General features: G+C 50.9%; 56 protein-coding genes, 4 tRNA genes and 1 pseudogene (1 of these 61 running past the window's edge). 16 read left to right on the top strand and 45 right to left on the bottom strand.

All coding sequences use genetic code 11. From position 1 onward, the window contains the following. Window positions 1–167 carry the 5' end (the start) of an aconitate hydratase gene (locus tag H8730_RS05030; protein WP_177713592.1) on the bottom strand. It extends 1,762 nt beyond the left edge of the window, so only the first 167 of its 1,929 coding nucleotides appear in the window; the start codon lies at window positions 165–167; its stop codon lies off the left edge, out of view. Window positions 168–198: 31 nt separating this feature from the next. Further along, window positions 199–1,602, bottom strand: coding sequence for a 2-isopropylmalate synthase (locus H8730_RS05025; protein WP_177713593.1), 1,404 nt, complete (start codon window positions 1,600–1,602; stop codon window positions 199–201). A 352-nt stretch (window positions 1,603–1,954) separates the two neighbouring features. On the opposite strand from H8730_RS05025, the gene H8730_RS05020 reads away from it, so the two are divergent. Further along, window positions 1,955–2,164: a hypothetical protein gene (locus H8730_RS05020; RefSeq protein ID WP_177713582.1), complete on the top strand. Its 210-nt coding sequence runs from the start codon at window positions 1,955–1,957 to the stop codon at window positions 2,162–2,164. Window positions 2,165–2,330: 166 nt separating this feature from the next. Here H8730_RS05020 and H8730_RS05015 read toward each other — a convergent pair whose 3' ends face one another. From H8730_RS05015 to H8730_RS04990, 6 genes are all read right to left on the bottom strand, one after another. Next, the gene (locus H8730_RS05015; RefSeq protein ID WP_177718208.1) at window positions 2,331–3,173 is read right to left on the bottom strand and encodes a pyridoxamine kinase; all 843 of its coding nucleotides are present in this window, start codon (window positions 3,171–3,173) and stop codon (window positions 2,331–2,333) included. Continuing rightward, window positions 3,170–4,471, bottom strand: coding sequence for an ATP-binding protein (locus tag H8730_RS05010; protein WP_177718210.1), 1,302 nt, complete (start codon window positions 4,469–4,471; stop codon window positions 3,170–3,172). Before H8730_RS05010 ends, H8730_RS05015 begins: the two co-directional genes overlap by 4 nt. 94 nt (window positions 4,472–4,565) lie before the next feature. Then, the gene (locus H8730_RS05005; RefSeq protein ID WP_177718212.1) at window positions 4,566–5,600 is read right to left on the bottom strand and encodes a hypothetical protein; all 1,035 of its coding nucleotides are present in this window, start codon (window positions 5,598–5,600) and stop codon (window positions 4,566–4,568) included. A gap of 228 nt (window positions 5,601–5,828) precedes the next feature. After that, the gene (locus tag H8730_RS05000; protein WP_177718214.1) at window positions 5,829–6,182 is read right to left on the bottom strand and encodes a DUF1667 domain-containing protein; all 354 of its coding nucleotides are present in this window, start codon (window positions 6,180–6,182) and stop codon (window positions 5,829–5,831) included. A 20-nt stretch (window positions 6,183–6,202) separates the two neighbouring features. Continuing rightward, the gene (locus tag H8730_RS04995) at window positions 6,203–7,462 is read right to left on the bottom strand and encodes an FAD-dependent oxidoreductase (protein WP_177718234.1); all 1,260 of its coding nucleotides are present in this window, start codon (window positions 7,460–7,462) and stop codon (window positions 6,203–6,205) included. After that, a complete protein-coding gene (locus tag H8730_RS04990) occupies window positions 7,449–8,945 on the bottom strand; it encodes an NAD(P)/FAD-dependent oxidoreductase (RefSeq protein WP_177718216.1) in 1,497 nt (498 codons plus the stop codon). The genes H8730_RS04995 and H8730_RS04990 overlap by 14 nt, the downstream gene beginning before the upstream one ends. Before the next feature lie 230 nt (window positions 8,946–9,175). On the opposite strand from H8730_RS04990, the gene H8730_RS04985 reads away from it, so the two are divergent. Further along, the gene (locus tag H8730_RS04985; RefSeq protein ID WP_177718218.1) at window positions 9,176–9,463 is read left to right on the top strand and encodes a LysO family transporter; all 288 of its coding nucleotides are present in this window, start codon (window positions 9,176–9,178) and stop codon (window positions 9,461–9,463) included. Beyond that, window positions 9,441–10,037, top strand: a complete 597-nt coding sequence (locus tag H8730_RS04980; RefSeq protein ID WP_177718220.1) for a LysO family transporter — start codon at window positions 9,441–9,443, stop codon at window positions 10,035–10,037. The genes H8730_RS04985 and H8730_RS04980 overlap by 23 nt, the downstream gene beginning before the upstream one ends. Window positions 10,038–10,122: 85 nt before the next feature. On the opposite strand, the gene H8730_RS04975 is transcribed toward H8730_RS04980, so the two are convergent. The 4 genes from H8730_RS04975 to H8730_RS04960 all read right to left on the bottom strand — a co-directional run bounded on the left by H8730_RS04975 (window position 10,123) and on the right by H8730_RS04960 (window position 13,918). Beyond that, window positions 10,123–10,671, bottom strand: a complete 549-nt coding sequence (locus H8730_RS04975; RefSeq protein WP_177718222.1) for a manganese efflux pump MntP — start codon at window positions 10,669–10,671, stop codon at window positions 10,123–10,125. 241 nt (window positions 10,672–10,912) lie between these two features. Further along, window positions 10,913–12,010 carry an LCP family protein gene (locus H8730_RS04970; protein WP_177718224.1) on the bottom strand — a complete coding sequence of 366 codons (1,098 nt, stop codon included), beginning with the start codon at window positions 12,008–12,010 and terminating at the stop codon, window positions 10,913–10,915. Between the two features lie 106 nt (window positions 12,011–12,116). Beyond that, complete coding sequence (locus H8730_RS04965) at window positions 12,117–12,632, bottom strand: GNAT family N-acetyltransferase (protein WP_177718226.1); 516 nt, start codon at window positions 12,630–12,632, stop codon at window positions 12,117–12,119. Window positions 12,633–12,646: 14 nt separating this feature from the next. Next, window positions 12,647–13,918, bottom strand: coding sequence for a DUF1015 domain-containing protein (locus tag H8730_RS04960; protein WP_177718228.1), 1,272 nt, complete (start codon window positions 13,916–13,918; stop codon window positions 12,647–12,649). Between the two features lie 231 nt (window positions 13,919–14,149). Here H8730_RS04960 and H8730_RS04955 point away from each other — a divergent pair. The 6 genes from H8730_RS04955 (at window position 14,150) to H8730_RS04930 (ending at window position 16,767) form a co-directional block, all read left to right on the top strand. After that, window positions 14,150–14,235, top strand: a tRNA-Ser gene (locus H8730_RS04955). A gap of 6 nt (window positions 14,236–14,241) precedes the next feature. Further along, a tRNA-Glu gene (locus tag H8730_RS04950) sits at window positions 14,242–14,313 on the top strand. A gap of 20 nt (window positions 14,314–14,333) precedes the next feature. Next, window positions 14,334–14,407 (top strand) — tRNA-Asp (locus H8730_RS04945). A gap of 127 nt (window positions 14,408–14,534) precedes the next feature. Beyond that, a tRNA-Gly gene (locus H8730_RS04940) sits at window positions 14,535–14,606 on the top strand. A gap of 594 nt (window positions 14,607–15,200) precedes the next feature. Beyond that, window positions 15,201–15,749 (top strand): Uma2 family endonuclease, encoded by a 549-nt coding sequence (locus tag H8730_RS04935; RefSeq protein WP_177718895.1) that lies wholly within the window; start codon window positions 15,201–15,203, stop codon window positions 15,747–15,749. Between the two features lie 466 nt (window positions 15,750–16,215). Continuing rightward, complete coding sequence (locus tag H8730_RS04930; protein WP_177718893.1) at window positions 16,216–16,767, top strand: Uma2 family endonuclease; 552 nt, start codon at window positions 16,216–16,218, stop codon at window positions 16,765–16,767. A 92-nt stretch (window positions 16,768–16,859) separates the two neighbouring features. Here the strand turns inward: H8730_RS04930 and rbr are convergent, their stop codons facing one another. From rbr to H8730_RS04910, 4 genes are all read right to left on the bottom strand, one after another. Continuing rightward, window positions 16,860–17,399: a rubrerythrin gene (gene rbr, locus H8730_RS04925; protein WP_177718891.1), complete on the bottom strand. Its 540-nt coding sequence runs from the start codon at window positions 17,397–17,399 to the stop codon at window positions 16,860–16,862. Window positions 17,400–17,503: 104 nt separating this feature from the next. Beyond that, window positions 17,504–18,577 carry a lysylphosphatidylglycerol synthase transmembrane domain-containing protein gene (locus H8730_RS04920; protein ID WP_177718889.1) on the bottom strand — a complete coding sequence of 358 codons (1,074 nt, stop codon included), beginning with the start codon at window positions 18,575–18,577 and terminating at the stop codon, window positions 17,504–17,506. Then, window positions 18,574–19,287, bottom strand: a complete 714-nt coding sequence (locus tag H8730_RS04915) for a polysaccharide deacetylase family protein (RefSeq protein ID WP_177718887.1) — start codon at window positions 19,285–19,287, stop codon at window positions 18,574–18,576. The genes H8730_RS04920 and H8730_RS04915 overlap by 4 nt, the downstream gene beginning before the upstream one ends. After that, complete coding sequence (locus tag H8730_RS04910; RefSeq protein WP_177718885.1) at window positions 19,284–20,423, bottom strand: MGDG synthase family glycosyltransferase; 1,140 nt, start codon at window positions 20,421–20,423, stop codon at window positions 19,284–19,286. Before H8730_RS04910 ends, H8730_RS04915 begins: the two co-directional genes overlap by 4 nt. A gap of 221 nt (window positions 20,424–20,644) precedes the next feature. Between H8730_RS04910 and H8730_RS04905 the strand changes: the two genes are divergently transcribed. Both H8730_RS04905 and H8730_RS04900 read left to right on the top strand, forming a co-directional pair. Continuing rightward, the gene (locus H8730_RS04905) at window positions 20,645–21,526 is read left to right on the top strand and encodes a LysR substrate-binding domain-containing protein (RefSeq protein WP_177718883.1); all 882 of its coding nucleotides are present in this window, start codon (window positions 20,645–20,647) and stop codon (window positions 21,524–21,526) included. A 113-nt stretch (window positions 21,527–21,639) separates the two neighbouring features. Beyond that, the gene (locus tag H8730_RS04900) at window positions 21,640–22,917 is read left to right on the top strand and encodes an adenylosuccinate synthase (protein WP_177718881.1); all 1,278 of its coding nucleotides are present in this window, start codon (window positions 21,640–21,642) and stop codon (window positions 22,915–22,917) included. A gap of 100 nt (window positions 22,918–23,017) precedes the next feature. On the opposite strand, the gene H8730_RS04895 is transcribed toward H8730_RS04900, so the two are convergent. The 4 genes from H8730_RS04895 to H8730_RS04880 form a co-directional block, all read right to left on the bottom strand. Then, window positions 23,018–23,602: a hypothetical protein gene (locus H8730_RS04895; protein WP_177720298.1), complete on the bottom strand. Its 585-nt coding sequence runs from the start codon at window positions 23,600–23,602 to the stop codon at window positions 23,018–23,020. Continuing rightward, on the bottom strand, window positions 23,595–24,335 hold the full coding sequence (locus H8730_RS04890; RefSeq protein WP_177720296.1) for a TVP38/TMEM64 family protein: 741 nt from the start codon (window positions 24,333–24,335) through the stop codon (window positions 23,595–23,597). Before H8730_RS04890 ends, H8730_RS04895 begins: the two co-directional genes overlap by 8 nt. Before the next feature lie 127 nt (window positions 24,336–24,462). After that, complete coding sequence (locus tag H8730_RS04885; RefSeq protein WP_177720294.1) at window positions 24,463–24,939, bottom strand: peptidylprolyl isomerase; 477 nt, start codon at window positions 24,937–24,939, stop codon at window positions 24,463–24,465. Then, window positions 24,936–25,556, bottom strand: a complete 621-nt coding sequence (locus H8730_RS04880; RefSeq protein WP_177720292.1) for a GNAT family N-acetyltransferase — start codon at window positions 25,554–25,556, stop codon at window positions 24,936–24,938. The genes H8730_RS04885 and H8730_RS04880 overlap by 4 nt, the downstream gene beginning before the upstream one ends. Window positions 25,557–25,828: 272 nt before the next feature. Here H8730_RS04880 and H8730_RS04875 point away from each other — a divergent pair, with 272 nt between their 5' ends. Then, complete coding sequence (locus H8730_RS04875; RefSeq protein ID WP_177720290.1) at window positions 25,829–27,556, top strand: DEAD/DEAH box helicase; 1,728 nt, start codon at window positions 25,829–25,831, stop codon at window positions 27,554–27,556. 68 nt (window positions 27,557–27,624) lie between these two features. On the opposite strand, the gene H8730_RS04870 is transcribed toward H8730_RS04875, so the two are convergent. Genes H8730_RS04870 through H8730_RS04860 form a run of 3 tightly spaced genes read right to left on the bottom strand, consistent with a single transcriptional unit; the run spans window position 27,625 to window position 30,215 of the window. Continuing rightward, the gene (locus H8730_RS04870) at window positions 27,625–28,326 is read right to left on the bottom strand and encodes an AlkZ-related protein (RefSeq protein WP_177720288.1); all 702 of its coding nucleotides are present in this window, start codon (window positions 28,324–28,326) and stop codon (window positions 27,625–27,627) included. Window positions 28,327–28,357: 31 nt separating this feature from the next. Then, window positions 28,358–29,467, bottom strand: a complete 1,110-nt coding sequence (locus H8730_RS04865) for a Gfo/Idh/MocA family protein (RefSeq protein WP_177720287.1) — start codon at window positions 29,465–29,467, stop codon at window positions 28,358–28,360. A 25-nt stretch (window positions 29,468–29,492) separates the two neighbouring features. Continuing rightward, the gene (locus tag H8730_RS04860) at window positions 29,493–30,215 is read right to left on the bottom strand and encodes a ThuA domain-containing protein (RefSeq protein ID WP_177720286.1); all 723 of its coding nucleotides are present in this window, start codon (window positions 30,213–30,215) and stop codon (window positions 29,493–29,495) included. Window positions 30,216–30,466: 251 nt separating this feature from the next. On the opposite strand from H8730_RS04860, the gene H8730_RS04855 reads away from it, so the two are divergent. Beyond that, window positions 30,467–31,396, top strand: coding sequence for a DUF1002 domain-containing protein (locus tag H8730_RS04855; protein WP_177720285.1), 930 nt, complete (start codon window positions 30,467–30,469; stop codon window positions 31,394–31,396). A 198-nt stretch (window positions 31,397–31,594) separates the two neighbouring features. Here the strand turns inward: H8730_RS04855 and H8730_RS04850 are convergent, their stop codons facing one another. The 21 genes and pseudogenes from H8730_RS04850 to H8730_RS04745 all read right to left on the bottom strand — a co-directional run bounded on the left by H8730_RS04850 (window position 31,595) and on the right by H8730_RS04745 (window position 52,560). Beyond that, window positions 31,595–31,912, bottom strand: a complete 318-nt coding sequence (locus H8730_RS04850; protein ID WP_249289511.1) for a hypothetical protein — start codon at window positions 31,910–31,912, stop codon at window positions 31,595–31,597. A gap of 93 nt (window positions 31,913–32,005) precedes the next feature. Continuing rightward, a complete protein-coding gene (locus H8730_RS04845) occupies window positions 32,006–32,233 on the bottom strand; it encodes a hypothetical protein (protein WP_249289509.1) in 228 nt (75 codons plus the stop codon). Window positions 32,234–32,450: 217 nt separating this feature from the next. After that, a complete protein-coding gene (locus H8730_RS04840; protein ID WP_249289507.1) occupies window positions 32,451–32,819 on the bottom strand; it encodes a hypothetical protein in 369 nt (122 codons plus the stop codon). A gap of 1,281 nt (window positions 32,820–34,100) precedes the next feature. After that, window positions 34,101–34,361, bottom strand: coding sequence for a hypothetical protein (locus tag H8730_RS18020; protein ID WP_430385370.1), 261 nt, complete (start codon window positions 34,359–34,361; stop codon window positions 34,101–34,103). 79 nt (window positions 34,362–34,440) lie between these two features. Next, a pseudogene (locus H8730_RS04825) lies at window positions 34,441–34,757 on the bottom strand (DUF4368 domain-containing protein); the annotation flags it as partial. Between the two features lie 142 nt (window positions 34,758–34,899). Continuing rightward, window positions 34,900–36,222: an MFS transporter gene (locus H8730_RS04820; RefSeq protein WP_249289505.1), complete on the bottom strand. Its 1,323-nt coding sequence runs from the start codon at window positions 36,220–36,222 to the stop codon at window positions 34,900–34,902. Between the two features lie 75 nt (window positions 36,223–36,297). Then, window positions 36,298–37,221: an AEC family transporter gene (locus tag H8730_RS04815; protein ID WP_346726554.1), complete on the bottom strand. Its 924-nt coding sequence runs from the start codon at window positions 37,219–37,221 to the stop codon at window positions 36,298–36,300. Window positions 37,222–37,286: 65 nt separating this feature from the next. After that, the gene (locus H8730_RS04810; protein ID WP_177718962.1) at window positions 37,287–38,246 is read right to left on the bottom strand and encodes an LCP family glycopolymer transferase; all 960 of its coding nucleotides are present in this window, start codon (window positions 38,244–38,246) and stop codon (window positions 37,287–37,289) included. A gap of 136 nt (window positions 38,247–38,382) precedes the next feature. Then, a complete protein-coding gene (locus tag H8730_RS04805; RefSeq protein WP_177718963.1) occupies window positions 38,383–39,312 on the bottom strand; it encodes an ROK family protein in 930 nt (309 codons plus the stop codon). Window positions 39,313–39,344: 32 nt separating this feature from the next. Beyond that, on the bottom strand, window positions 39,345–40,298 hold the full coding sequence (locus tag H8730_RS04800) for a type I phosphomannose isomerase catalytic subunit (protein WP_177718964.1): 954 nt from the start codon (window positions 40,296–40,298) through the stop codon (window positions 39,345–39,347). Window positions 40,299–40,315: 17 nt separating this feature from the next. Beyond that, window positions 40,316–40,828 carry an adenine phosphoribosyltransferase gene (locus tag H8730_RS04795; RefSeq protein WP_177718966.1) on the bottom strand — a complete coding sequence of 171 codons (513 nt, stop codon included), beginning with the start codon at window positions 40,826–40,828 and terminating at the stop codon, window positions 40,316–40,318. A 186-nt stretch (window positions 40,829–41,014) separates the two neighbouring features. After that, window positions 41,015–42,745 carry a single-stranded-DNA-specific exonuclease RecJ gene (gene recJ / locus H8730_RS04790; protein WP_177718968.1) on the bottom strand — a complete coding sequence of 577 codons (1,731 nt, stop codon included), beginning with the start codon at window positions 42,743–42,745 and terminating at the stop codon, window positions 41,015–41,017. 145 nt (window positions 42,746–42,890) lie between these two features. Continuing rightward, window positions 42,891–43,817: a protein translocase subunit SecF gene (secF, locus tag H8730_RS04785; protein WP_177718028.1), complete on the bottom strand. Its 927-nt coding sequence runs from the start codon at window positions 43,815–43,817 to the stop codon at window positions 42,891–42,893. A gap of 13 nt (window positions 43,818–43,830) precedes the next feature. Continuing rightward, window positions 43,831–45,312, bottom strand: a complete 1,482-nt coding sequence (gene secD, locus H8730_RS04780; protein WP_177718026.1) for a protein translocase subunit SecD — start codon at window positions 45,310–45,312, stop codon at window positions 43,831–43,833. 130 nt (window positions 45,313–45,442) lie between these two features. Beyond that, window positions 45,443–46,813 carry a thioether cross-link-forming SCIFF peptide maturase gene (scfB, locus tag H8730_RS04775; RefSeq protein WP_177718024.1) on the bottom strand — a complete coding sequence of 457 codons (1,371 nt, stop codon included), beginning with the start codon at window positions 46,811–46,813 and terminating at the stop codon, window positions 45,443–45,445. 103 nt (window positions 46,814–46,916) lie between these two features. Beyond that, window positions 46,917–47,084 (bottom strand): six-cysteine ranthipeptide SCIFF, encoded by a 168-nt coding sequence (gene scfA / locus H8730_RS04770; protein WP_177718022.1) that lies wholly within the window; start codon window positions 47,082–47,084, stop codon window positions 46,917–46,919. 123 nt (window positions 47,085–47,207) lie between these two features. Continuing rightward, a complete protein-coding gene (locus tag H8730_RS04765) occupies window positions 47,208–47,648 on the bottom strand; it encodes a EutP/PduV family microcompartment system protein (protein WP_177718020.1) in 441 nt (146 codons plus the stop codon). A 1-nt stretch (window position 47,649) separates the two neighbouring features. Further along, window positions 47,650–48,027, bottom strand: coding sequence for a BMC domain-containing protein (locus H8730_RS04760; protein WP_177718018.1), 378 nt, complete (start codon window positions 48,025–48,027; stop codon window positions 47,650–47,652). Between the two features lie 16 nt (window positions 48,028–48,043). Beyond that, on the bottom strand, window positions 48,044–48,838 hold the full coding sequence (locus H8730_RS04755; RefSeq protein WP_177718016.1) for a glycyl-radical enzyme activating protein: 795 nt from the start codon (window positions 48,836–48,838) through the stop codon (window positions 48,044–48,046). 11 nt (window positions 48,839–48,849) lie between these two features. Next, a complete protein-coding gene (locus tag H8730_RS04750; RefSeq protein ID WP_177718014.1) occupies window positions 48,850–51,375 on the bottom strand; it encodes a glycyl radical protein in 2,526 nt (841 codons plus the stop codon). 336 nt (window positions 51,376–51,711) lie between these two features. Beyond that, window positions 51,712–52,560 (bottom strand): PHP domain-containing protein, encoded by an 849-nt coding sequence (locus H8730_RS04745; RefSeq protein ID WP_177718012.1) that lies wholly within the window; start codon window positions 52,558–52,560, stop codon window positions 51,712–51,714. Between the two features lie 157 nt (window positions 52,561–52,717). Here H8730_RS04745 and H8730_RS04740 point away from each other — a divergent pair, with 157 nt between their 5' ends. From H8730_RS04740 to H8730_RS04730, 3 genes are all read left to right on the top strand, one after another. After that, complete coding sequence (locus H8730_RS04740) at window positions 52,718–53,155, top strand: TIGR04086 family membrane protein (RefSeq protein ID WP_177718010.1); 438 nt, start codon at window positions 52,718–52,720, stop codon at window positions 53,153–53,155. 402 nt (window positions 53,156–53,557) lie between these two features. Continuing rightward, window positions 53,558–55,309: an ABC transporter ATP-binding protein gene (locus H8730_RS04735; RefSeq protein ID WP_177718008.1), complete on the top strand. Its 1,752-nt coding sequence runs from the start codon at window positions 53,558–53,560 to the stop codon at window positions 55,307–55,309. A gap of 14 nt (window positions 55,310–55,323) precedes the next feature. Further along, the gene (locus H8730_RS04730) at window positions 55,324–57,105 is read left to right on the top strand and encodes an ABC transporter ATP-binding protein (RefSeq protein WP_177718006.1); all 1,782 of its coding nucleotides are present in this window, start codon (window positions 55,324–55,326) and stop codon (window positions 57,103–57,105) included. Between the two features lie 385 nt (window positions 57,106–57,490). On the opposite strand, the gene H8730_RS04725 is transcribed toward H8730_RS04730, so the two are convergent. Further along, a partial coding sequence (locus H8730_RS04725; RefSeq protein ID WP_249289503.1) for a hypothetical protein occupies window positions 57,491–57,671 on the bottom strand: 181 nt, incomplete at its 5' end.

The raw sequence follows: 57,671 nt of genomic DNA, 5'->3' as shown, positions 1-57,671 counted from the left end.
GTTTTCACTTGATCGACGCCCATGGCTTCTAACTGCAGATAGGCCATAGTCCCCGTTGAATCCTGGGTCAGCGTCTGATCAATGCGAAGCCCAATCTGCTCCCCCGGAACCATCCTGCCTTCCACCAGGTGCGCTGAAATTACTTTCTGTGCAACATTCATTCCCATACCGATTCCTCCTTATTTCGTTGCGGGCAGCTCATCCTATGGTACGGCCCTGTTTCTCCGCCAGCGCCAGGGACAACTCCTCCAGCTCACCGTCAGAAATCGCCGTCACTCTGCCCTCTTCATATTCTTTGTCAACCCAACCCTTTAATTCTATCACAATGGGATCCTGCTTGTCAAAAGCATTTTCCCCCTTGAGGCGGAAATGGCTGTTGAGCCAGTGGGCGATGCCGGATGCGCCGGATGTATTGCTGACCATTACCTTCGGCGGCCGGTTCAGCAAGAGGTCTGTGTCAAAAATATTGTAGATCTCTTCATTTTTGAGAAGTCCGTCAGCGTGGACGCCAGCCCGGGTCACATTGAAGTCCTCTCCCACAAAGGGGGTTCGGGGGGGGATCCGGTACCCCAGTTCCTTTTCATAATACTCTGCGATCTCTGTGATCACCGTGGTATCCATGCCGTCCAGGGTGCCTCGCAGCTGTGCATACTCAATGACCATGGCTTCAATGGGGCAGTTGCCAGTGCGCTCTCCGATCCCCAGAAGGGAACAGTTCACGCCAGATGCGCCGTACAGCCATGCTGTCGTGGAATTGCTCACCGCTCGGTAGAAGTCGTTGTGTCCATGCCATTCAATCAGCTCCGATGGAATTCTGGCATGATGCCGCAGACCATAGATGATTCCCGGAACGCTCCGCGGCAGGGCAACACCTGGAATTCCAACACCGTATCCCATGGTATCACAGGCCCGAATTTTGATTGGCACGCCGGATTCTTTCATGAGTTTGGAGAGCTGTAACACAAAGGGAACGACAAATCCATAGAAATCGGCCCTCGTAATATCCTCGAAATGACAGCGAGGCCGGATTCCCATCTCAATACACTCGGTGATCACTCTCATATAGTGCTCAATCGCCTGTCTGCGCGTCATTTTCAGCTTATAGAAAATATGATAATCAGAGCAGCTGACCAGGATTCCGGTCTCCTTCATCCCCAGCTCCTTTACCATCTCAAAGTCTTTTTTGGAAGCCCGTATCCAGCTTGTAATCTCAGGGAACTCGTACCCTCTCTCCATGCACTTATACACCGCATCCCTGTCTTTCTGGCTATATAAGAAGAACTCGCTCTGGCGAATGATCCCATTGGGTCCGCCCAGACGATGCAGCATGTCAAAGAGATCCACAATCTGCTGCGTCGTGTACGGTTCCCTGGATTGCTGTCCGTCCCGGAAGGTCGTGTCCGTAATCCAAATCTGTTCTGGCATCCCCATGGGAACTAACCTTCGGTTGAAAATCAATTTCGGAACCTCCGAATAATTGAACAGCATCCGGTATAGATTCGGCTCCTCTACATCCTGAAGGCTATATTCAAACTGTGACCGCTCCAGCAAATTTGTACTGGGGTTGATCTCTAATTCATTTATGAAATCCCTGTCCTCCATTGTAACCTCCATTCCGGCACGCTAGCGACAGGGCGAAGGGAAATTCACGAGGGCGGTTTCTCTTCCGCCATCCGAGCGATTTGTAGTGCTCCGCACAAACCGCTGACCACCCTACCGGCCCGTCAAAAGCGCTTCCTTTCTTTGATTTCTCGTATTGACTTAGATTGTATACAATTATACCATTTTTGTCAAGTAAAAATCGCAGAAAAATTTATAAAAACTCTTCACCCCTCCCCCCTTTTCAGAATACCTTATAGTATCAAAGGCGATAGACCTCGGCGAAAAGCCCTGGCAATGAGCCTCGGCAGAGAGCTTCCCGCTTTTGAAATTATCATTCAAGGAGGCGGCAATTATGTGTTGCCAAAATAACATTTTCTTTCTGATCATTCTTTTCTCTCTGTTCTCTAACGACGGCTGTGGGTGTGGCAATGGATGTGGAGACAACTGGTGCTGGATTTTGATTCTGCTTCTGTTCTGCGGCAATTGCAATGGCAATGGACTCTTTGGCCTTAACAACGGATGCGGTTGCAACAACTGCTCCACAAGCTGCGGATGCAAGTAATCCCACTGTAATGCAGTTGGAAGAACCTTCGGTTCTTCGGATTGAGTCCGCCTCACGGCGGACTTTCCTATAGGAGAAAAGTTCGCATTCCGCGGATAAAAAGGACGGCCTCTTCCGAGAAGAGGTCGCCTTTTTTATAAAATCGTTCAAAACTTAACTGCGAGACTTATCGAGGCAACTTGAGAAGTGTTTCCTCCTGAAACAAGGGCTCCAACAGGACCCCCTCCAAGATAGGAGTTCCCATCTCATACGTCATGGAAACCGCCTTTGTAATCAGTTCACCGATCCGGTTCAAGCTCCAAGAAAGGGGTTTTCCATGCAGGACGTAGCCTACTAGTAAACTGCAAAAAAAATCACCGGTTCCGCTGTAATGGACGGGTAACATAGAGAACGGCGATTTTACGTATTCCCCTGTCGCTCGATCATATCCCCAGTTGGCATTTCCATCATCCTGCGCCACTCCTGTTATACAGACTGTCGCAGGACCCATATCGGCCAACTGTCGCAGGTAATCTCGCATCTTCTCATCGGATACGGTATCCTCATATTCCCGTCCAAGCAGGAAACAGGCTTCCGTGAAATTCGGTGTGATGATATCGGCTTGCGCAATCAGCCGCCGCATTCCGCGAATCATTTCCTCCGTATAACATTGATACAGCGCCCCCTGATCCCCCATGACTGGGTCCACAACCAGAAGAGCTCCCGCCCTGCGGCATTCCTCCAAATATGGCTCCAGAATCGTGGTCTGCCTCTCAGAGCCCAAAAAACCGGTATACACACAGTCAAATCGGATATTCTGCTCCCGCCAACCGTCGATATACCCTTGTAGATTGTCGGTAAAATCAACCATAAAGAATCGTTCAAATCCTGTATGGTTGCTGAGAATCGCCGTCGGCGCCGGGCAACAACAGACTCCCATATTCGTCAATGTTGGGATCGCCACTGTGAGGGAGCACCGCCCATATCCGGTTAAATCATTAAAAACTGCTGCTTTGGGCGTTCTCTTCATGGTCGCCCCTCACTTTGTTTCTGGGCCGCGTACGCGCTGATAAACTGCCGGGCGCTCCTTCCGGAGAATCCTTTTTGGTCGAGAGCCCATTGCAGAGCCTTTTGCCGCAACTCCTGCGCATCCCCATTGACCCCCAGTTCCGCCGCCATATGGGATACGATCTCCAGGTACTCATCCTGTTTCGGCACCGGGTAGGTCAGGGTGATGCCGAATCTCTGGGACAAAGACAATTTCTCGTTCATAGCCTCAATGCCGTGGACTTCCTCGTCCATATGGTTCAAATCCCGATCTTTCCACTTCTGCTGAATGATATGCCGCCTGTTGGATGTGGCATAGAAAATCACATTGTCTGGCTTCTTTTCCGCGCTTCCCTCCAAAAGTGACTTAATATATTTATAATCCGTCTCCTGATCTTCAAAGGAAAGGTCGTCAATAAAGAGAATGAAGCGTTTGCCTCGCCCAGTCAAAAATTTCATGACATCCGGGAGCAGGGGCATCTGCTCCTTACCCATCTCCAAAAGCCGGAGCCCGTCTTCAAAATATTCGTTGACCAGCGCCTTGACGGAGGAGGATTTGCCAGTTCCCCCCGCCCCCGCCAACAATACGTTGTTTGCGGGACGCCCTTTGACGAAGCTGCTTGTATTCTCAATCAATGTCCGCTTTTGGTATTCATAGCCAACCAGATCCGACAGTCGGATGTCATCATAGTATTCGATGCCGACCAAGCCCCTCGTCTGGCTCCACCGAAACATGGGATACATGGCCATAACTCCGCAGCCGTTGGTCTCATAATACTCTTTAGCCGCGTCTGCTATGCTGGATGCTTGACAAGCCGGATCTGCAAAAGACAAGGTCTGTAAAAAGCCGGCCAGGATATCCCTTCGCCTGCGCGCGGGCAACCGCCCATCCTTCCCCTTTGTGTCCCGCACATATTGTCTTGTGATCTTTTGCAAGCCAGCCGACTCTAGTTCTTCCTGAACCTTGGCCACCACACTCTTCAGAATTCCCATATCCCATAGGACAGCCTGGTATAAACTTCCACTGTCTCCGGCGGAGCGCCGCTCGCAGTCCAAACTGAACGGATTGACATCATTTAATATGAGATGCCAAATCCAAGCCTCCATGATATTGCCCTCCAACAGATACTGTTCCGCCTTTTCAATCAGACGGCCTGCCAATTCACATGCCTTGTCCATCCTCTGCCGGGCGTTTTCGCAATCTAACATCTCCTGCACTGCCGCCATGACAGGATCCTGCATGATCCCTCGATACACGATCAATTGACGCAATCTAGCCATTCCTATCCTTCTTCCACTCGTAATCTACGGAACATATTGTACCACATCTGGCGAATAATGCAAGCCCAGATCTGCACCAGAATAAAGCCTACAACTACTGCCTTCTGCAGGATTCACACTGTACGCGCAATTCCGAGATAACCTGATTCAGATAGATTGCTTCTCTCTCATTGACATCCGTAATCTTTTGAGCGGCCCGCATCAGTACATTCAAACTCCCCGTGATGTTATATTTCATAGCCAATGACATAGCTGACTGCGCTTGGCTGTAGCATTCCGACGCTGCCCGAACCATAGCGTCATCCGAAATGAATCCTTTTTCATAGAGTTTCTCGACTCGAATCTTCATAAGCTGCTTGTGTTCCATAAAACTGCGCGTATACCTCATATCAACCTGTCTGTGCTCATCCCCAGCCTCTCTTAAATAGAGCACTAGCTCCTTCCAGGCATTTTGACCAAATTTCAGGCGGCCGGACGATATGTACTGCGATAGTTCCCGCCGCGACAAGAACTCGGGGATATACGAATTGTAATACTCCGAAAGCCTGTCGGCAACATTGTTTGCGTTAATGCCCGGAAAAATATACTCTCTGTTCACACGAAAGAACAGCAGCTCTATGTCGCTTTTTTGCACATTGAGAAGGGCTGCCTCATATTCGCCATAGGGAATCGTATACGGAACATATCTCCCGTTTTTATACCCTGCTGACATATAGACGCCGGCGCCGTCATCGAAACCGTACAGCAGGCACTCATGATCAAAATCATAGTATCTCCCCTGACTGATCGCGGATATATATCCCTCATTTGGCGAAGCGTATACATATTGCCCCTTTGACAGTCTGCTGCGAGCTTCTTTGATCGCTTCCTGTACGCACGCCTTTGTTTTATCCTGGCACACATATGGCTCTTGTCTGACGAGGCCACATTTTTCAAACCACCCGTCCTCGGGATATAGATAAAAATTGTTTCGATCCTCCTGGCTATACAGGCAATTGACATATATATCACACATTCGCTCTGAAACAAATTTTTTTCCGAAATGTCCTTCTACGATTCCAAAGGGATACGCATGATTAAGGTACGTTCTTATGATCGGTGACAATTCAAATGGCAATATAACTTTCATACATCCTCCTGTGCTTTTTTATAGACCTCAGATACGTTGCCTACTGTGCCATTATTATTGCACGATCACCGATTCTAACGAAATGTGCTGTTGCACTGTTTATACAAATTCTTTGTTCAGTTACTATGTAGACATACAATATACTCCCTTCCAGGTGGCAAGTGTCTGTTATTTCTCTTGCCGACCTAGAAGGGAGCTCTCTCGTTAGCGCAATAATCCCTTATTTTCTTACACTATGGGCACATTCCGCGTGGCCACAATGTCAGCGCCGGTTCCCGCCACATCCCCTAGGATCACATCCCCTACGCGGATAGGGGCTGCCACCTGAAGATCCGCCAATGCTTCAAGCACCATGGGGATCGACTCTTTTGCGACCGGCCGGTTCGTTTTGACCGACAGCATTTTTCCCTTTCCATTGGCCACATACACCGACGATGTGACAGTCCTCACCGGATGGGTCAATTCTTCCTGCCCATATCGTTCTCCCCTAGGGCAAGAATTGCCACTTACAACAACCTGTCCGTCCCGCAGTTCCGCCTGTAAATGGCATCCTCGCGGACACAATATGCAAATCAGCTCCATCACAACCTCCCTCCCCCGCTCTAGCGGCTAACTTCCGCCGACAGCACGACGTCCTTCGCACTCATCAATTTCTCTGCAACCTCAAGGGAAATGGGCAGCTCTTCCATCTCGCCAGGCACTGCCCGGATGAATCGTTTGGCTGCCAGCTCTTCCCCATCGGCCCGCAAAATAATTCTGCCAGCCCCCAGAGGGGAGCCAACGCGGAAGTATAAACTACAGGCTTCTGCCTGAACCAACTTTTGAGGGACGATATACCGCACGTTTTCCCCTGGATTCAAGGAAACCCCTCCCGATACTGCCTCCGTCCCTCTATTCTGGCAATACGCCGCTGCGCCCTTGCCCGCAATGACGCTTTCCTTGCTAACAAAATCCACAATATCATGCACATGTAGAACATTGCCACAGGCAAATATCCCCGGTACGGATGTCTGCCGGTTTTCGTCGACCTTGGGTCCCCCTGTCACAGGGTCCATCTGAATGTTGATTCCACGGCTCAACTCATTTTCTGGCAATAATCCCACGGACAAGAGCAGCGTATCACAGGGGACGTATTCCTGAGTCTCCGGGATAGGTTTCCGATTTTCATCGACCTTGGCGATGGTCACACCCTCAACCCGCTGTTTTCCATGAATGGCTACAACCGTGGTATTCAGCTTCAGCGGTATGCCGTTGTCCCGCAGGCACTGCTGTATATTCCGCGCTAATCCCGATGAATACGGCATGATCTCACATACCATCTTGACATCGGCGCCTTCCCATTTCATACGGCGCGCCATGATCAGTCCGATATCTCCGGAGCCGAGGATCACGACCTCCTTGCCCGGCATGGCGCCCTCCAGGTTTACAAGCCTTTGGGCAAGTCCTGCCGAGTATACGCCGGCTGGCCTCATCCCCGGAATTTTCAAATTTCCTCGGACACGCTCGCGGCATCCCATGGCCAGGACAATGCTTTTGCACTGGAAAATACAGACTCCCTCATCCGGATTCACACAGTATACCTTCTTGTCCGGAGTAATCTCCAGCACCATGGTGTTGACCATATATGGGATGGACCGTTTTTCCACCTCATCGATGAACCGCTGGGCGTATTCCGGCCCCGTTAGTTCTTCCTTAAACCACTGTAGACCAAAGCCATTGTGGATACATTGTTGCAAAATACCGCCCAGATTCTCATCTCTCTCCAAAATGTAGACATCCCGGACGCCGGCATCGTAACACGCACAGGCCGCCGCCAGTCCCGCAGGGCCGCCGCCGATGATCACCGTATCAATGTTTCGAATCATGGCTCGCACCTCCATTCGTATCCTTCAGCTTCCCCACGATCAACTCGGATCCCTTTCCGTTCTTAGTAATCTCGCAGAAGGGAATCCCCGTCTCCTCTTCAATGATTTCCATCACCCTGGGTGTGCAAAAACTTCCCTGGCACCGGCCCATCCCTGCACGGACACGGCGTTTCACGCCGTCCACTGTCCATACCGGTATCGGTGAGTGAAGCGCCCTGCGGATCTGCCCTTCTGTAACAGTCTCACAGCGGCATACCATCCGCGCGTAGGCTGGATCCTGGCGGATCAAGGCCTCCCTCTCCTCCCAGCTCATGGCAGAAAAGACCGGGATCCCCTCCCTTGTCTCCTGAAATTCGGCTTTCTCCTCCAGTGCCAGCAAGTCTCCTGTCAGCGCCGCGATCATTTTGGCGATGGCCGGCGCCGCCGTTAGCCCCGGCGAACAGATTCCCGCCGTCTGAATTAGCCCCGGAGCTAACTCAGAATGGCGTATATAAAAATCATCTCCGTATACAGAGCGAACGCCTGTAAAAGTGGTGATAGCGCCGCCTGCCGGTAATGTGGGACAGCTCTTTCTGGCCGTGTTCCACACAAGGTCAAGACCCTGCTGCGTAGTCGCGGTGTCCTCCGGATCGTAAACCGTTTCGCTGCTCGGCCCGACGAGCAGGTTTCCCTCTGCCGTCCTGGTGACGAGTATCCCTTTTCCCATCTTACTCGGCGGCTGAAAGATGACATGGTTGACGAAATCTCCGTATGCCTTGTCATACAGGATATATTCTCCCTTTCTGGCCTGGGCCGCAAGAGACTCGCCTCCCGCCATACGGCTAATTTCATCGGATGCAAAGCCAGCGCAGTTGATCAGGACTTTGCAGGTCAGTTCCAGATCACCGGCGGTTACTTGAAAACCTGTTTGTGTCTTTTTAATGGACGTCACCGGATGGCCCAGATAGAACTCTGCCCCATTGTCTGCCGCATTTTCTGCAAAGGCAATGGCCGCCTCGTACGGAGATATAACACCGGCAGTCGGAGCATACAACGCCTCCACCACCTCTTGGGATATGTGGGGTTCCCTTTTGCGAACCTCATCCCCGCCTAATATGGTAAGCCCTTCGACCCCGTTTTGTAGGCCCCTAGAAAATAGCGTTTGCAGTTCCTTCCGATCTTCCTGTGTAAAGGCTAGTACCAGAGAACCATTCTGGACAAATGGGATGTCCAAATCCCTGCAGAGTTTTGGATACATCTGATTTCCCTGGACATTGAGCTTGGCCATCAGGGAACCTGCCGGTGCGTCATATCCGGCATGGATGATTCCAGAATTTGCTCCCGTTGTCTTTCTCGCTAAATCGCTGCCCGCCTCTACCAACCCAATGGTCAGTGTATATCGGGATAATTCTCTGGCCACAGCGGTTCCTACGATTCCGCCGCCTATGACCAGCACATCCAGCGACTTCTGCCGGTTCTCTTCCTTATATGTTTGCTCCATCGAATCCCTCCTGCATATCCCTCTTCAAGAATCACGCTCATTATACGAAATTTACGAATTCTTGTCAATAGGGAACACAGTTCCACACAGAACTTTTTATTACGGAATTCAATTCTTTCTTGAGATACGAAGGATTCTATGATATACTAGTCGCGAAAGCCCTCGCGCAGTGGGCGAAGCGATCGGGCCGCTGCGCGGTGGTATATATTTTAGTGGGAGTGACACAACACATGCTGACTCTTTTGATCATGGCAGCCGGTGTCCTCATCGGTATGCGATGGTTTCCACCATCTTTACAGAAGTACAATTCTATACTACAGACGCTCTGCACATCGCTGTTGATCTTTTCTATGGGCGTCTCCCTCGGCAGCCGCCCAGAATTTTTCGGTGAATTGCGGGCCATCGGTTTGTATAGCCTGCTGTTTGCAGGCGTTTCCATCCTTCTATCGACAATCGTGGTTTTTCTCTTGACAAAATGGTTTATGGAGGGGCGTCATGGTCATCGCAGCAATCGTTAGCCTTATTTTAGGCGTTGTCTGTGGTCAATGGCTTTTCTCCCCAGATCTCGTCTCCCTTTTTGGTCCCATCTCGGAATACACTCTGTACATATTGATGTTTGCTGTTGGCATCAGCGTGGGAGCCAATAAGCAGGTATTTCGCCGTTTACGGCAATATCATGTCAAAATTCTCATCATCCCCGCTGGAATTGTTGTGGGTACAGTCCTGGCCGGTTTTCTATGCTATCTGATTGTGGACATGCCGCTGCGGGATTGTCTGGCTGTTGTATGTGGACTTGGCTGGTATAGCCTCTCCGGGGTTTTGCTGACAAATCTGGCTGGCGCTACGCTGGGAACAATGGCATTTTTCAGCAATCTATTGCGGGAGATTCTCTCGTTCTTGACTATTCCATTCATCGCCAAGCATTTGAATCATTATACGGCCATCGCCCCCGCCGCCGCCACCAGCGAAGACACAACCCTACCGCTTCTGATGCGCTGCACCAGCGAAGATGTGGCGGTAATGGCCGTTGTCAATGGGGTTGTCTGTTCCGCGCTGGTTCCTGTCATTCTCAACTTACTATATCGAGTATAAAAGTTCGCGGACTTTTTATTTTCCACTTCTCGCTATCTGTCCCGTTATAGCTGAAAAAGAAATACATACCAAAAAAGGCAAACCCTCAGCCGAACATCCCCTTAATCCCGATGATGATCAGAATCATCCCGCCCAATATCTGCGCTTTATTTCCCAACATATTGCCAAACTTTTTGCCGATGGCAATGGAGAGAAAGCTACAGACTAAGGTTGTGACGCCGATGATGGAAACGGCCTGCACGATATTTACCTGCATAGCACTGAAACCAACTCCCACAGCAAAGGCGTCGATGCTGGTGGCAACTGCTTGAAGCAGCAGCATACGGTAGGTCAACGAACAGTCGGTCTCTTCCTCCAGCTGTGGATGTAGGCCGTCATAGACCATCTTGCACCCGATGACACCCAGAATAATCAGAACGATGATCCCGGAATAACGGCTGAGAAAATCTGCGAACACACCGCTGGCATAGTAGCCGAGAAGCGGCATCAGCGCCTGGAATCCACCAAAAAACAGCGGCATTGATAGAATTTTTGTTCTACATGTCTTTGGATACACCATTCCATTGGTCATGGATACCGCTGCTGCATCCATACTCAAACCGATACCGATCATGATGACTTCCCAAACACTCATTTTAATCTCCCCTATTCATTGTATTGACAAAAAAAACAGACTCATATATGACATCCGCGCCATATATGAGTCTTGTTATTGAAGACAAGCCAGATTGCTATCCATGTACTGCATGGACTCGCAATCAGCATGTTGACTTGCCACACGACATCGTGCTAACTACTCCCTCATAATACTTGCTATCTAGTATACTGAGAATTCCTGGGATTGTCAAGTATTATTTTAGAGACTGCGGATCACCTCATTTGGAAGCGCCGTCCGAACCGGTTGAATCCAATGATTCTGGGGTCTCCAGCGGGTTAAATATCTTCGCCATCATTTCCTGACACCCTTTTTTATCCAAAAAGAAATAGCTTTTTCCGTCTTCGTCTCGGGCTTCTCCCGGAAGGGTGGCGGTCATTAGAGAATCCAAATCGATATCAGCGGCGATGGAGGCATACCGAAGAATATCCACAAGTTCCGCATCCGTCTGCACATAGGAATAGCAGGTTCGAATCAATTTGGGAAGCTTCCAGAGATTCTTCCCCTGAAGAAGCTGGTCTGCCGCTGCCCTCAGGAAGCTTTGCTGCATTTCCACGCGTTCAAGATCCCCCATCTGGTACGTCTGGCGGTGCCGAACCACCGCCTCCGCCTGTTCTCCGTTTAGCACCTGCCGGCCCGCCTCCACCGTCACGTTCCTCTGGTAGTCATCGTTCCACGTTGTGATCGTCTTTGGCACGTCAAACTCGATCCCCCCAATGGCGTCGATGACCTCGCGAAACCCCTCAAATGTAACCGCCGCGTAGAAATCAATGTGGATATCCAGCAGCTTTTCTACCATATACACACTCCAGGCGTTGGCATTTCCTCCGTCGGAGGCATAGTTGTGAACCTCTGTCAGCTTCAGCGTTTTCTTGGTATAACGGTTGATGTCTTTCAATGCCTGATATTCCTGGTCTGTCAACGTGACCTGCGTATCTCGCGGAATGGATACAAGGCTCGTGGTCTTCGTGGCCGTATTAAAATTGCACAGCATCATAACATCCGTGTGCAGACCATCCAAATCCAAGCCAAAAAGCAGGACTGTCACGTTGTCCTGATCCGGTTTATTTTGAATCCAATTTAAGTATTCTCGCTCCTCCGGACTGATGGACGATTCATCTGAGGACTCCCCTGACAAATTTTGCGGAGAACGGGTCCCGCTGCTCTCCTCCTCAAAACTAATTTCTCCAGTATGGGAGGCTGTTTGATTCTTTCCCCACAGAATACGGAAACCATTCCAGCCAAGGGGCATCAGCAAAGCTAGCACCATGATGCCGGCGCCGATGGCTAGTGCCCGGTTCCTCTTCCTCTTTTTCATTTGTTCCCAATCCCTTCTTTATCAAACCTGTACCGGCAATTGTCTTTAGTATAGCATCGACTTGTATCGAATTTGTATCGAAATTAGCGGGATGAGAAAATATAAATCAAATTGCTTTTTCGAAGCAGTAAAAGGGCAACTCCCGAACTCGTGGATCTTTGTTTCGGTAGTAGATTTCGCCTCTTTTTACAAATCCTAACTTTTCATAGGTCAAAACCGCGCGGTGATTGCCTGAAAAGCTATCAATGCGCACCGCGGATGCCGCCATCTTCTGCGCCTGCTTTTCCGCAAATGTAATCAGCTTCTTGGCCAGTCCTCTGCGCTGGTACGAGGGATGTACCGCTAAACGGTGGATATATAGCGCTGCTCCGCTCTGAATCCCCCAGGAGACAGTGGCGTACTCCGGTGCGGGGGTGTTGTCAAGCGTTACGACCCCCATAAGCACCTTGCCATCAAAGGCGCCGTACAGAGCACCCGCTCGCTGGTCGCGTTCCGCTTCCTTCTGTGTGGGATACTCCGGTGTCCAGTTAAAGAGCCCCTTTTGATTCATGGCGTGGCTACAGGCTGTATAAATCTTCCCCGCCGCCGTGATCTCCGTCTCTGTTACGGTTCTTATTTCCAAACTCATAGCCTTCTCTATTGAATCCTCCTACACTCCAGATAGAATCGTTTATCCCTCGCATCTCCCATGGAGAATGTTTTTCTAGGCAAAACGCCCCCCTGGAGAATCCCAGGAAATAATTGCTCCTTTTCCATGCCGGCAAACGTAAATGCTATGTTTCCCTCCTGGCGGCCTAACTGCTTAGCCTCCTCCAGTCCGTGGATGTAATCGATCTTGCCACCGTACTCCTGTAGAAAGGGATCGAGAAACGATTGAAGTAGGCTCACCGGCAGCAATCCCTCTGAAGCTGAAATTGACAGCGTCCCTTCACAATCCTTCGCCCAGTACTCCAGCGCAATCTCACCGGCAGCCGTTCTTCCAATGTGGCTCTGTGGATATGCCCTCCTCAGCGCTTCCATAACTTGCCGATGGTCGACACCAAACAAAACCCTGTAAATTGGCTCAAATTTCAGAGATGCATCGTGCAGGTTTACAATCTCCGCCAGCGCATAGCGCGATGGATGCCGCAGCGCTGCCTCGACTCCCATTTCTTCTTTTCGCATGTCATAGCACGCTTTTGCGGAGGCCAGAGAGTGATTTCCGTCGCCCACGGCTAGCACCAACGGGTCCGTCCTTGACGTATGATACTTCCTTTGAAATTCTTCTAGATTTCCCATCTGCTCTAAAACGGACTGCACTCGCTGGATTTCTTTCCTATCGAGCAGATATCCCGTCACGTGTCCGCTGTCCAGCATGAGTTCAAAATCATAGACCTTGGCCAGTTCCCTTTTCCTCTCTGCGATGGGTTCAATCAGCAGTCGATCCACATCGTCCGCCAAAAGCATAAGATGGGGCAGTTCAAGAGCGGCGTCCTGTCGAATCCTGACCCTTGGCGGAATCCGCGACAAGACAGTTTCTTCCGTCGCTCGTATTTGCGTCTCGGCGCCCGCAGCATACTCATAGTCTTCCAAATCGACCGCTCCTATGATCCCCCTTCGCACGCTTCCCCCAGGGATGCGCCGTTCGACGTAAACCATCGCATCTTTGAATTGTCGGAAAACACCCTCCCTCAAATACTCGCGCATCGTCTCATTGATGCTCCGTATCCGTTCTTGAACGCACGCCTCTCCCTCTTCTAAATAGATCTCCGGCAATGTGATATGATAGGCGGATGGATGACCCTCTGTGAGAGTTTTGACCTGCTCCCAATAGGCCGCATCCGATGTAAACTGATCACAGGCAATGCTGCTCCACAGAGCACATTCTTTCTCATGAGGCAGCAGGATTGTCGCGGGCGTAAATATCATCGTTTCGTCCTCCTTGGCGACACGGATTCCATGTCGATTTCTAATCTCTTATTATAGCGTGATATCGAACATGGGTCAAGCCCTTTCAGCCATTTTCGAGGGTCATGTTAGCGCATGTCAATATGATGTGACAGACGCCTATACAAAAAATTTTACAAAATTTCTTGACACAGAGCAAAACATGCCGTATAATAGAGTCTGCGCTTATGAAGCGCTGAGGCTGAGGCTCCTGGAGGAGTGTCCGAGTGGTTTAAGGAGCTGGTCTTGAAAACCAGTGAATCCGAAAGGGTCCGTGGGTTCGAATCCTACCTCCTCCGTTATTTGGCCCGTTGGTCAAGCGGTCAAGACATCGCCCTTTCACGGCGGTAACGAGAGTTCGATTCTCTCACGGGTCATTGTATCCCATTTTTCATATGGCTCAGTGGTACAGTTGGTTAGTACGCCGGCCTGTCACGCCGGAGGTCGAGGGTTCGAGCCCCTTCTGAGTCGTCTTTTCTTCTATCGGAAAGTCCGCCATGGGGCGGGCACAGGTCCCCTGTTATGGCTGGCGATAGCACGCGGTTCTTACCCGCGGTGTCGGCAGTTCAAATCTGTCCTCCTATTGCTGTTTTTATCTGCGCGAATGGCTCAGAGGTAGAGCATCGCCTTGCCAAGGCGAGGGCCGCGGGTTCGAATCCCGTTTCGCGCTTGCTGATGTAGCGGGTTCCCGGGATGGGGACCCGTTTTTAGTTCATGGCTCGTTCATGAAATTTTTGAAACTTTCATATGCTAAAGCGGTTTAGGGGACAAAATGTCAGAGGTTTTTCTTTTTAGGGCCTCGCATATTCCGCAGCTTGCATAGCTCTCTGACTTTCCTGGAGCTCCTCCCGACTTCGTTCTGAATTTGGAATGAGGCCCTTATACTGGCTCGCTGTTCGCGCGGGTTTCTTTCTCAGTTCATCCATGCAAAGTCACAATAATCATCTGAAAATACGTCCGAGTTTGGCGCTCGTCCCGGTCTTACCTCCTCCGCGTTATGCATTGGAGAAGCGCCGGGTTTGAAATATGCAGATCAGTCAAATATCTAGTTGTAGATTTATGTAATATTTATATAGTCGTAGATTGAATTCTGTGCTATACTATTAGCAGCGTGTAAGAGGTGCCGCATTATTTCCCCACCAATTTTAAGTAGAAATTGAGGAACAACATGCTGCCAAAATGCAGGAAAGCACAACTGCCTTTATCAACCGCGCCATAGATGAGACTATGGAACGCGATAATAAGGAATAAGAGGTGAACCCCATTGCCATTACACGAATCCAAAAAAGCAACCTTAGCCGACTGGGAAGCCCTGGGCGAAGACGTCCGGGCGGAGTTGATCGATGGTGAGATTTACTACCTGGCACCGCCCAGCCGGAAACATCAAGCAATTGTAAGCTTCCTACACACTGAAATTAGCGTGTATCTAAGAGGTAAAACCTGCAAGGTCTATCCGGCTCCCTTTGGCGTCTATCTCCACAACGAAGATGGAACCACGGACGCTGTAGAGCCCGATATCAGCGTCATCTGTGACAGAGATAAGCTGTCCGCTCGTGGTTGTGAAGGAGCCCCGACCTGGATTATTGAGATTGTCAGCCCTGGGAATATGGCCCATGACTACGTTACGAAATTAAGCTTATATCTGCGTTACGGCGTCAAGGAATACTGGATTGTGAACCCGGACAGGGAAGCGGTAACGGTCTATCAACTGGATAATGATCTGCTACCGGCAGCCTACACCTTCCGCGACACGATCAAAGTTCACACCCTAGCAGGCCTCAGCATTGACTTTACCCAGCTAGACCTTGCATAGAGCCCCCAAATGGGGGTCTTTTTCTTTGGGGATATAAATCTGCCCGCTTCCGTGTTCAAATGTCAGAAGTGCCGCTACAGCCCCGGTTCTGAACCAAGAACGGCGGCTTGCGCGCCTCTGGTTTTCTTCCGGCTGCGCAATACTGTTCAGGTCGTCCGCCGGTACTTTCTCGGTTTAAAACCGATAAAGTACCCATTTCTTCAAAATCACTCCTAATCTTTCTCTACAAAGCGGATTTCATGGTCATTCCATGTTTCTTTCGTGAATTCTTGTATAATATATACACTTGATATCGTGCATGTTCTATACTATAATCAAAGCAAGAGGTGGGATAATGCCAATCAAATATGATAAGTTGCTAGCTTTGCTTGAAAAAAAGGCTATACGACTTACAGGATAAGGAAAGAAAATCTTATAAGCCAATCTGCTTTACAGAAGATTAAGACCGGGGAAGGAGGAACCACCATTGCCATTACACGAATCCAAAAAAGCAACCTTAGCCGACTGGGAAGCCCTGGGCGAAGACATCCGGGCGGAGTTGATCGACGGCGAGATTTACTACATGAGTGGACCGAGTGCCAACCATCAAGCAATCAGTAGCTTCCTTCATCTAAAAATTGGCAATTATTTGTTAGGAAAAACATGCCGGGTCTTTTATGCTCCCTTTGATGTCTACCTTCAACATGAAGACGAGGACACGCCCAACATCGTCCAGCCTGATCTAATGGTCATCTGCGACCGAAACAAGATCACCAAGAAGGGTTGCATAGGCGCTCCCACATGGGTGATCGAAATTGTCAGTTCTGGCACATCAAGACGGGACTACTTGACAAAACTAAGCCTTTACGCAGACTATGGCGTGAAAGAATACTGGATCGTCAACCCCATGAATGAGACAATTACCGTGTACCGTCTGGTGGAAGAGCTGACCCCGGCTGTCTATACCTTCCGCGACACAATCAAGGTTCACACCCTAGCAGACCTCAGCATTGACTTCACCCAGCTAGACCTTGCATAACCCCTCTCAGAGCCCCAAAACGAACCCCGTATGCCAAAAAGAACAGACGGAAATCTTCCGTCTGTTTTGTATATTCGCCGCTTTCTCACATCTTAATAATTTTTAGCTTGAATTTGGAAGTATGCTTTGGGGTGACTACAGACAGGGCAGATCTCAGGCGCATTCTTCCCCACATGGATGTGTCCACAGTTTGCACACTGCCAGATCACCACGTCCTCTTTGATAAAGACTTTTTGCTCTTCCACGTTCTTCAACAGCGCGCGGTATCGCTCCTCGTGCTCCTTCTCAATCTTGCCGACAGCCTCAAACAGATACGCAATTTTGGTGAATCCTTCCTCCGCCGCTTCCCTGGCAAAGGTAGCATACATATCGGTCCACTCATAATTCTCCCCGGCGGCCGCGTCATCCAGATTCGTCGCTGTGTCTGGCACTGCCCCATGGTGTAGAAGCTTAAACCAAATCTTTGCATGTTCTTTCTCATTACAGGCCGTCTCCAAAAAAAGCGCTGCAATCTGCTCGTAGCCTTCCTTCTTCGCTGCGGATGCGTAATACATGTACTTGGTATGTGCCTGTGACTCCCCCGCAAAAGCGGTCATCAAATTCGCTTCGGTCTTCGATCCTTTTAATTCCATGGCTATACTCCTCTCTCTGGAAAATTATAGTAACTATTTTTCTATAGTATAGCAGAGCGGCGACCAAAAGTCAATATTTATTTTCTAATAATAATTATTCTCGTTTAGCACGATTCTTTACATACCTTCAGTTTTTTTTCCCTCTGTTGCCTTCTAGAAATCTGGAAATGCACCGCGAAGGACACGATTCCGGATATGACGACAAATCCATAAAAGCTGATTCCACGGCTCAACAACATGGCGGGCAAGATCTGTGTTTGGCTGAAAAAGAGTTTGTAAACCAGCAGGAAGCTTCCTTCCGTCGCACCCACAGCTCCAGGAAGGGGAAGCGCAACGACTGCCACATTGAGCAAAGCCTGGACAGCTATTAGATCCATTGGGCCGTATTGCCTCAGCCCAAAGGCAAGATACACGCAGTAGGGCACAAGAAATTGGCAGCTGAGCTGTACAACCGTCACCAACAAAACCTTCCCTAAAACCTTTGGATTCCTCCTGATAAAGGCGGCGCCCTCCTGATACTCCCGAATCTGGCGGTCCAGCCATTTTTCAACCTTTGCCAGATCTTTTAGGATATGAACGCGGTGAAGGAAGCCTGCGCAGGCCATAATCCCTTTGCGCAACCACTTTTTTGAGAAAATCGTCGCGACAATAAAGAAAAATAAGCATGAATTAAAGATAAAGCCAAAGATGACCAAAAATCCGATCCCCTGGACTCCCCCGCTGACAAATTCAAACTTCCAAATAAAGCAGACCAATGCATAGATCATCATAACCAGCTGATAGATGGCCACAATCACAAGCAGTGTCAAAGATGAGAGGGAAACAGGAATTCCCTCTTTATTCATATAGTACGCCTGCGCTGGCTGTCCACCAGAAGCCGATGGTGTGATGGAACTGAAATAAAAGCCGACAAAGGAATATCGCAGGCAGCGAAAAAAGGGAACTCGCATACCAACCTGGCGGAGAATCATTCGGATGTTGATTGCCTCGCATGCCACAAAACAAACCATCAGCGCAAATCCCAGCGGTATAAAGATAGGATTCACCTTGCGCAGGGTGTCCATCAACATTGACCATGAGATATCCCGCAACAAAAAGAAAAAGGTCCCCGCCATCAAAGCCACGAGAAAGAGGGTGCTCACCCACATTTTCTTTTTATCTTCCATAAATGAACTCATATTCCTGTCTCCTTAAGCAAAACAAACCGATACCCAATTTTCTGAAATAATGGCAGCGCCGAGTCCAGCGCATCGATGGTTCTCTTCGGTGCTCCCGGCGCACCGCCTCCGTCGTGAAGGCAGATGATTGATCCCTCGTGAACTCTTTCCAATAGCCGCCTCACGATCTCTCGGGAGGTCTGATTGCGTTTCCAATCCTGCGCCATGACATTCCACATCACCAATTGATATCCCGCCGCCTGAATCTGTTTCAGTGTTTCCTGATTCACATATCCCCATGGCGGCCGGTAATACTTGCAATCGACGCCAAGTTCTCGTAAAATGACAGCACTTTTGGCGAAATCCCGCTTCACATATCCCGGAGTCACCAGCCAGGCATTCTTATGGGCGTATGCGTGTAGGCCGACTTCATGCCCTTCTTCCAGCATACGCCGGATCAAATCCGGATTTTCTTTAGCCCGCTCCGCCACAACAAAAAAATGTGCCGATATCCCATACTTCTTCAACACATCCAAAACCTTCGGCGTGTACCGCGGATCCGGTCCGTCGTCAAACGTTAGAACAATTTCTTTGCCCTCCGGGCGCGGAATCCTGCGAATGGCTTTCCGCGAGACCCATTTCTGGTAGAAGCTCGGCACGACGCAATACCAACTATAGAGGACTCCAAGGGTTGATGCTCCTACAATCCCCCATTTTACAGCCTTTTTCATGCGAGAACGCCTCCTTCATGCAGCGTCAACAGGTTCTCTCTTTCCGCCACTGCCTCTCTGCCCAGAATATGACGTAAAGCTTTGATCGTGACATTGGGCTCCAGCGTCGCCTTGAGGCGTCGCATATTCGCGCGTATTTCCGCCAGGGCGATGTCGTCGTCCAACATAGCTAAGAGCTCCTGCACGGTCTCCTTCGGTTCACTCGAGATAACTCGGCCGATCGCATTGGCTTCGATGAATTCTGCGTTGTGTATTTCCTGCATCAGCGTCGGCGCGATGGTCGCAAGGGGCAGCTCCGCAAAAATGGATTCAAACAAGGTGATCCCCCCGGGCTTCGTCACAATAAGATCCGCTTTCTCCATATAGCGGTACACCTCGTCGGTAAATCCGATCACTTCAATATTGGCATAGCGGCCGTGTAGCCGTTCATACGCGCTGCGGTTATTGCCTGTGATAATTGTAGTGCGTACACCGGAAAAGGTGTTTAGCGTCTCATAGAAAGTCGGCTCCTTCGGCAGCAGGCCCCAGCCGCCTCCCATAATCAATAAATTTTTCCCGTTATGGGCACTTCTGTGGCGTAACGTTTTAAACTGTTCCTTCACCGGGATCCCCCCCACAAGAATCAAATCGGAGCAGGCGCCCTTTGCGATGATGCCTTTTTTTACCGACTCGGACGGAACTAAATACACGTCCGTCCCCGGATTGATCCATTCGCCATGGGTGCTGACATCGGTGATGCAGGTGATGAGGGGAATGTTTGCATCAAAACGTCGTTTATATTCTGATACCACCTGGGCGCATATTGGCAATGTACATACGATCATGTCCGGCTGCTCCCGTTGCAGAAGGCTCTCCAATTTCTTCAAAAAATGATGGGGCAGAGGAATCTTATTTTCACCGCTTAGCGCTGCCATCCTATTTGTCCCCTTATAATACGCATTGTATGCCTTCTGACATCTCGTGACAAAAAAACGAAAGGATCGATAGTACACATCGCTCATGGGGACACTATATTCCACAAGGTCAACGATGGTTACGTTCGCACTCGAAAACAGTTTTTGAATCTCCAGTCCCAGCGTCTTCGCAGCCGAATAATGTCCCATACCAAATTTTCCGGTTAATATTAAAATGTTCATATTGAACGCCTCCACTTCGCTCTTATGTCAAACTAAATCCTTATCGGCAAATTTTGCATTTTATGAACTGAATATAAACTCAGTATAAACGAACTACCTTAAAAAACGACATAGACAATTCTTAAGATTTCTTAAATACATGCCGGAGAATCACATACCCCTGACATTTACAGTCTGTCCATTTCGTGATACAATAATAGGCAAAAGGAGGGAGCCTGACTGTGAATGCCAACTTAGAATATTATAAGGTTTTTTATACCATTGTCAAATACGGCAGCATCAGCGCCGCAGCGGATCATCTATTTCTATCGCAACCGGCAGTCAGTCAAACCATTCGCAGGCTAGAAAAGGAGTTGAACGTAGAACTTTTTATTCGTACCCCGAAAGGCATCCGGCTGACTGCGGAGGGAGACTTACTGTTTGCCCACGTGTCGAAAGGATACGAGGAAATCTTACTTGGGGAACGGCGAATGCGGCAATACATGAATTTGGAGGAGGGCGAGATCCGCATCGGAGCCAGCGACATGACACTGGAGTTCTTCCTTCTTCCATATCTCGAGCGATTTCACCAGCTACACCCGACAATCAAAGCCAGCGTCACCAACGGCCCCACACCGGTTACCATCAGCGCCCTGCTGGCCGGAGATATTGACTTTTGCGTCGTCAGCTCTCCTCTTGACAATCATAAAGAGTATTCCATCCGCCCGGTGGCTTCCATCGAGGACGTGTTCATCGCCGGAAGTCAGTTCAATGATTTAAAGGGACGGACCCTTCCCCTCGCCGCCCTGGAGACTCTCCCCATTGTCTGTCTAGAATCGAGAACTAGCACGCGACGGTACGTCGATTCCTTTCTCCAGTCTCGCTCCGTCCGCCTGCACCCAGAATTTGAGCTGGCCACCAGTGACTTGATCGTCCAATTCACGCAGCGCAATCTCGGCGTCGGCTGTGTCGTGCGAAATTTTTATGAGAAGCATAAAGCCGAGGGCGGTCTATTTGAACTTCATCTGGAGGAATCGCTTCCTCCCCGAAATCTGTGCCTGGTTACCGGATTGAACACTCCCATATCGCCCGCCGGCAAGGAGTTTTTATCTCTAATCCCATAACATTTTCTTATAAATATTATAAGTTTTATTGCCTTTACTTATATTGCAAAGTATGATAGGATACTCATGTCAATATGAGTGATACAGTCACATCAACTACAGGAGGTTCAAATATGGTACAAGCGATTGTAGGCGGCAACTGGGGTGACGAGGGAAAAGGTAAAATTACCGATACCCTGGCGGAACAATCCGACATCGTCGTTCGTTTTCAGGGCGGGGCCAACGCCGGTCACACCATCATCAACAACTATGGCAAGTTTGCCCTGCATCTTCTTCCGTCCGGCGTATTTCGCAATACGGTCGTCAATGTGATTGCGCAGGGAGTCGCGCTGAATTTAAAATCATTATTCCATGAACTGGATACCCTGCTGTCCCGTGGGATTCCCATGCCGAATATCCTCGTATCGGACCGGGCGCAGATCGTAATGCCGTACCATGTGCTCTTTGATCAGCTGGAAGAACAGCGCTTGGGCAGCAAAAGCTTTGGCTCCACAAAATCCGGCATTGCGCCTTTTTATGCGGATAAATACTTGAAAATCGGGATTCAAGTTGGCGAACTCTTTGATGATGATCTCTTAAGGGAACGTTTGGAGCGCGCCTGCGCCATCAAAAACGAAACGCTAAAATCTCTGTATCCAGGGAATGCACTCCTCGATGTGGATTCCATTTATGATGAGATGACGGGCTATCGCAATCGGCTTCGCCCTCTCGTGGCGGACACAGCCCAGTTCCTAAATGACGCCATCCATGCAGGAAAAAATATATTGTTGGAGGGTCAGCTGGGGGCATTAAAGGACACGGATAACGGCATTTATCCCTTTGTAACCTCATCCTCCCCCTTGGCAGGCTTTGCCTGTGTGGGTGCCGGCATCCCCCCGACAAAAATTGAAACTATCATCACGGTTGTGAAGTCCTACTCCTCTGCCGTCGGCGCTGGAGCCTTTGTCAGCGAAATCTTTGGAGATGAAGCGAAAGAGCTGCGCGACCGCGGTGGAGACAACGGAGAATACGGAGCTACTACAGGCCGTCCACGGCGTATGGGCTGGTTTGATGCTGTCGCAACGCGGTATGGCTGTATGCTGCAAGGGACGACGCAAGTTGCATTTTCCTTGCTGGACGTTCTCAGCTACCTTGACACGATTCCCGTCTGCACCGCCTACTCCATTGACGGCGAAGAGACAGACCACTTCCCCATCACACCGCTGTTGAACAGGGCTAAGCCTGTCTACACCTATTTGGACGGCTGGAAATGCGATATCCGCGGTATCCGCAAGTATGAGGACCTGCCAGTCAATGCAAGGCGCTATGTGGAATTTATTGAAAACCAGATCGGATACCCCATCACCATGATCTCCAACGGACCGAAGCGGGAAGATCTCATCTATCGGTAATATAGAAAGGCCAAACCGGATGGAATCCGGTTTGGCCTCTTCTTCCATTATGGGGATTTCCGCCGGCAGGCGGAGCCGATTTTGCCATGGCAAAGCTTTATTATGACTTTGGTTTCATATATCCCAAAAATTCTGGGTAAACCCTTAAAATAAGCTGATAGACGCCCATGCCAACCGCATAGGCAAGCCAATACCACAGACTGTAGGAGAGATCCGCAGTGCTCGTTATACCTGTTGCCGCTCGGAAGGCCACCGGATAAAGGAATAGAAATCCTCCGATCCCTAACGCCGTCAAAATCTGGATCCACAGGCGCTTCGCCTTAGGGAACACGATGGGCAACACAATTCCCAATACGGCTCCGGAGCGCAAGATCCAGGAGATGTCCGACAAGTACGAACCCATTCCTTTCATCTGTATCCCCTCCTGAATGCTGGCAATGGGATTCCATTGAATCGGCTGATACGCCTGAAGATCCCGCATGGCGCGCATGGCATCCCAGTCCAGGGGAAGCGGAAGGATCGTGTGGACCATCACAGTGTAGACAGACCACAGGGCAAAGACCGCCACCGTATAATAAATGGCCGTCCATCCTTTTTTTCGGTTGCGAAGGTAAAAGAATAAAAATACCACCGCGGTCAGCAAGATGGTCAAGGGACCCGCAACCAGCTTATATCCGTCATTCACTGTCTGATCCTTCCTTTCTCCGCCGCGCGTGTTCACTCGCCTTGCGCCGGTGCTGCATGATTTTGTTGTAGAGAAGCATCCCCATCAGGCTGACCGCCCCTGTCACGATAAACACCAAGATCGCGAGGCCGTAATTCTTATGCCCCAGGGCATGACCGCCAAAAGTGGACGATACCACCGATGGGACACGTGCGATGGAGGATATGATTAAAAACGTGCCCAGCTTCATGGGAGTCAACCCGACACAGTACGTCAGCAGATCTTTGGGTGTTCCCGGTATGAAAAATACAAGAAAAATCAGACGATTCAGCTTTTTTTCGTCTTTCATAAAAGAAAATGCATATAACTTCTCTCGAGAAATAAACGCCTCGACCATCCGAACGCCAAAGAGTCTTGTCAGCAAAAAAATAATCGTGGACCCCAGCGCAACACCGCTAAGGCACAGCAAAGTTCCCTCCACAGCGCCGAAGGCGTAGCCAGCGCCCACTTCAATCACTTCGCCCGGAATCAGAGCTACGACAACCTGCAAAACCTGCATGCCGATTAATATAAATTGCCCCCCTACTCCGTGGGAATCGACCCAATCCCGAAAGCGTTCCGGATCCGAGGCTAAGTGCAACAGCGGGCGTCCCACCGCATACGTCAGCCAACCACAAAATGCTAGAAAGATGAGAAATGACAGTATGCTGACAATCCTTCTCCTGCGCAGGTACTGTGTATCCTCCTGAATCAATTCCTACACCTTCTTCATACGGTTTCTCTTATTCTGCCATATCCGAGAAAAAAAATCAAGCCTTTATTTGCCGCAATCCAATACGGCCTGAAAAAACCACCCTACCAGGAGATAGGGTGGGAAGCTTTTACTCTTCCGTATATTCAATTCTTTCCATCACCTGTGGGGCCGTCGGTTTGTCCGAGTAATCCACACTGACCGCTGCGATCTCATCCACCACGTCCATCCCTTCGACGACCTTCCCAAAGGCGGCGTAGGAGCCGTCCAGATGAGGCGCATCCGCGTGCATGATAAAAAACTGCGAACCGGCAGAATTTGGATCCATGGCCCGCGCCATGGAGATGACGCCGCGAGTGTGGCGGATGGGATTGGAAACGCCGTTCTGTGAAAATTCGCCCTTAATATGGTAGCCAGGTCCCCCGGTTCCATCTCCCTTCGGACAACCTCCCTGAATCATGAAACCGGAGATAACCCTGTGAAATGTCAGGCCGTTGTAAAATCCTTTTTTCACCAGGTCAACAAAATTCTGTACCGTTATGGGCGCTGCCTCCGGGTACAGCTCCAGCTTTATCTGTTTTCCATTTTGCATTGTGATCGTGATCATGTGGCATTCTCCTTTTCATCAGTAAATTTCTGCGCTTGCGTGCGGATGACAAGCTTATGAATATTGTTTTGCCCGATAAGCTTCAAGTAGGCGCCCCGGAGCGCTGCGGGTGCTCCAGCCGCCAAGTCTTCCATGGCTCGACGTCTCGGCAAGGCCATGATATGATACGGAACATCCCAAATGGAATAATATTCGAATCCTGGCACTATCGCATAGCCCGCACGCTCATAGAACGCAATTCTCCGCGTCCGGGTCCGCCGCTCCGCGTCCGACTGCGCCAGCTCCGGCTTTTCCACCTCGATCAGAATTCCAGCTGTCTGCGCAAACTGTTCCCCCAGCGCTTTCATGAAACGCCCGCCGATACCGCTCCCTCTATATTCCTCGTAGACAGCTAATAAGTAGAGTAGCACCACATTCTGTTCTGGCTCTGTCACAGTAAACACATAGGCGCAGTCAATCCCGTCGGCTTGAAAGAGAAATCCTTCGGATACTCCCCGCTTCGTTCTGGACCGCATCGCTCCGTAAGGCGGATGCTCATTGTCCGGAAAATCCCGAGTCACCCGCTGATAAATCCTATCAAAATTCTCTAGGGTAATCGGCGTTAAGCAATCACTCATCTCTTGCACCGCCTTCCTGTCTTATAATCGCCTTTCCTCTTCAGTCATTGGCAAGTGTACTATAAAATGGAAACCTTGTCAAGGGAAGCGCCGTGACTTCTTCAAACAAAGCTCTCGAAATATCCCAAAATCCCTTGCCATTGAAGTAAAATCATGGTATAATAAAACACTATGTATCAAATGGATTCTCATCTTCCCAGTGAACATTTGGTACATAGACTCTATTTGGACTTACAGAATTCGCTGTGACAAAACAGCATTGAAAGGAAAGTATGACAGAATATAAAAACTTTGAAGACATGAACCTCTCGGAAGAGGTTATCCGTGCCGTGCAGGATATGGGATTTGAGGAAGCCACTCCCATCCAATCGCAGGCCATCGAAATCATTATGTCCGGACAGGACGTCATCGGACAGTCACAGACAGGGACCGGCAAAACAGCTGCATTTGGGATCCCCTGCATCGAACAGATCGATCCGGATGATCGGTATCTGCAAGCGGTGATCCTGTGTCCGACACGGGAACTGGCCATCCAAGTCTGCGAAGAATTTCGCAAACTCCTGAAGTATAAAGACAATATCAAGGTCGTACCTGTTTACGGCGGACAGCCCATCGATCGCCAGATCTCCGCTTTAAAAAAGGGGGCACAGATTATCATCGGCACTCCCGGCCGCTTCATGGATCACATGCGGCGCCATACGATTAAGGTCTCACACGTCCAGATGGTTGTGCTGGACGAGGCCGATGAAATGCTGGACATGGGCTTTCGCGAAGACATTGAGCTGATTCTGTCTCAGATGCCAGTGGAGGAACGGCAGACGATTTTATTTTCCGCCACCATGCCGCAGGAGATCCTTGATCTGACGAAGCAATACCAGCGGGATCCCCAGCTGATCAAGACAACGCCTAAGGAATTAACGGTTCCCAAGATTGAACAGATTTACTTTGAAGTCAAAGAAAAAATGAAGCTAGAAGCCCTGTGCCGGCTCATCGATTTGTATTCGCCGGAGCGCTCCATGGTCTTTTGCAATACAAAGAAGCGAGTGGACGAGCTGACGCAGCAGCTGCAAGGCCGCGGCTATTTTGCCGACGGTCTTCACGGGGATCTAAAGCAAGTCCAGCGCGATCTGGTCATGAAGAAATTTCGCCAGGGGACCATTGAGATTTTGGTGGCGACAGATGTGGCGGCTCGCGGCATCGATGTGGACGATATCGATATCGTATTTAACTATGACATACCGTCCGATGAAGAGTACTACGTTCACCGGATCGGCCGAACTGGCCGGGCTGGCAAGACGGGCAAGGCGTATACTTTCGCTGTGGGGAAAGAGGTCTACAAGCTCCGGGATATTATGCGCTATACTGGCAGCAAAATCCTTCCTCAGCGGCTTCCCACTCTCAGCGACATCGAGGAGGTTAAGACCCGCGCCTTTCTCAACGAATTGAAAGCTTCCATCGACGAGGGCCATCTGACCAAGTATGTCAACCTTGTGGAGAGCCTGGTGGAAGAAGATTATTCCGTCATGGATATCGCCGCCGCGCTCCTCAAACGAGAGCTCTACGATGATACCAGCGAGGGAGAAGACGACATCTCCATTACGCCAACCAAAATTCCAGAACGCGAGTATTCGGACGCGGATATGGTTCGCCTGTACATCAATATCGGGAAAAACCAGCAGATCCGGACGAAGGATATTGTCGGCGCCATCGCAGGTGAGACTGGCATACCGGGAAAGATCATCGGCGCCATCGACATCTTCGACAATTTTACCTTTGTCGATATCCCAGTCGATTACGTCAAAGATGTTTTGATTGGCATGAAGAACAATCAGATCAAAGGAAAAGCCGTCAATGTTGAGCGGGCTCAGGATGTGAAAGGAAGCGGGAGAAAAGGCAAAGGCACGCCCACCAATCGAGGCGAGGCTGGCAAGGGAAGGCCTGCCGCTCATGGAGCTAGATCGGAAAGCCGTGGAAAAAAGAAACGTTGGAATGAAAAATAGTCTACTACAAGGCTCCCTGTCAACAGATGCCGAATCTCTGTGAACAGGGAGCCTTTTCTATGGGGAGCCTACATCCCAGTAATGAACTTCCAAATCTTTTTCTTTTCCGCCTGAGGGTTCAGTCTGTACACCTGCTCCGCAATCCGCTCAATGGCAACCTCTCTTGTGATGGCGGCCGCCTCCTCTTCCATCTCCTTTCCCCAAAACAGTTCTGTCGGACAGAAAACCGTGGAGGACCAGCCGTACTCCTCTCCTGCCTGAGACCGTTTTTGCTGTGCCCCGCACATGGTGATGTACAGCTTCATCTGCAACTCCACAAGCGCTCGCTCAAACTGCGCTTTGTCCTCCTTTTCAACCCCCACTAGCTTCTTGATGGCGTGAAGTGGCACGACTCCATTCTCTTCAATCACCGCGTAGATTCGCCTTGCATACTGGCTGATCCTACCGTTTCCGTACTCTTCTTCCAATGACGTGTTCCCGCGCCGCGCCGCTATAAAATATGGGTACCAGTCCCTTGCAATATAACCGCTCTTTCGGAAAAAGACCTTTGCGTAGGCGATGTCGCGGCGCTCCTCCAGCACGCGTATGCGCCATTCCCATGGGTCGGTTTCCGGGTCTCCTGTATGCCAGCAGACTGGCGTGTCATACGGTGGGACTTCATCCCACCGCCAAGGTATAATGGAATAGATGCCCTCGCTGTTGCCTCCCCCCATGGAAAATCCACAGTCCAACACAGCTGTGCAAAAATCGGAAAATGTACGTATCTCCATACCGGTCCTCCTATCGGGAATCGTACTCCATTTACACTTCGAAGATCCCCTCCAACTCATGGCGCAGCATAGGCGCAGGGCGGGACGGACGGGACTCCAGCGCGATATGCCGGCCCTGTTCCTGACTCCGCTGGAAGCCGGTCATGATCTCCAACACATGGAACGTGATATCACTGCTGGCACGGAAGTTTCGGCCCGTCTGGATCGCCTTTGCCATATCCGCCAATCCCATGCCCCGGCTGTTGTCTGCATAGCCAAAGGTCAGCGGTATATCATAGAATCGACCTTCCTCCGGCCGGTACAGTCGCACAGGACCACCAAATCCGTTAGGGTCTGGTACAGACAGCGTCCCCTGTGAACCGTAGATCTCAATCCAAGGCATTTCCGCCTTATACACATCAAATGTGGTGAAGATTGTGCCGATGGCGCCGCAGGCGAATTGCATCATACCTGTAATGTAGGTTGGCACATCCACATCGACGATCTCGCCATAGTGAGGCTCGCTAGTGATGGTTCTCTGGGAAAATGTGCTTTTGGTCATGCCGGAGATGGACGCAACCGCGCCCAACAAATTGACGAGAGCCGTCAAATAATAGGGCCCCATGTCCATCATCGGGCCGCCGCCGAATTTGTAGTAGAATTCCGGGTCTGGATGCCATGTCTCATGCCCGTGACAGACCATAAAGGCTGACGCGCCTACCGGCGTTCCGATATATCCGTCGTCCATCAGTTTACGGCAAGTCTGGATTCCCGCCCCCATAAATGTATCCGGAGCCCCGCCGATGAGCAAATTTTTCTCCTTCGCCAGGGCAATCAGTTCTCTCCCCTCTTCCAGCGTCGCCCCCAGGGGCTTTTCGGAATACACATGTTTGCCTGCCTTTAGCGCTTCGCTTGTAACGCCGAAATGCTCATATGGCCGGGTCAGATTCAGCACAATGTCCACATCCGGGTCCGCGAAGAGCTCATACATATCCTCGTACAGCTTAGGAATCTTATATTCCTCCACCGCTTTCTCCGCGCGCTCTCGAATCAGGTCGCAAACCCCGATGATCTCGACCTCCTTGTACCGGTATGTCAAATTCTTCAGATAGATGCCGCTGATGGAGCCGCAGCCGACGATTCCAATCTTCATCGTTCTCATGGGAATATCCTCCTGCTATTATCGGTCAATACATTTTGGCGTTATTTTCAAAAGCATCTGTGGTGAGCCCTTCGCGCACGGCGATTTCCTTGCCCTCAGCCGCCCACAGCATACCGCGCCGCATCAGCACTTCCGCCGTCGGGGAATTTTCAAACACATCGTCATGATGCCCCAGGGAATTGTAAAATACACGTCCATTTCCCCAGCGCTTTGTCCAGATGACCGGCATGTCCACAGCCTTGTTGGAGATATGATAGTAGCTGATGAGGGGGAAGCGGGTGGTCGCCAATACCTCGATGGCTGGGTCCACATGCAGGTAGTAATGTTCACTCTTGACTGTAAAGTCCTCTAGACCATACACGATGGGGCTGGAAGAGCTTTTGATGTTAACCGTGTATTCCACGCCATCCCCGCCGGGATGGCTGACCCACTGACCACCGGTTATAAACTGCCATTCCGTATCCTGGCGGAACGAATCGCACATTCCGCCATGGCAACCGGCCAACCCAACGCCAGCGCCCACGGCCTTCGCCACGTTTCGTGTATATTCGCTTTTGATTTCGCCTCCGGTCCAGCACGCCACCAACAAATCCAGCTCCATCAGCGCATCGAGATCGGCCAGACAATCCAGCGTATCGGAGATCTCCGTCTGAAATCCCTCTTCCTGTAAAATTCTAGAGAATCTTGCGGAGGTTAACTTTGGTTCATGTCCATCCCAGCCGCCCTGGAAAAGCAATGCTCTTTTCATTGTACAACTCCTTTCATTCCTTCAACCGTCTTGATAGCATCAATCGACAGAGTTCCGATCAGGGCCTCCATCCATTCTCTGTACATCTTAGCACAATTCTCTTCCTTTGACTTGCCATTTCTTTCCCTTGGCCAGACAATTATTGCTAACTTTCTCCATCTGTCAGGATTCTTACAACTTTTTAAAAGTCATTGCCAAAGGTCGCAACATAGTCTACAATAGATACAAAAAGAAACAATGGAGGGAAGCTTATGAAACGCTTATGGTCGCTATGTCTGATGGGCCTGCTCCTGCTGATACCCATGACCTCCCGCGCGGATACCGCTGTGGGGGACAGCATTGCCATTTTGGGGGAAGACCTGACGGATGCTCAAAAGGAGGCACTGCTAGAAGAGTTTGGGGTTGAGGACGATACGTTGATCCTGACCATCACCAATAAAGAAGAACACGAGACACTGGGCAACATTGTTCCCAGCGGAAAAATCGGCTCAAAAGCCATATCCTCAGCCATGATTACCTACACAGAAAAGGGATCCGGCTTGGATATCACCACCTCCGAGCATATCACCTACATTACAAAGCAGAATTATGCGGATGCGTTGATCACAGCCGGAATTACCGATGCAAAGATCCAGATCTCCGCCCCCTACGATGTATCTGGCACAGCAGCTCTAACTGGCATCATGAAAGCCTATGAGACATCCAGCGGAGCCACCATTGATCCGGAGGTCAAAGAAGCGGTCAATGAAGAAGTCCTGCTCTCCGTTACTATAGGGGATGAACTGGCAAGTCAGGCAGAAGCAAGTGGTCAGGACACGGAAACAGCTAAAAATGAGGCACAGAAAAAAGCCTCCGACATCGTCAGCGATATAAAGGTTACTATCAGCGAACAAAAGCCGGAGACCCGAGAGCAAATCGAAACCATCGTGACCGATACATTGCAGCGGTATGAAGTCAGCCTATCGGATGAAACCTACGCTAAATTGGTTTCCCTGTTTGACAAGATGCGGACTCTGGATATTGACTGGGACACGGTCGCATCCAATATCAAAAATAAAGCCAACCAGGTGATGGATACGGTTACCAGCTTCGCCAATTCTGAGGAAGGACAGGGATTTCTCAACACGCTTAAAGGCTGGTTTGAAAGTTTCCTCGATTGGCTTAAGGGTTTGTTTGCATAAAAGAGGATAAAGACATGGCGCAAGGGGCTGCCGGGAAAAGGATTGTCCTGCCCCTGCATATATTGGAAGACTACCCGCCGGCGTGCATTTTTCATTCTGTTTCTCCGGCGGCTTGGGCGTTTCGACGGTGGCGGCGGGGATTTTGCCTCCGTGTGTACGCTGGCCTCTACCCTTCCTCGCCTCACCGGCGTACATTTTTCATTCTGTTTCTCCGCCGGCTTGGGCGTCTCGACGATGGCGGCGTGCATTTTGCCTCCTCTTGCACGCTGGCCTCTGCACTTCCTCGCCTCGCCGGCGTGCATTTTTCATTCTGTTTCTCCGCCGGCTTGGGCGTTTCGACGATGGCGGCGTACAATTTGCCTCCTTGTGTACGCTGGCCTCTGCCCTTCCTCGCCTCACCGGCGTGCATTTTTCTTCCCATTTCTCCGCCGGCTTGGACGTTTCGACGCTGACGGCGTACAATTTGCCTCCGTGTGCACGCTGGCCTCTGCCGTCCCTCGCCTCACCGGCGTGCATTTTTCATTCTATTTCTCCGCCGGCTTGGGCGTCTCGACGCTGACGGCGGGGATTTTGCCTCCTCTTGCACGCTGGCCTCTGCCGTCCCTCTCCTCACCGGCGTGCATTTTTCATCTCGTTTCTCCGCCGACTTAGGTGTCTCGAATCTGCCGGCGTACAATTTGCCTCCGTGTGCACGCTGACCTCTGCCGTCCCTCTCCTCACCGGCGTGCATTTTTTATCTCGTTTCTCCGTCGGCTTGGGCGTCTCGACGCTGACGGCGTACAATTTGCCTCCATGTGCACGCTGGCCTCTGCCCTTCTTCGCCTCACCGGCGTGCATTTTTCATTCTATTTCTCTGCCGGCTTGGGCGTTTCGACGATGGCGGCGGGGATTTTGCCTCCTCTTGCACGCTGGCCTCTGCCGTCCCTCGCCTCACCGGCGTGCATTTTTCATTCTATTTCTCCGCCGACTTGGGCGTCTCGACGATGGCGGCGGGGATTCTGCCTCCTTTTGCACGCCGGCCTCTGCTGTTCCTCATCTCGCCGGCGTGCATTTTTCATCTCGTTTCTCCGCCGGCTTGGACGTTTCGACGCTGACGGCGGGGATTTTGCCCCCGTGTGTACGCTGGCCTCTGCCCTTCTTCGCCTAACGGCGTGCATTTTTTATCTCGTTTCTCCGCCGGCTTGGACGTCTCGACGCTGACGGCGTACAATTTGCCTCCGTGTGCACGCTGGCCCCTGCACTTCCTCGCCTCACCGGCGTGCATTTTCATCCCATATCTCCGCCGGTATGGGCGTCTCGACGCTGCCGGCGTGCAATTTGCCTCCTCTTGCACGCTAACCCCTGCACTTCCTCGCCTCACCGGCGTGCATTTTTCTTCCCATTTCTCCGCCGACTTAGGCGTCTCGACGCTGCCGGCGTGCAATTTGCCTCCTTTTGCACGCTGGCTTCTGCCCTTCCTTTCCTTGCCGGCGTGCAAAAACGGGGCTGTCCCAAAATGATTTTGCGAAATCATGAGGGGGGTAGCCTTTTTATTTGCATAAGGCTGGAAAAAATTGGTGAAAAGTGCCTAATAACAGCATACTAACTCTGAGGGACAAAATTTGCCTTCCAAAAAAGTACGCTGTTCTTCCTTTTGGGGTCCCTACGCAGCAGTTGTCCCAACCGGCCTGTTTGTATTTTATGATGCTGTTGTAGGCCACTCTTTACTCATGGCAAAAACACCCTCCGACTGGATGGCGCGGTTGACTCGGTGCAGAATGCCTTCCTCTGTGGATATCTTTTGCTCCATGGCTGCCGGATGCACCTATCCTTCACCGGACACTTCTTGCATGAAGCGTTTTCTCAAGTGCTTTTTTTAATTATTGACTAAAGCGTCGGAGAGGGGTGCAAAACGCGCCTGTGGACGGTTAGAAGCCGTTTTGGAGGCAGGCACTATAAAACAAAATCTTACCCTGTGTATTTTCGCGCCCTTTGCGGAAAAATACTACTCGTCCCTTGGCGGTCTGGATCGTCGGAACGGACATAAAACACTGATTGTTTTCGGCGGAAAGATTTGCTATACTTGGGGTAGCAAACGAACCGACAAAATGGATTTGAGGAGGAAACATTATGACGAAAAAGTGTTCAAGAACTATTGCTTTCATAATGCTGATAATTGCGGTTATATTTATCTTCGTTGCTTTGAATAATCCACAGGCAAGTTTTCCATGGAATAACACAATTTCTTATACACTTTATGGAATATATGCCATTATAATGATAGTGCTGTTTATTGCTCCATTTAAGAAAACAAAATAACTCCCGATTTTTAGAGAAATGGGGGTAATAAAATTGACTATAAATAAGCAGTTAATAAAATGGATTTCTGCGATTGTGTTAATAATTCTGGGTATTGTATTCGGGGGTACTTGGAGTAGTACAAGGGTTTGCTTCGGAGATAATGTATTCTCCGTATTTGGACTTCCAGTTTGGTCTAAAGGAACAAGCAGTACTTATTATCCGGCTATTTGGTTATTATTTTAATAGGGGTTTACCACCTTGTCAAAAAAAGCTCGATTGTGGGTGTGGAGTATTTCCATTATACTTCTCCGGGTGTTGCTTTCACCTATGTGTGAAGTGTAAATTGGCTCTGATAACTACTAAACACTTACATATTTATCGGTCAAACGAAAAACTCAAAACAGGGCGGTGGGGCAGAGATTGACTATCCCGCTGCCCTTGTCGGGATTGTGGTCTTGCCGTTCATCACGCCTTTGAGGTAGTCTTTCCCCGCCTGTGCCTTGCGCGTCAGTATATGCGGTTTCCCGCTTTTCTCCCGCTTGTCGGCAAGTATCATTTTGAGCAGCTTGTCGCGGTATGTTTCTGTGCCGCTGTGGTTGAAAAACAACTGGTCTGCCCGTCCCTCTGCGTCGTGATGATACCGTCGGGCTTGCGGGGCGGTGGACGTTTCGTTCTTTTCTGCCACTTAATCACTCCTTTCTGTGGGCGTGAAAAAGGGATTTCCCGTAATCGGAAAATCCCTCTCTGCTGTCGGTTATTCTGTTTTACTGCGCGGGCGCGGCGGCCTGCGCCCTTTTCCTTGCCCGATACTCCCGCGCTTTGATACGCTCATACTCCCGTTGATAAGCGCGACTCTTTTCCTTTTTCGCTTCCTCGGCAAGCTGTGTCAGTTCATTTTCAAACTTGCCGATATGGTTGAAGTATATCCCCATGTGCTGAGTGGCGTATCTCGCTCCCTTTTTGTCGCGCTCATGAACTTCAATCCTGCTGTTAAACTCGCCCAGAATGGCGGGGGGGGGGTGAGGTCGGTAAAATCGGCGTAGCGTTCTGTCAGTTTCACAAACCTCTGTGCCCGCCCTCCCCGTGTCGTGTCGATTCCACGGGAGCAGCCGTATAGTACGATCATAAACAACAGACGCGGTGGGTACCCGATTCCTCCTTCTTATCTATCAGGGGCAATAGTCGCCATTTCAGGACAGCCCCTTTTCACTTTGACCTTTACGTCAGCGCATATCAGGGTTCGCCTTTTTACACCCGACCAATAAGGCGCCTCCCAGCAAAAAGAGGAGGATGATTCCAAAGATTGCCATGGAGGATCGCCCTGTCACTGTCTTGACAACAGAATATAGAGCCGGACCAATGACTGCGGCAAACTTGCCAAAGATATCGAAGAAGCCAAAACATTCATTGGAGCGCTCTGGCGGTATCATTCTGCCAAAGTAAGATCGAGACATGGCCTGAATCCCGCCCTGCGCGGTGCCCACCAGCACTGCCAAGATCCAAAATATTCCCAGTGCCTGCCTATTGGTCAGAAATCCTTCCTCTGTGCCATACCCCATAACAAAGCCAAGCGTACAGATGACACAGTAGATGCCCACACCTAGCAGGATCACATTGAGCCCGCCAATCCGCTCTCCCAATTTGCTGAACCAGATGGCACAGGGAACCGCTACAATCTGGGTTACCAGCAAAGCCAGAACCATACCCGTGGAATCCAACCCCAGGGTTGCGCCGTAGGCGGTTGACATCTTGATTACCGTCCCCACGCCGTCGATATAAAAAAAGTATGCCAGAATAAAGAGACGAAGACGGCGGTCCTGAAAAATCATGTTTGCGGTCCGCCAAATATTCGAGAAGGTCTCCCTGACCACATGGCCGCTCTTCTTTTCCGTATAGTACCGCTGTCTCACGTGCCGGAAGAAGGGTATGCTGAAACCGCCCCACCATAGCACCGTGATCACAACCGATATGCGGATCGCGGCGGCGTTATCGATCCCGATGCTCGGTCCCAGCATCACCAGCGCGATGGCGGCAAGGAACGGAATGGTGCTTCCACCGATATACCCCATGGCATAGCCCCAGGCAGAGACCTTATCCATCCGCTCCCTCGTCGTAACATCCGTCAAAAATGAATCGTAGCACAGATTGCTTCCGGCAAAACCAATGTTGGAGAGGACATAAAATCCTAAAATCAACCGCCAATTTTCGGTGATCGCCGTACAGAAGGTGCCCACCAGACCGAGAATAAAAAATAAGCTGAATACGATTTTTTTGCGCCCCCGGTAATCCGCCACAGCACCGGCGACCGGCGATAAAAATGCCATGATAAAGGTTGCTGCCGATGAGCCCACGCCCCACCACACGTCGCCAGCTTCCCCCGCCAAGCTAGTAAAATAGATGGGAAACAGGGCTGCCATCATGATGGTGGCATACACGGAATTGGCCCAATCGTATAAAATCCAGCTCCGCTCCACTTTTGTAAATCTCTGACTCCGCTCTTCCATTCCCTCACGCTCCTCCACCGAATTCCATGATGATACTTCCATTATAGCGTATCCCAAAACAAGTTACAATAGGAATGGTATTTTTTACATTGTCTGCATGTTGAGTTAACACAGACTTCACATCAGATTCAATTGTTTTAAAATAAAAATCCAGATAAAGATAGTCAAGATCGAAAAGGCAGAGCTAAAGACCACAAGTTGACCGGCCAACTCGCTATCCCCATCCATCTGCTGCGCCATCGTAAAGGATGAGACGGCGGTGGGCGCTCCAAACATAATCATCAGGCTGGTGAGCTCCACATCCCGAAATCCGAGGGCAACGCCGATAGGCAAGAAAAGGGCCGGCCCGATCACCAGCTTTCCGCCAACGCCAATCAGAAGCTGTCTGGCATACCCTCGTATTTTAGAAAAATCAAAGGAACCGCCCAGGACAACCAACGCCAATGGCGTCGCAATTTTGCCTAAATCTGCAATGGTTTTGTCCACTGCGTAGGGGAGCTTTACCCCTGTGAAGAAGAGCAGAATGCCCAGCGCTGAGGCGATAATCAGAGGGTTGGTGATGACACCCCTTCCGATCTTTTTGAGGCTGGGCTTCCCTCCCCGAAAGGTTTCCAGCGCGACCACCGACAGGGCGTTGTACATCGGAACCACCACTGCGATCATCAGGGCGGTGACGCCGGACGCCTCTTCCCCGCAGAGTGAGATGACCACGGGAAGCCCGAACAAGACAAAGTTGCTTCGAAACATGGCCTGGATTAAAACGCCCCGTCTGGCATTGTCCTTCTCGACCCTCGGGATTAAGAGCATGAGAATGACAAACATCACAAATACTGAAATGACGGAGAAAACCAGGATTTTTCCGTTGAAAACTCCGGCTAAATCTGTTTTATATACATTTTCAAATAACATCAGCGGCAAAAAGACCTTAAAGCACAATTTATTCATGACATCCAGCGCAGGCTTGTCATAGAATTTTAGTACCTTAAGGCCATAACCAATTGCGATGGTTAGAAAAAGCGGCATAACTACATTGAATGCCAAGATAAGATTCTCCATGTCTGTTTCCTTTGCAACGGTATCCACCGTAGGATTTCTCTTGCATGTCTTTAATTTGAAAGCTCCAGATGCTGCCGAAGCTCAGAGGAAATTTTAGAAACCTCCTCCTCATTGGGAATCCAATACCAGACCCCATCAATTGTCTTTCCCACTCCCGGGAGGGTATCGTACTGGGAAATCGATTCCGCGCATTGCCGATAGCTCAGAACCAAGGTTGTCAGGTCCTGCAGCGTCAGATCCGTCTGCATATTATCCCGGAGGGAATCCAGAATGCTCTGGTAATTCAAAATTCCTTCCAAGGACAGCGCTTTTTTTGCCATGGCCGTTACCAGATTGCGCTGCCTGCGGTTTCGCCCAAAATCGCCTTCCGGATCTTCATAGCGCATTCGGGCATAGGCCAACGCTTCCTCGCCATTTAGGGAGATGGTTCCCACAGGAAAATCAAATCCGTCCAGGGAGAAGGCCATGGTGTTCTCCACCGTAACACCGCCCAGCGCATCAACCACCGTCTCAAATCCATTTAAGTTGACGAGGACATAGTGATCAATGGGAATGTTCAAAAAGTTTTGGACCGTGTTGATCGTCATCTCCACCCCGCCAAATGCATGGGCGTGATTGATCTTATCCACCGTCCCCCTTCCGATGATCTCCGTCCGCGTGTCACGGGGAATACTCAGTATTTTCACCGACTTGTCATTGGGATTTATGGTCGCCACCATGATGGTGTCTGTCCGTCCACGCTGTTCCGTCCGCCCTAATCCTCCCGTATCCGTTCCCAAGAGCAGTACGGAAAATGGCTCCTTTCGCCCAATCAAATCTGTAGAATCGGAGCCGCCGTCCTCCGCTCGCTTGTTCTCTTTTGAAACCGATACATACACGGCGTCCGTCATATCTTTTACATCCAGATACGCCTTCAAAAGCACTCCAGAACAGGCGACAATCAGGACTCCCAACGTAATCAGAATGGCTCTCAGCCAAACGCGCTTCTTTTTTCCTTCTTTTCTTGCCATCCAAACACCCTTTCCGTCACCTGAGACGGCGACATAAATAATTATAGCAGTTTATGTCGAAAAGGCAAGTTAACAATTTCCTCGAAGTCTTACCATACCCTTACGATTTTATGACAAATCTGCGTTTCATCTGGGATTATAGCAGCGCGGCGCCGATGATCCCCGCATCATTGCCAAGGGTGGCCGTGACCATGCGGGGCAGCGCAACCTGTTTACAAAAGACTCCCTGCGCTACATATTCCCGAATGGGATTTACGATGTAGTCCCCCTGGGCGCAGATGCCGCCGCCCAATACGATGGCTTCCGGCTGAAAAATATTCACCAAATTTGTGATCCCCTCCGCCATATACCAGATATAGCCTTTGATCACCTGGTTCGCCGCCGCATCCCCCTTTTGCGCTGCATCAAAAATCAGACGGCCATTCAACCGGTCCCTTTGCCGCATGGAAGCCAGCAGGGAACGCGGGTTCCGGTCCGCCGCATCATTGCCCATGCGAATCAGGGCTGTCGCGGACGCATAGGATTCCCAGCAGCCCTTTCTCCCGCAGGTACAGCGTACGCCACCGGAGACGATGACCATGTGGCCGATCTCTCCCCCAGCAGAATTAAAGCCGGAATGGATTTTGCCATCCAATACAATTCCGCCGCCGACACCTGTGCCAAAGGTAACCATAACCGCTGACCGGCATCCCTTGGCTGCCCCCGCCGCGTATTCGCCCAGGGCGGCACAGTTGGCGTCGTTATCCAACCGAATTGGCACCGGAATGTATCGCCCCAACTCCTGCACAAGCGGCACATTCTCCCAGCCCAGATTATTGGAATATAAAATATTGCCCGTCTCCTTATGGGGTGTGCCCGGGCTTCCAACTCCAACGGATTCCACTGAATCGATGGAGGTTCCCGCCATCTGAGCCAATTCCACCGCCAGCAGTCCCATATCATGGATCACTTCGGAATACGGCCGCTGCGCGTCCGTTGGAATCGACTTCGCACAGAGCAGTTCCCCGCTATCATTGAGCACGCCTCCCGCGATATTTGTGCCGCCGAGGTCAATCCCGATTCTCATCCTTACCTCCATTCTGGCGTTTTGGCTCAGCCTCATAACGCCACATGAGTTTTCAACAGCATACCTTCGCCCTTTGTCAAACATGTGCCCATGGCTGCGGGCAACAGGATCACGTCCCCAATGCCAAATTCCACATCATTGGCCGTTCCGCTGCCTTCTAGGCAGATTAGAATCTCAAAGCGCTCCCTCGGTACAGCCATTGCCTCTTCACCACGGAAACGCACGCGTTTCGTCTCAAAGAAAGGGCAGCACACTCCTGCGTCAATATCGCTGCGCTCCTCCCCCAGTGAACTGGCTCGGTTCACCACCTGCAACGCTTTCTCCACATGGAGCTGCCTTGGCTTTCCATCCAATCCCAATCGATTATAGTCATAGACTCGATATGTAGTATCCGAGCTCTGCTGGATCTCCGCAATCAGAATCCCCGCCCCGATGGCGTGCAGCGTCCCCGCTGGGATAAAAAACGTGTCGCCTGCTTTCACATCCACCCAGTTGAGCAGTGACTCGATGGTTCCGCTGGCGATGGAGTCCTCCAGTTCATCCTCCGCAATCTCCCTTTTAAAGCCGTAGACGAGCTTAGCGCCAGGCTGCGCGTGGAGGACATACCACATTTCCGTCTTGCCGCTCTCCCCTGCCCCCTCCAAACGTCTGGCCTGTTCATCGTTGGGATGGACCTGCACGGAAAGCTTATCATGGGCGTCGATAAACTTGATCAGAAGCGGAAATTTGTTTCCATACCGCTTCCAGACCTCCGTGCCCACCAGATCCGCTCCCAGTCTCGAAACAGCCTCTCCCAACGTCATTCCCTGACACGGTCCACCGGCAATCCGGCTCTGTCCGCTGGGGTGAGCCGACACTTCCCAGGACTCGCCTGTATGCTCGGAAGGTATAGGCTTATGGAGATACTCGCGAAGTCCGCTCCCTCCCCAGATCATGTCCTTATACACGGGGGACAGTTTCATTGGCTGCACAATCTCCACGTTCATTTCACTCTCCCCTTGTCTCAGTATTGAATCAAGGTCTTCACATCATAGCCTTTCAGCATTTCACGGCCGCCCAGCTGGACAAGCTCAATGAGATACATCAGGTTGACCACTTGGCCCCCCGCCTCCTCGATGAGTTCCACAATGGCCTTTGACGTGCCTCCTGTGGCAATTAGGTCATCGACGATTACGACCTTTTGTCCAGGCCGGATGGCATCCGCGTGCATCTCCAGCACCGCCGTCCCGTACTCCAAAGAATATTCCCTTGAAAGCGTCTCGTAGGGCAGCTTTCCTTTCTTGCGGATGGGGATGAATCCCTTGTTCATAGCGTAGGCCACCGGCACACCAAAAATGAAACCGCGGGATTCGGGGCCCACCACATAGTCAAATTCAAACTGGGAGAGCACTTGACACATTTGATCAACGGTTTCCCTTAAGGCCTGGGGATTGTGAAGCAGCGGGGTGATATCACGAAATAGCACACCTTTCTGCGGAAAATCCGGAATATCCCGGATGATTTTGTTAAGTTCCATTGTCTGCACCTCTCTTATGCTTTGTAAACCCTTTTGTATGTTTCTGGCGTCTTGGCTCTGCCCTCTGCGGATATCGCGCAGCGGTTTGTTCGCTTCGCTCACCGCGCGGCCGGCGCGTATAATCGCTTCGCGATTATTATACCATAGTTTGAAGCGAATGACAGCATCTTTAAAAAACTTTTTTATTCAGCGGATATTCGTAATGGTTATCTGTGCGCTGGTCTCTCCTTTATACTCATGAATTCCCGCTTGATAGCACAGATCCACCGTAATCACGTCCCGCATATACTCTCCCTGCTCTAGACGGCGCCAGACACTCGGCCCGTATCGCGCAAGAATTACCCTCTGCAGCAATTCCAGCCGAAATAGGACTCCCTCCGCCGGCTCGCCATCTTTTACAAAGGATACTCTGGCCACCGACCGATTCTTCCCCATGATCCGGCACTGCCGGAGCTCCACGCCCTTTTCCGCGAAAATGGGGCGGGGATTTCCGGTGCCATATGGGCCTAACTCATCCAACGCCTTTACGAGTCCAATGGATACGTGGCTCGTGGGATAGGCCGCGTCGATATAGACGCATGGCACGCATGCCTCCTGGGACAGGGTTGACACCTCATTGATCCTCCGCCGGAACTCCTCCACTCTCGTCTCCTCCATGGACAGACCCGCTGCCATGGGGTGGCCGCCAAACTTGGTGAATACATCTTTCACCTTCTGCATTTCCTCAAACATACTATACCCGGGAATCGAGCGGCCCGATCCTTTTACTCCGCTTTCCGCTTTCGTCAAGACGAATACAGGGCGGCAATATCTCTCTTTGAGCTTCCCAGCGATAAGCCCGGCGATGCTTTCGTGGATCTCCGGGAGATAGACGACTTTGACCATATCATCTGCCAATTGGGTTTCCATCTGCGCTACCCCTGCTTGGATTCCCTCCTCCGTCAGCGCCTGCCGTTTTCGATTTAGCTCAAATAAATCTTTTGCAAGCTCCGCTGCCTTCTCCGCCTCATCCTTGATCAAGATATCGATGTATTTATCCTGCCGCTCCAGCCGCCCTCCTGAATTTAGCATGGGCCCAATGACATACCCGCATGTATATACATCCATTCTTCCGATGTCACCTTGCTGCATGAGCGCGCGAATCCCAGTGATTGGGTTGGTGTTGAGCTGTTCCAATCCGCGATAGACGATCCGACGGTTTTCCCCCAGCAGCGGGCATACATCGCAGATGGTCGCCAGCGCCGCCAATCCTAAGAGGTTCTCCAGCTGACGTTTATCCTGCTTTTGCCGCTCATACAGTGCTTCCATCAATTTAAATGCTACACCTGCCCCGCAAAGTTGCTTGTAGGGATAGGCGCAGTCCTGCCGATGTGGATTCAGGATAGCATCCGCAGCTGGGAGTACATCCGCCCCATTTTCATCAGGGGTAATCTCATGGTGGTCAGTAATCACGAGATCCAGGCCAACTTCCCTGGCATATGCGGCCGCCTCAAATTCCCGTATCCCATTATCACATGTGAGGATAAGGCGCACCCCTTCTCCCTGGCAGTCTTGAATCATGCCTTTATGGATCCCGTACCCATCCTCCATCCTGGATGGAATGCGAACGCTGACATCCGCTCCCAGCCCTGTCAGCCCCCGGTAGAGGATCGCCGCCGAACTTATCCCATCTACGTCATAATCCCCGATGATCTTAATTTTACTATGTACCTCGATATGGGCCAGTATCAGGGTAACCGCTACCTCCATATCAGCCATGAGGAATGGATTCTCCAGGGGCGCATCCTTGTTCCAGAAGTCCTCCGCCTCCTCCGGCTCCACTCGGTTTGCGATAATCTTGGCCAGCAGGGGGTCCACGTGGAGCCTCTCAGCCAGAGCCTTATATTTTCGATTCCGCAAAATCCAGTTTTCTTCCATATCAATCTCCATTCCGGAGCGCTAGCGACGGGGCGAATTCTGCCGCCTGTGCGATTTGTGACGCTCCGGCACAAATCGCACACCCCACAAGAAAACGTCAGGTCTGGATTCCTCCAAACCTGACGAGGCGCATTTTGTATATTTCCTACGCGTGTTTCACTCGTTTCACAGCTTGGCCGCCCTTCTTCCCTTTCCTTCCAATTCCTTTCAACAAAACCCAGGTGGGGCTTGCAATGAAGATTGACGAGTAGGTTCCAGCCAGAAATCCGACTAAAAGGGGAAATGCAAACCAGCGAACAGACTGGACGCCGAGGATAAACAACACGAGAACCATGACGATAGTCGTCAGGGAGGTGTTGATGGACCGGCTCAACGTCTGCATGATGCTGTCATCGCACAGTTGATCCAGCTGGTCCTGCCGGTACAGCCGGGTATTTTCGCGGATTCGATCGAATACAACGATGGTATTGTTGATGGAATATCCAACGATGGTCAGAATTGCAGCGATGAACGTATTATTGACTGGAATCTGGAAGATGGCATACATGGCAATCACGATCAGGACGTCATGGAGCAGCGCAATGATAGAGCTGAGTCCGAACCTCCAATCTTTAAACCGGAACGTGATATAGAGAAGCATTAACAGCGCCGCCACGCTGGTGGCGACCACCGCTGTCCTCTGCATCTCCCCGCTGACTGTCGGGCTGATACTGGAATGACTGATCAAGTTCGCATTGTCTACCGTATCCAGGCCATATTTCTCCGCAATAGCAGTGTACAGCTGCTCGATCTGCTCTGTTGTAATCTCTTTGACCTTGATGGAAACCTGTGTCGCGCCGCCTGTACCGCTTACCTTCTGAACCTGCGGGTTGGTATCACCGGTAATCTCCCGAACGATGGGTTCAATATCCCCGCGGGCGTCAAACTCTTGTCCAATATCGATCTGCACCATGGTTCCTCCGGCAAACTCTATGTCGAAGTTCATACCGCGGAAGATTAAAAATGCAGCGCCTACCAGGATAATGGCGATGGAAATCGTATACCAGATTTTCGTGCGTTCAATTATTTTCATCGTTCCCACCTCCTCAGGCTTTCTTAACGTGTATCGAGCGATACAGCTTTGGATTCTTCGAGATCAAAGCCACACACTGCTGGATCAACAGGCGAGTGACAACCAGCGCTGTAAACATGGAGATCACGATCCCTAGGGCAAGAGTCTGGGCAAACCCCTTGATCGTACCGCTTCCCAGGAACCATAGGACCGCCGCTGCAATCAAGGTGGTCACGTTGCCATCCAGAATCGCTGACAATGCCTTTTTGAATCCGGACTCGATGGACACCAGGAGCCCGCGGCCCCCCCGCAGTTCTTCATTGATACGGGCGAAGATAATAACATTGGCGTCCACGGCCATTCCGATAGAGAGAATGATACCCGCAATCCCCGGCAGAGTCAGTGTAATATCCAGCAGGTTGATGAAGAACAATTCCAGCGTGATATAGAAGAGCAGCGCGATGGATGCCGCCACTCCTGGGATCCGATAATAGACGATCATGAAGATCAAAATCAGAATAAAACCGATGATGGCCGCCGTCACGCTGGTCTGCATGGCATCCTGTCCAAGCGTAGCGCCTACGCTATTGTGCTCAATATCCACCAGCCGCACTGGCAAGGCACCGCCGCGGATATCAGCAGCCAAGCTCTTCGCTTCCTCTTCGCCGGACATGCCTGTGATCTGCGCGACGCCGTCGGTGATAACAGAATTGACGGTGGGCATGCTGCAGACGGTTTCATCTAATCGAATTGCAATGTACTTGCCCTCATATTTTTCCGTCGCCTCCGCAAACTTCTCCCTGCCCTCCGCATTCAGTTCCAACTTGACATAGGACTGTACCGCGCTATTCTGAGATAGCTGACCCCGCTGATAGCTGGCATCAGCCACATCGGACCCTGTCAGGACTTCCTCCGCCAGGCCTGCCTCCAGAGCATCCGTCAAGATCTCAGGATAGGTCATGACTGTATAATACGCTTGCTGGGGAAGATAGGTCTTAGCCTCGGTCAGCAGCTCCGACTCGCTGTACTCCGCGTCCTCCCCATCCTGTTCTTTCAGCGCAGCGATGGCATCCTGCACGTATAAGTCATAGTACTTGTCCATGATGCTGCTATTCTTAATATCATCCCAATCAAAACCGACAAAGGTCAGCATCGCGGTCTTCCCGATATCCTCAACCGCTGCGTTGGCATCCTTCACACCCGGAATCTCCACCCGGATTCGGTCCGTTCCATCCAGATACGCCTGCGCCTCCGTATATCCCTTGGAGTCCAGTCGATTCTGAATAACCGCCAGTGCTCCTTCCATCTGACTCGATGAGGGATTGCTCCCCTCCTCCGCCTGATAGGTAATGCTGACACCCCCGGCCAGATCAAGGCCCAGCTTAATGTTTAGAACTCCAAATCGGTCGCTATAATCTCCGCCCCGGCCACCAATACCCACAAACGTAACGATGGCGGACCCGGCGATGATGAGCAAGGTAAGCAGCAAGATAAAAACATTCTTAAGACTCTTCATCCTCTTAAGCTCCTCCTCATTTTTAGGTCATACTGATTTATTTATTATAGACTCTGTGACCTAATATTGTCAACCTTTGTCGAGAATCTTTCCAAAATTGCCACCTTTTTGTATTACGGCGGACACCTCTCTAGGCGCGATAACACTGCATCATCAGCGCACACTCCAGCCGCTTGCGCTCAAGATGGCAGCTCAGCTCATAGTTTCCGTGCAAGTCATGGGCAAATTGCCATGCATTGGCGGCGCAACCGCCGCTACAGTAAAATTTGGCCCAGCAATCCTGACATCCCGGCTTTGAGTACACATTCACGCCCTTGAAGCGGTCCAGCAGATCTCTCCGCGTCACTCCCTCCAGCACGCTGCCCATCCGGAACTCCTCCTGCCCGACAAACTGATGGCATGGATACAGATCCCCGCTGGGGTGAACCGCTAAGTATTCACAGCCGGATCCACAGCCACTGAGCCGCTTGACGATACAGGGTCCCTGACTCAAATCCATCATAAAGTGGAAAAAGGTGAACCCATCGCCTCGCGCTTCTCTCGCCAGCATCTCCCTGGCCAGCAACTCATATTGCTCCTCGAGTTTCGGCAAATCCTCTTCTCGAAGGGCATAGGTTTCCTTGTCCCCGGCCACCACCGGCTCAATGGAAATCTGCTGAAATCCTTCGTCGGCCAGATGCAGCACATCCTTGGCAAAATCTAAATTTTCGCGGGTGAAGGTACCCCGGACATAATATCGTGTCTGTCCTCTCAGCTCGGCCATCCTCTTGAACTTATCGAGAATCAAATCGTAGCTGCCTTTCCCATTGGGCGTGGGGCGCATCCGGTCATGGACCTCCTGTCTGCCGTCTATCGACAACACCACATTGTCCATATTCGCGTTGAGATAGTCCATGATTTCATCATTGAGCAGAATGCCGTTTGTCGTCAGGGTAAAGCGGAATTTCTTGTGATGGCTCTGTTCCAGTTCTCTCCCATAGGCAACTAGCTCCCTGACCACATCCCAGTTCATCAAAGGCTCTCCGCCAAAAAAATCGACCTCCAGATTCCGGCGCTTCCCCGAATTCGCGACAAGGAATTCCAGCGCCTGCCGGCCAACCTCCGCACTCATCAGGGCCCTCTTCCCATGATACTCGCCCTCTTCCGCGAAGCAATAGCGGCATTTAAGGTTGCAGTCGTGTGCTACATGGAGACATAAAGCCTTGACAACCGTTTCCTTGTTTCCAATCGCCGGCGCCATATCCACGTAGGGATCGCTGGAAAATAACATTCCCTCCTCGACCAGCTCTGTCACATCGTCCATCGCCTCCTGGATATCCTGACGGGAATATGTATTGTCCAGGCTGGATAAACAGGCGAAGGAATCCTTCTTAGCCACTTCCCACCCGACTCGGTCAATCTCCGATACCACATCGTATACGACATCGTCCACAGTGTGAACGGCTCCACTGTACACATCCAGCACAACATTCACACCGTTCTGTTTAAATTGATGAATCAACCTTTCGTTCCTCCTAGGAAAATCTTTCTATAGAAAAAGCTCTATAATCCGCAAATAAGCAGCGGCAAAGCCACTGCTTAAAGGTCTTTCATACATCCGCTGCTTATTTCCGAACAGTTCCGCCTGTCAGCTTGATACTTTCACAGGTCTGATTTCCTACGGTACAGGAAGTCTTGCACGCGGACTGGCAAGAGGTCTGGCATTCGCCGCAGCCGCCCCGTTTCAGACTCTGCTTCAGCGTCGAACCATTTACTGTCTTAACTCGCTTCATTCATAATGCCTCCCTTCCAATGGAATCGCCTCATTGTACCATATTTTACGGGTACTTGTCAATCATAAGGCTGACTCTTTTCGCACCTGTGATCAGAACAGATTGTAGGGGGAGGCGGATGGCTCATGGAGCATCCCCCTCTTCTTTTAAATAGTCCAGAATTTCCTGGACACCCTCACCCGTTTTGGAGTTGACGTAAAAGATCGCGGTACATCCGGAATTGCGGAGCCAGCTGGCTGCCATTTTGGGATTCGCATTGGGATGGTCAATCTTTGTCACAATGCCGATCACATCCCGGTTGACCAGACACGTTATATTGGGCGGATACAGAGAATAGGGCTCGATGGCGCTGACTAGAAGTCCCACCACGTCAGCCTCATAGGAATAAAGGGCCAGCGCCGCCGCTAGACTTTTATTCTCCGCATACTCTCCCGGCGTGTCAATGACTACATCGTGAACGTTTACATACTGCGTCTTCTGATAGTGAACCACCTCGCCCCGCATGGCCTGTGTCAGTGTGGTTTTACCGCATTCGCTGCGGCCCATAAATAGAATTCGCTTCATATCACGTCTTAGTCACGTCACAGACAACAAAGCCAAGCTTTTCCCGCGTATAGTCGATGACCGCATTCAAAGATGCCTCCACATCTGAGATTCTCCCTGTAATGATCAAAGTCCCACTGAAGCGGTCCAAAAAACCGAGCTCCGCGTTGGATGCCTTCACTGCAATATCGCCGGCGATGATGGCGGTTTCCGCCGGACTCATGGTCACGATTCCGATGGCCGCCCTTGCATAATCAACTGCCGGATCAAGGCCCAGCTTTTGATATAAAATGGCATCTGGGGCTGCAATAATATGCGCCAAGGTAATCTGCTTGCCAGGGACCAGTTCCTGGACGATCCTCAGCTTTTCGTCCTGACGGACCTCATTGAAGATACTCATTGTGACTCTCCCTCACTCATCCACCGATTTGACATTCTAGATTGAACTGCTGCGCTGCCTCGAGCAACTTCTGCATCATGCCCTGGGTAGGGGGTTCCAGCTGTTCCAGCGCATAGGTACGGCCCAGGCCCGCATATTTGTCTTGCCCGAGCCGATGATACGGAAGCAGGTGGAGCTCTCTTACACCGGGCAAGCGCTCCGCAAACCGCGCGATCTCTGTTATCTCCTCCACCGTCCCGTTAAAGGGGGGCACAACCGGCACGCGGATACTCAGCTTTACATTGGTTGAGGATGCCACCCGAAACGCATTTTCCAATATTCTCTCGTTGGGCTGCCCGGTAAATTCCCGATGCTTCCCACTGTCCATGTGCTTAATATCCATCAGGCAATAGTCTAGGTATGGAAGCAGCTTCTCCATCGTTTCATAAGGGGCAAAGGCTGTGGTTTCTATGGCCGTATTAATCCCCTGCGCATGCGCCGCCCGCAACAGCGCAGCTGAAAAATCTGGCTGCATCAGACACTCTCCACCGGATAAGGTAAGGCCGCCATTGGAGCGTGTATAATAAGGGCGATCCTTCATGACCTCCTCCATAACCTCCTGGACCGTTACATCACGTCCTACGCTCTTGGCTGCTTGCCCCGGCAGACGCATTGTCTGAACCGCGTAGTCCTGTGATTCCGGATTGCAGCACCAGCGGCAGCGCAGCGGACACCCCTTGAGAAAGACGATTGTGCGGATCCCCAGTCCATCGTGGATGGAATATTTCTGGATGTCGAAAATTCTTCCCTGTTCCTGCCAATACGTTTCCATCTTTGTCCCTCTTAAATTCCCTGTTCCGTGCGGCGGATGATATCATCCTGCAATGATTTTGACAGCGTTGTAAATAAGGCGCTGTAACCAGCTACCCGAACAACTAGCGTCTTATAGTTCTCCGGGTGCGCCTGCGCATCCAAAAGGGTTTCCCTGCGAACGACATTAAACTGCATATGCATACCCTTTTGATCGAAATATCCGCGTATCAGAGCTACAAACTTTGACAATCCTTCCGTGCCCTCCAGAGCGGACGGATGGAATTTCTGGTTAAACAGCGTGCCGTTGGAGGCGATGGCGTGATCCAATGCCGCGACAGAATTCGCCGCCGCTGTGGGGCCGTGTACATCCCTACCGGAAGCGGGTCCCACACCGTCTGCAACCGGTGTATGGGCATACCGGCCGTCCGGCGTCGCACCGGTCTGCGCGCCCAGCGGCACATTGGCCGATACTGGATACAAACCGGCCTGATACCAGCCGCCTCTGGGATTTCGGTATTGTTCCAAAGGTTTCGTATATGTATACGCGACATCCCTGGCAAATTGGTCAACCTCCGGAATATCATTTCCATACTTTGGAACTTCCTCAATCATAGCCCGCAAGGCCTCATATTTCAGGCGTTTTTCCTCTGGAACTCCATTGGCCTTGGCCACCTGATAGATTTCCCGGATCCTCTCCTCATCGACCTCCACTTCCTGATCTACAAGGCGCCTGGCTAAGGCCTTTGTGATCTCCGCGGCATCCTCAGGAGAGAGCTGTCTGCCGAAGTTATGATCCATAGCCTCCTTGTACTCCGCCATGGTGACCTTCTTCTGATCGTAGACCAATGTCTTGATGGCATAGAGAGAATCTGTCATATTGGCGATGCCGAAGCCCTGTGGTCCGGTGAAATTGTAGACGGCTCCGCCTTCCTGGACACTCTTGCCGCGCCCGATGCAGTCCTCCACCATGCTGGAGAGGAAAGGAAGCGGGCAGCGCTCCGCGTGGGCGACATCAATGGCATTATCGGCATTGACCATCAGACTCAACATATAGTGATTCTGCTTCTTATAGGCGTCATAGAACGCATCAAAAGTCTCCATATCCTCCACATTGCCGGTATCAATGCCAACTTTAACGCCTTCATCCATTCCGTTGTGAAAGACTAGCTCCAGCGGACGGCACATATTGTAGAAGGCGGCATCATGCCAGCCCTCTGTTTTGCCGGCTTTCTGCGGCTCCACGCATCCGATGATATTGTACTCGCGGGCATCTTGCAGGGTCAGCCCACGGTTCATCAAGGCCGGAATTATCACTTCGTCATTGTAATATGCCGGAAGTCCAATACCTGTCCGGGTCAGCTCCGCAGCCCGCATCAAAAACTCATGGGGCGTCTTATTCCAGACCCGGACGCTAAAGGAAGGCTGCGGAAGCATGACATGCATACAGGCCTGAATCGACATGAAGGACAGATCATTTGTCACATCTTCCCCGTCCCCATTCTGGCCGCCAGCAATCAAATTTTGGAACATCCCGTAGCCGGCAAAGCCTTCCGCCGAGGCGTGATCTCTTGCCTTGTTCAAATCATTAAGCTTAACCCAGATACAATCCATCAACTCCTGGGCAAACTCCCGCGTGATCCGCCCGCTGTCCAAATCTTTCTTGTAGTACGGATACATATATTGATCGAAGCGTCCCGGAGAGATGGAGTGACCGTTGGATTCGATCTGCAACAGCATCTGGACAAACCAGAAGGACTGGCATGCCTCATAGAACGAAGTCGCTCCCTTTGCGGGAACCTTCGCACAATTTTGAGAGATCTGTATCAATTCAGCGCGGCGCACTGAATCTGTACATTGCTCCGCCTCGCGGGCCGCAAGCTCCGAATACCGATATGCATACTGAATGGCTGCCTGACAGCTGATCATCACTGCCTGCAAAAACTGACTTTTTTTAGAATACTCCGCATCCCCCAGGGACATCTGATCCAGGGCCGCCTGTGCTTCCTGGATGATGCCTTCGTAGCCAATTCGCAAAACCTTATCGTAGCTGACGGTTACATGCCCGACTCCGTTATAAAAATAATTTCCTGGGGTAAACATATTGTGTTCAATGGCGATCAAAGTCTGCGGTGCCATGTAGGAAGTGGCCAGCTCACTGGTGGTCTTACCCTTCCAATACTGAAATACCTCGTGCAGCGACCTCTTGGTGTCCTCCGAAATAGAGAAGGGATCCGCATCTCTCGTGGCAATGGTATCGAACTCACTCTCCAGCCACTCGAAAGAAAACTCGGGAAATACTTGACACCCTCTCGGAGCAATGGTTGCGCTCCCTACAACCAATTCCTCCGGCCGAATCACAATGGGAATATACTTTAGAATATGTTCGAATGCCTTTGCACGGCGCATAATAACCGGCTCTGTCTCGGTCTCTCTGTATGATTGCGTAATCAAGACCGCCCTGTCCGCCTCAATCGCTGGCATCTTTTCAAATAAATGTGAAATCAAACGGGGAATTCTGTCACTCTTTTCAATATATTCCGTATAACCGTGATCCATCCTTGCCTCCATCTTGCCGCTTTGGCGGCAACTATATCAACTTCTATTGTCTTACGTTATATCCTACACCATGCAGCTCCAATTGTCAACCCTAACCAAAGACAATCCAACAAAAAAGAAGAAAAACATTCTTTATATTTCTGTGTTTTAAAGATTTCTCGGTTCTGTGTTATGTATAGGATGTGGGACAGGCGACCATGAGCCACAGAAATTTTTATCAAAAAATCAGAACCATGGAATTCAACTTTGAATAGAATACTAAAAAAGGGCTACACTATCTATTGTCTTCCCGGGAGGTTATTATAGACTTGCAGGGGTTGTGCGAAAAGCGTCTTTTCACACAACCCCTGTATGCTGCAAGGGCTCCAGGTAGGAATCCGGAATTGGACGCCCATTATAGCCGACGCCAAGAGGGACTTCCTGCTTATTCTCCCCGTGATAATCGCTGCCGCCTGTACAGAAAAGACCAAGAGCCCGGGCCCTTTCCTGCAAAAATAGGGTTCCCTTTGCATCACAGGTAGAATGGATAACCTCCAGACCATCCATGCCTGCACTCGCCGCAAACTTAAGCAACACAGCACATTCATCCTCGTTTAACTTGTAGAGCAGCGGGTGGGCCAGCACAGCCTTCCCCCCGGCGCCATGGATCAGGCCGATGGCTTCCTCCGGCGATAGCTGCTGTCTGGGAATATAGCCAGGACACCCTGTCCCAACAATCTGGTCAAAGGCTTCATTGGTATCGCGGCAGTATCCCTTTTCCGTCAAAGCCTGGGCAAAGTGGAGACGGGAGATGACATGCCCTTCGCCTCCAGAATAGCGCTCTATATCTTCTTTTGTGATGGCGTATCCCAGCTGCTGCAAGCGAAGCAGCATCGCTTCATTTCTCCGCTGGCGCTCTTCCCGGATGGAGCGAAGCCTGTCCGCAAAATCCGGCTGTTCATAGCGAAAGCCGTATCCGAGAATGTGAATATCGCGCCCACGGTAGGAGGCGGAGATCTCGACGCCAGGTATAGCAAGTATGCCAGCGCTTTGTCCTGCTTCCATAAATTCTTTCACACCGTCGGTATTGTCGTGATCCGTCAGGGCGATGGCGCGAAGCCCGAGCGCGGCTCCTTTTTGGACAATCTCTTCCGGGCTATCGCTCCCGTCGGAATAATAGGAATGGGTGTGCAAGTCAATCGACATAGAATCGTTCCTTTCGGTATTGGTATTTCCGTGTGATACCTATATGGTATCACAGGAATGGAAAATGTACAAGATTTTCCCGGCAAAGGGGAGCATAAATTTAACTGTCCAACATACATATGGAGTAGAGAGGATCATGAAAGTGGGAGGGATTGTTGTGCAACATACAAAAAGAGAGACACGGAGAGCCGTACATAAAAGCAGCGCAAAGGCCGCTTCGAGCGGAAGCGCACCGATCAAATGCGTCCTGATGGGCCTGATTCTGTCCTACGGGATCACAACGGCTGGAATTTTGCTCTCCGCAGTGCTGCTGAATTCAGGGGGCTTGAGCGGGAGTCCTAAGCAATATGTTCTGTTGGTCATGGTGATTGTGGTCATATCCGTCCTTGCCGGAAGCCTGTTGACGGCAAAGAAAAGCGCATCGGGTGGTTTCAAGTGGGCGCTGGTCATGGGAGTCCTGTATTTGGCCATCCGTATGCTGGTATCCTTTGGCGTCAATGGAACAAACCTATTTGTCGGCAACCTTGTGACAGAGATTGTCTCCACACTGGGAACCGCTGCTTTAGGCGGAATCCTCGGCGGTCGAAGAAAATAACAAATATTTCTATGTCCCTATTGACAAGTGCATATTCCATGAGATATAATGCAACTTGTAGATTGATGAAAGCAAATAATGACAGAAAGGAGACAGGACGATGCATCGCAATCACATGATACAATCGGCGCTATATTTTGCAGACCATCAAAGTATAAGGATTCGCATATCCCTTGATCGTGTGAACACCTTCGATATCCATGCCCTGTCTTCGTCTGTCGTTTAGCATTGCTTGTTTGCAATTTCTTACATAGCAGTCTGACAGGTGGCCATGGGATATCGTCCCATGGCTTTTTTACGCCGTTTCGCCGTCTTGAGCCGGAGAAAAGCCATGCAGCTTGGAGGGAGCTGGATGGCTTTTCTTTGTCTTCGGCCTATCATTCTCAAAAGGAGGTCTTATCCTTGCAACTTGTACTGAAACATATGAGAAAACATCTCCTCGGCTACTGTATTGCCACCCTCGCCATGTTGGCCGCCATTGCTCTGGATATGTTGAATCCGCTCCTAGTCCGCGTCATCATCGACGACATCATCAAGGCGGGGCATGTCGAGCTTTTGACAAGGACGCTGCTGGCCCTGCTGGGCGTAACGTTGGGTCGGGGAATCCTCGGCTATCTTCGAGAATTCTTGTTCGATAAGACGGGCAGCAGTGTTGCGATGGACTTGCGCAAAGAGGTGTTCCACCATGTCAACTCTCTTTCTCTATCCTTCTTCGATACCCGCAACACCGGGGAGCTCATGGCCCGGATCAAGGAGGATGTGGACAACATCTGGGATTCATGTGGATTCTGTATCCGATTTCTGATCGACCAGATCGTATACTTCGTCATGTCCGCTGTCATTCTCTTCATCTTAAGCTGGAAGCTGGCCTTATTATGCCTGGCGGTTATGCCGCTGATTTTCCTGTTGGCTATGATCATGGAGAGAAAATTAGATAAAATCTATGACAAAATCAGTGATCAGGCCGCCGTGCTCAATACAACCGCCCAGGAAAATATTGCCGGCGTCCGGCTGATCCGATCCTTTGCCCGGGAACCCTACGAGATCGAAAAATTCCGGAAGCAGAATGAAGAAAACTATAACCTCAACTATCAGGAAACCCACATTCTCTCCAAATATGATCCCGCCATCGAATTTCTGTGCAGCGTCGTGACCGTCTTTATCATCACCGCCGGTGGGATCCTAGTCATCGGAAAGGACCTAACCCTGGGAACACTGGTGGCTGTCAACAGCTTCGCCGCCATGATGACGGGGCCCGTGCGCAATCTGAGCTGGATCGCCAACGTCATTGCTCGGGCCAGCGCGTCGCTCAAAAAAATAAATGCCATCATGGCAGAAAAACCGGAAATTCAGCCGCCGGACAATCCTCAAATTCCTCCCGTGATCCAAGGCGCCGTTTCCTTTTCCCATGTGTCTTTCTCCCGGGATTCCAAGACGATCCTGGACGATATCAGTTTCACCCTTCCCGCCGGCGGAACTCTGGCCATTATGGGCTTCACCGGCGCGGGTAAATCATCGATTATCAACCTCCTGTGCCGCTTCTATGATGTGACCGGTGGAGCCATCTCTCTTGATTCCATCGATGTCCGAAACTGGGACTTAACAGCCCTGCGCAGGAGTATCGCCGTGGTGATGCAGGATGTGTTCCTCTTTTCTGACACTGTAGAAGAAAACATTTATTTTGGGGACGACACGGACCTGGAGTCACAGCACAGCGTATCGAAGGAGACGATGCTACAGGCATCCCTGGACGCCCAGGTTCACGCCTTTGCCCAGGGACTTTCTGAGGGCTATGAGACCATCATCGGAGAGCGAGGCATCGGCCTATCGGGCGGTCAGAAGCAGCGGATCTCCATCGCCCGCGCTCTGGCGAAAGACTACTGCAAGGTTCTCATTCTGGACGATGCCACATCAGCCCTGGACATGGAGACAGAGCACGCGATCCAGGAGGCCATCGACAAGCGCAAGGATGTCACGAAAATTCTCATTGCCCATCGAATCTCCGCTGTGAAAGATGCGGATGAAATCCTATTCTTGGATAAAGGCCGAATCGCAGAGCGCGGAACCCACGACGTTCTGATGGCGAAAAAAGGGCTCTACTATGAAACCTATCTGGAACAATATGGCGCACAGTACGGCGCCACCACCGCATAAGGAGGTGTAACGCTATGCCCATCAATACATTTCGCGAGGACGAGGAGACAAAGGAGGGCGTAAAGCTTCCCATGCTAAGACGGCTTTTGCGCTATCTGATTCCTTATAAGAAATCCGTGCTCAAGGTATTCGCTCTCATTGCCCTCATCTTAGCTGTACAGCTGTTTAATCCGCTTTTCCTTCAGGTGGGGATTGACTACTTTATTGATAAAACCCAGAATATCCCCGGATTGCTAGCCGTTGGCGCTCTCGTGGTTGCACTGAATATCCTCTCCATGTTTGCCATTCGTCTTCGCCTTCGGGAGATGGCCAAACTATCCAATCGAGTGCTGTATCAGATCCGGCAGGATCTATACGAGCACCTGCAAACCCTGGCATTTCGCTACTTTGACGAGCGGCCGGCTGGCAAAATCCTCGCGCGGGTCATCGGGGATGTCAACTCCCTAAAAGAGTTGTTCAATCAGTGCATTCTCACACTGCTCCCCAACCTTGTCAAGCTTGTCTGCGTGTGCGTGATCATGTTGATTCTCAATGTCAAGCTGGCTCTCTTCGCCCTCCTCATCGTACCACTTCTTGCCGTGGGCCTGATTTTTATCCAACGTCGGGCACACCGGGGCTGGCGCCTCTTCCGAAAGAAGAATTCTAATCTCAATGCCTTTGTCCATGAGAATATGTCCGGCATCCGTGTTGTCCAAGGGTTTGCCGCCCAGGGCCAGATGAATCGGAATTTCAACGGGCTCATCCGGCAACAGCGGGGTGCTTACATTAGCGCTGTCCGCTATACGGACCTGTTCTGGGCCTTTGTCGAGGTGGCATGGGGGGTAGGCAGCATCATCGTCTATTGGGCTGGTGTCCGCATGTTGGATACCGGTCATATCACCGTTGGCCTTCTCGTGTCCTTCAGCAGCTATCTGTCCATGTTCTGGCAGCCCATCATGGATCTATCCAATTTCTATAACAACCTGGTTACCAATATGGCGGCGGCGGAACGGATTTTTGAGGTCCTGGATACGGAGCCTGAAATCCAGGATGCTGACGGAGCCCAGGTGCTCCCGCCCATCAAGGGAGAGGTGGAATTTCAGCATGTCACCTTTGGATATGACCCACAGGTTCCGGTTTTGCGGGACGTGAGCTTTTCCGTCGCCCCCGGTCAGTCCATCGCCCTGGTTGGCCCCACAGGCGCGGGAAAGACATCCATCATCAATCTGATCAGCCGGTTCTACGATATCCAGGAGGGGACGATCCTGCTGGATGGGCACGACATCACCCAAGTGACCCTGGAAAGTCTGCGGAGTCAGATGGGCATTATGCCTCAGGACACCTTTCTCTTTTCTGGCACCATAAAGGATAATATCCGGTATGGCCGGCTGGACGCCACGGATGAGGAGATCGTAGAAGCGGCCAAAGCCGTCCACGCCCACGAGTTTATCGTGGAGATGGAAAAAGGGTACGACACGGACATTCAGGAGCGGGGCGGCCGCCTCTCCGTGGGGCAGCGGCAACTCGTCGCCTTTGCCAGAGCCATGCTGTCCAACCCACGCATCTTGATACTGGATGAGGCTACATCCAGTATTGACACCCATACGGAACGGCTGGTCCAGGCGGGCATCCGCCAATTGTTGGCAGGCCGGACCTCTTTTGTCATCGCCCACCGCCTATCCACCATTCAACAGGCGGATCAGATCCTCGTCATCGACAAAGGACAATTGATGGAGCACGGCACTCACGGGGAGCTCATGGAAAAGAAGGGGTTGTACTACAATCTTTTTATGGCGCAGTTTTTGAGGGTTGGCTGACACAACAGAATCACGTCCGCCTCTCGGCGGACCTCAAAATTTACGAGGGCTGTCGCATCAATGATTAGAAAATCATAGATGCGGCAGCATCTTTCCCTAGGTCTGATAAAGATCGCTGAGCTCCATTTCCTCCACAAACGCACACAGAAGACGGACCGGGGCATCTGCCGGGATCAAAATTTCCACATCCAGCGGAAGTTTGATTTGATAGTACAGAGAAGATTAGGTATAATCTTTTTGTAAGATTTTATTTAGTGGCATAAATAAATTTTTCACCAAGAGCCAGGCCTTGTGATCAGCCCCATGTCAAGTAGACAAGCGAAATATCTAAAATAAGATTATAGGCATCCGCCATATCTGTGTTCTGATATGGCGGATATTTATGTTATGCACACCATTTGGCCTTGTAGGCTTCTATCCGCTTGTTTTCGGCAATCGGATACTGGGTTGCTGTTTCAGAACCCAGTGCCTCTCGCCTTACCTCAGATGGTGTTTTACAATGAAATCTGTCCTGCGGTCTTTCTTCCGCATAAAATTTCATATATCCATCAATGGCTGAACGCAGA

The sequence above is a fragment of the Bianquea renquensis genome, assembly GCF_014384895.1.
Classification (GTDB): Bacteria; Bacillota; Clostridia; order Lachnospirales; family Bianqueaceae; genus Bianquea; species Bianquea renquensis.
The sequence above is the reverse complement of the archived record's forward strand: the minus strand, read 5'-3'. Positions and strand labels throughout refer to the sequence as shown.

What these genes read in the sequence shown, in the direction of transcription:
- H8730_RS05025 (WP_177713593.1), bottom strand. Translation starts at nt 1,602, where the DNA reads ATGGAGGACAGGGATTTCATAAATGAATTAGAGATCAACCCCAGTACA.
- H8730_RS05020 (WP_177713582.1), top strand. Translation starts at nt 1,955, where the DNA reads ATGTGTTGCCAAAATAACATTTTCTTTCTGATCATTCTTTTCTCTCTG.
- H8730_RS05015 (WP_177718208.1), bottom strand. Translation starts at nt 3,173, where the DNA reads ATGAAGAGAACGCCCAAAGCAGCAGTTTTTAATGATTTAACCGGATAT.
- H8730_RS05010 (WP_177718210.1), bottom strand. Translation starts at nt 4,471, where the DNA reads ATGGCTAGATTGCGTCAATTGATCGTGTATCGAGGGATCATGCAGGAT.
- H8730_RS05005 (WP_177718212.1), bottom strand. Translation starts at nt 5,600, where the DNA reads ATGAAAGTTATATTGCCATTTGAATTGTCACCGATCATAAGAACGTAC.
- H8730_RS05000 (WP_177718214.1), bottom strand. Translation starts at nt 6,182, where the DNA reads ATGGAGCTGATTTGCATATTGTGTCCGCGAGGATGCCATTTACAGGCG.
- H8730_RS04990 (WP_177718216.1), bottom strand. Translation starts at nt 8,945, where the DNA reads ATGGAGCAAACATATAAGGAAGAGAACCGGCAGAAGTCGCTGGATGTG.
- H8730_RS04985 (WP_177718218.1), top strand. Translation starts at nt 9,176, where the DNA reads ATGCTGACTCTTTTGATCATGGCAGCCGGTGTCCTCATCGGTATGCGA.
- H8730_RS04980 (WP_177718220.1), top strand. Translation starts at nt 9,441, where the DNA reads ATGGTCATCGCAGCAATCGTTAGCCTTATTTTAGGCGTTGTCTGTGGT.
- H8730_RS04975 (WP_177718222.1), bottom strand. Translation starts at nt 10,671, where the DNA reads ATGAGTGTTTGGGAAGTCATCATGATCGGTATCGGTTTGAGTATGGAT.
- H8730_RS04970 (WP_177718224.1), bottom strand. Translation starts at nt 12,010, where the DNA reads ATGAAAAAGAGGAAGAGGAACCGGGCACTAGCCATCGGCGCCGGCATC.
- H8730_RS04960 (WP_177718228.1), bottom strand. Translation starts at nt 13,918, where the DNA reads ATGATATTTACGCCCGCGACAATCCTGCTGCCTCATGAGAAAGAATGT.
- rbr (WP_177718891.1), bottom strand. Translation starts at nt 17,399, where the DNA reads ATGGAATTAAAAGGATCGAAGACCGAAGCGAATTTGATGACCGCTTTT.
- H8730_RS04920 (WP_177718889.1), bottom strand. Translation starts at nt 18,577, where the DNA reads ATGAGTTCATTTATGGAAGATAAAAAGAAAATGTGGGTGAGCACCCTC.
- H8730_RS04915 (WP_177718887.1), bottom strand. Translation starts at nt 19,287, where the DNA reads ATGAAAAAGGCTGTAAAATGGGGGATTGTAGGAGCATCAACCCTTGGA.
- H8730_RS04910 (WP_177718885.1), bottom strand. Translation starts at nt 20,423, where the DNA reads ATGAACATTTTAATATTAACCGGAAAATTTGGTATGGGACATTATTCG.
- H8730_RS04900 (WP_177718881.1), top strand. Translation starts at nt 21,640, where the DNA reads ATGGTACAAGCGATTGTAGGCGGCAACTGGGGTGACGAGGGAAAAGGT.
- H8730_RS04885 (WP_177720294.1), bottom strand. Translation starts at nt 24,939, where the DNA reads ATGATCACGATCACAATGCAAAATGGAAAACAGATAAAGCTGGAGCTG.
- H8730_RS04880 (WP_177720292.1), bottom strand. Translation starts at nt 25,556, where the DNA reads ATGAGTGATTGCTTAACGCCGATTACCCTAGAGAATTTTGATAGGATT.
- H8730_RS04875 (WP_177720290.1), top strand. Translation starts at nt 25,829, where the DNA reads ATGACAGAATATAAAAACTTTGAAGACATGAACCTCTCGGAAGAGGTT.
- H8730_RS04870 (WP_177720288.1), bottom strand. Translation starts at nt 28,326, where the DNA reads ATGGAGATACGTACATTTTCCGATTTTTGCACAGCTGTGTTGGACTGT.
- H8730_RS04865 (WP_177720287.1), bottom strand. Translation starts at nt 29,467, where the DNA reads ATGAGAACGATGAAGATTGGAATCGTCGGCTGCGGCTCCATCAGCGGC.
- H8730_RS04860 (WP_177720286.1), bottom strand. Translation starts at nt 30,215, where the DNA reads ATGAAAAGAGCATTGCTTTTCCAGGGCGGCTGGGATGGACATGAACCA.
- H8730_RS04855 (WP_177720285.1), top strand. Translation starts at nt 30,467, where the DNA reads ATGAAACGCTTATGGTCGCTATGTCTGATGGGCCTGCTCCTGCTGATA.
- H8730_RS04850 (WP_249289511.1), bottom strand. Translation starts at nt 31,912, where the DNA reads ATGCACGCCGGTGAGGCGAGGGACGGCAGAGGCCAGCGTGCACACGGA.
- H8730_RS04845 (WP_249289509.1), bottom strand. Translation starts at nt 32,233, where the DNA reads ATGCACGCCGGTGAGGCGAAGAAGGGCAGAGGCCAGCGTGCACATGGA.
- H8730_RS04820 (WP_249289505.1), bottom strand. Translation starts at nt 36,222, where the DNA reads ATGGAAGTATCATCATGGAATTCGGTGGAGGAGCGTGAGGGAATGGAA.
- H8730_RS04810 (WP_177718962.1), bottom strand. Translation starts at nt 38,246, where the DNA reads ATGGCAAGAAAAGAAGGAAAAAAGAAGCGCGTTTGGCTGAGAGCCATT.
- H8730_RS04805 (WP_177718963.1), bottom strand. Translation starts at nt 39,312, where the DNA reads ATGAGAATCGGGATTGACCTCGGCGGCACAAATATCGCGGGAGGCGTG.
- H8730_RS04800 (WP_177718964.1), bottom strand. Translation starts at nt 40,298, where the DNA reads ATGAACGTGGAGATTGTGCAGCCAATGAAACTGTCCCCCGTGTATAAG.
- H8730_RS04795 (WP_177718966.1), bottom strand. Translation starts at nt 40,828, where the DNA reads ATGGAACTTAACAAAATCATCCGGGATATTCCGGATTTTCCGCAGAAA.
- recJ (WP_177718968.1), bottom strand. Translation starts at nt 42,745, where the DNA reads ATGGAAGAAAACTGGATTTTGCGGAATCGAAAATATAAGGCTCTGGCT.
- secF (WP_177718028.1), bottom strand. Translation starts at nt 43,817, where the DNA reads ATGAAAATAATTGAACGCACGAAAATCTGGTATACGATTTCCATCGCC.
- secD (WP_177718026.1), bottom strand. Translation starts at nt 45,312, where the DNA reads ATGAAGAGTCTTAAGAATGTTTTTATCTTGCTGCTTACCTTGCTCATC.
- scfA (WP_177718022.1), bottom strand. Translation starts at nt 47,084, where the DNA reads ATGAAGCGAGTTAAGACAGTAAATGGTTCGACGCTGAAGCAGAGTCTG.
- H8730_RS04765 (WP_177718020.1), bottom strand. Translation starts at nt 47,648, where the DNA reads ATGAAGCGAATTCTATTTATGGGCCGCAGCGAATGCGGTAAAACCACA.
- H8730_RS04760 (WP_177718018.1), bottom strand. Translation starts at nt 48,027, where the DNA reads ATGAGTATCTTCAATGAGGTCCGTCAGGACGAAAAGCTGAGGATCGTC.
- H8730_RS04755 (WP_177718016.1), bottom strand. Translation starts at nt 48,838, where the DNA reads ATGGAAACGTATTGGCAGGAACAGGGAAGAATTTTCGACATCCAGAAA.
- H8730_RS04750 (WP_177718014.1), bottom strand. Translation starts at nt 51,375, where the DNA reads ATGGATCACGGTTATACGGAATATATTGAAAAGAGTGACAGAATTCCC.
- H8730_RS04745 (WP_177718012.1), bottom strand. Translation starts at nt 52,560, where the DNA reads ATGTCGATTGACTTGCACACCCATTCCTATTATTCCGACGGGAGCGAT.
- H8730_RS04730 (WP_177718006.1), top strand. Translation starts at nt 55,324, where the DNA reads ATGCCCATCAATACATTTCGCGAGGACGAGGAGACAAAGGAGGGCGTA.